The following is a 57275-nucleotide window of genomic DNA, read 5'->3' on the forward strand; positions in this document are numbered from 1 at the left end:
CTGCAAGCCAAGGTCTGCCCCACAGCGAGGAGGGCGGCGTCCCCCGGCCCACAGCGCGCAGCAATGCGAGAGCGGAGGGAAGGCGCGCAGCACCTCGGGGGCGTGCTTCATATCAAGCGCCCACGCTGTGCCGCAGCGCATCGGCAGAGTGTGTGAAGTAACGTGTGGCCAGCACATCCGACAGGCCCAGCACCCCCTGCACGCAGCGGCCCAGGTACTGCTCCAGGGCTGCATACCGGCCCTCGGTATCCTGCGCGCACAGGGCCACCAGAGACAGCTCGCCCGCTTCTGGAATCCCCCGGCCCGCCGACTCGCCCGGTGTGCCTGCCGCAACCTCGATTTTGGCAATGCGCCCGCGCAGCGTTTGCGCGACCCAGGCCAGGGATCGGGGGTTGTCCCGGTCGATCACCAGCAGGTCCAGCAGTGCAGGCATGTCACGCCGCTGCTGGTACTGCGCGTGAAACGTGATGGTGCTGTCGAACAGCGCAAGCATGGCCTCGAAACCACTTTCGTCGAACACTGCTTCGGTCTGGAGACCACTTTCCAGCGCGGCGGCCAGAAAACCCAGCCGCTCCAGGTGTCGGCCGATGGACAGTAACCGCCAGCCGTCGTCGCGGGTCATGCGGTCGGTCTGCTGGCCCGTCATGGCGGCGGTGCGGCCGCTCAGGGTCTCGAGCTGGCGCAACGCGTCCAGCGGCGAAAAGTCGCCGTCCTCCGCGTCGGCGGGGCGTTGGGCAAAAAACTCGGCGTCGGCACGCACGATCAGGTTCCAGTGCTCCTGCGAAAGCCGGTCGCGCACGGCAGAGGCAGCGCCCACAATACCGCGCAGGTTGTAGCCCACGCTGGTGATCTGTGCGGCATTGGTCAGCCCGGCAATGAGCGAGCGCTCGAACACGCGCCGCGCCTGCGTGGCCGGTGGTACAGAGGGCAGCACCAGCCCCTGGCTCACGGCCATGGCGTTCAGCCACGCCAGCAGCGGCTGAGACGACTGGTCCTCGCCGTTCAGGCACTGCAGTGTTGTGCGTGCCAGGCGGGTGACGTTCTCGGTGCGCTCGGTGTAGCGGCCCAGCCAGAAGAGGTTTTCGGCCGCACGGCTGGTCACCTGGCGGCTGCGGTGCACCACGGCAGGGGCGCTCTGGTTGTGGGCCAACAGCGTGGTGGTGTCCACCGGGCCATCGGTCAATACCCAAACATCGGCACTGCTGCCGCCGCGCTGCATGGACGTGATCTCGCTGTCACCGGCGGCAATGCGCGCCAGCCCGCCGGGCAACACCTGCCAGGAGCCTGGGCCGTCGGATACGGCAAACACCCGCAGCATTACCGAGCGGGGGGCGATGCGGCTGTCCTGCTGATGCCCTGGCGGGCCTTCTTGCCAGGTGGGCATCTGCGACAGGGGAAGGTGGGCCTGCACCGTGTATTCGTCCCCCTGGCCTTGAATGCGCTGGGACCATTGCGCCAGGTCTTGCGTCGACAACGCCCTGCCAAGCACCGGCACCCGCTGCCCTATGGGCCAGGTGGGCCGGATCACGCTGTGCGCCAGTTGTGGCAGCACTGCCTGCATGGCCGTGCGTTCGCCGCACCACCAGGTGGGCAGGGAGGGCAGTGCCAGCTCTTCCCCCAGCAGGTGGCGCGACAGCGCAGGCATGAAGCCTTGCAGTGCCGACGACTCCAGAAACGCCGAACCGGGCGCATTGGCCACCAGCACGTTGCCTGCACGAATGGCCTGCAGCAGGCCGGGCACGCCCAGGCGTGAGTCGCTGCGCAGCTCCAATGGGTCCAGAAACTCGTCGTCCAGGCGCTTCAAGATGCCGTGCACCGGTTGCAGGCCGTGCAGCGTCTTGAGGTACAGGTGCGCATCGCGCACCGTGAGGTCGCTGCCCTCTACCAGCGTGAGGCCGAGGTAGCGGGCCAGGTATGCGTGCTCGAAATAGGTTTCGTTGTACGGGCCGGGCGTGAGCAGCACGATGCGCGCATCCGGCCCCACTGGGCTCATCTTCCGCAGCCCGTCAAGCAGGGCGCGGTAGGTGGCGGCCAGACGCTGCACATGCATCTGGCGGAACGCCTCGGGGAACAGGCGCGAGATGAGCAGCCGGTTCTCCAGCAGGTAGCCCAGGCCTGACGGCGCCTGGGTGCGCTGGGTGACCACCCACCAGTCCCCCTGTGCGTCGCGCGCCATGTCAAATGCCGCAATGTGCAAGTGGGTGCCACCGACGGGTTGGACCCCGTGCATGGCGCGCAGATAGCCGGGGTGACCCTGCACCAGCGCGCTGGGCAGCAGCCCACGCCGCAGCAGCTCTTGCGGGCCATATACGTCGGCCATCACACGGTCGAGCAGGCGCGCGCGCTGCTGCACTCCCCGTTCGATGTGGGCCCAGTCGCCCTGCGAGAGGATGAGCGGGAACAGATCGACCGACCAGGGCCGCTGCGGGCCGTCGGCATCGGCATACACGTTGTAGGTGACACCGTTGTCGCGCACCTGCCGTTGCAGGCTTTGCATGCGCCGGTCCAGGTCCTGAAAGCCCTCGGGCCCCATTTGATCGAAAAAATCGGCCCAAGCGCTTGTTAGATCTGCGCTATCAGCTATCGAAATAGGAGTTTTTTCGTTGTGCGCAAGGCCGTCGGAAGGGGCGCAGCGTGTGGCCGCACTGGCGCCACGCAGCTCGTCAAAGTGCCCGGACGCAGCGGCGGGTGCCAGCGCGGCCGCCAGCTGGGCCGCGCTTTCGGAGAGATCTGTGGGCAAAAGGCTGTCTTTGGGGTTGGTCACTGGGCTGGATTTTCGGGCATTTGGTCTGCGGGCCTCTGCGGGTTACCCACACCCTTCCAAACCGGCACGGCCCAGGCCACTGTCGCGGTCCCCCACAGAGGGAAGGCGCGCAGCGACTCGGGGGCATCTCTAGCGCCGCATCTTGCGCCGCAAATCCAGCGTGAACGGAAACTCGCGGCTGCCCGGCAGCTCGATGGTGGCCGGGGGCACCGCCAGCCTGCCCGGCGTGTGCCCCATGCGGGAAAAGCGCGTCAAGCGGCGGCTTTCAGCCTCATAGGCATTGACCGGGAAGGTGTCGTAGCTGAGCCCGCCCGGGTGCGCCACGTGGTACTGGCACCCACCTACGGAGCGGTTCATCCAGGTGTCGACAATGTCGAACGTGAGTGGCGCATGGGCGCCAATGGTTGGGTGCAGGGCCGAGGGCGGGTTCCAGGCCTTGTAGCGCACACCGGCCACAAACTCGCCGGTGGTGCCGGTGGTCTGCAGTGGCAGCGGCTGGCCGTTGACGGTGACCACATGGCGGCTCTCGTTGAGGCCAGTCACGCGCACCTCGATGCGTTCAAGCGACGAATCCACATAGCGCACAGTGCCGCCCGCAGAGCCCTCTTCGCCCATCACATGCCAGGGCTCCAGCGCGGTGCGCAGTGTCAGCTCCACCCCCATCGATTGCACCGTGCCGACCATGGGAAAGCGGAACTCGAACTGCGGTGCAAACCATGCGGGGTCGAAGGCATAGCCCGCTTCGACCATGTCCTCCACCACGTCGTGCATATCCTGCTGGATGAAGGTGGGCAACATCCAGCGGTCGTGCAGCTCCGTGCCCCAGCGGGCGGCGGGGGCTCGGTAGGGCGTCTTCCAGAAGCGCGCAATGAGGGCGCGCAGCAGCAGCTGCTGCACCACGCTCATGTGGGCGTGGGGCGGCATCTCGAACGCACGCAGCTCCAGCAGGCCCAGGCGGCCAGTGCTGCTGTCGGGCGAATACATCTTGTCGATGGAAAACTCGCTGCGGTGCGTGTTGCCCGTCACGTCCACCAGGATGTTGCGCAGCGTGCGGTCTACCACCCAGGGTGGCATGTCCTGGCCGTAGGTGGCACGGTTGGTTTCGATCTCGCGCAGCGCGATTTCCAACTCATACAACTGGTCATTGCGTGCCTCGTCCACGCGGGGGGACTGGCTCGTGGGGCCGATGAACAGGCCGCTGAACAAATAGCTCAGGCTCGGGTGGTTATGCCAGTACAGCAGCAGGCTGGCCAGCAGTTCGGGGCGGCGCAGGAACGGCGAGTCGGCGGGCGTGGCACCACCCATCACAAAGTGGTTGCCGCCCCCGGTGCCGGTGTGGCGGCCATCGGTCATGAACTTTTCGGCCGACAGGCGCGTCTCCCACGCGGCCTGGTACAGGAACTCGGTGTGCTGCACCAGCTCCTTCCAGTGGCTGGCGGGGTGGATGTTCACCTCGATCACGCCGGGGTCGGGCGTGACCGCCAGAACCTTCAGGCGCGCGTCGCGTGGCGGCGGGTAGCCTTCCAGCACGATCTTCAGGCCCAGCTCTTCGGCCGTGTTTTCCACGGCGGCCAGCAGGTCCAGATAGTCGTCCAGGCGCGCCAGGGGCGGCATGAAGACATACAAAACGCCGTACTTTTCGCCCACCTTCTCGGCCTTGGGGCCACTGGCGCGGCGCGGGTCGCGTACCTCCACACACATGGCGGTGCGCGACAGACCCGCGGCCGATTGGAACTTGCCCGGGGGCTCCACTCCGGCGTGGGGGTCAGGCTGGCCGGTCTGGCGTGCGTTGTCGCCGCCTGCGGTGCCCTGCTGCGCCACACGGCGCGCCTCGCCAGGCGAGGTGGCGCCCGCCAGGTAGGGCAGATCGCGGTCACCCACCACGGCACCCGGCGCCGTGGCATACCGTGCGCGCAGTGTGCTGGCTGCGCTCAGCGGGCCTTGGGGGGCTGTCGGGTCGAGTGGTATCAGGTGATCAGTGTCGGCGGCGTTCACCCAGGGCAGGGCGTCGAGCGGCAGGCGGTAGCCCATGGGCGAGTCGCCCGGGATGAGAAACATGCGCTCATCGCGAAAGTACCAGGGGCTGGTGCTCCATGGGCTGCCCTTCAGCGTGCCTGCACCCTCCGGGTCGCCCGCTTGCAGCGGCAGCACATAGCCCACCACGCTGTCGAGCTTTTGCTCGAACACGCGGCGCAGGCGGCTGCGCTCCAGCTCGTCGTCCAGGCGCGCGTCAAACGGGTCCACGTTGACTGGCAGCCGCCGCTCGCGCCACAGGTAGTAGAAAGTGTCCTCATAGCCGGGCAGCACGAAGCGGTCGGTAATGCCCAGTTTGCGGGTGAGGTGGTGCACAAAACGCCGAGCGTCTTCGCTGGTGTAGTGCGAGGGGTTGCGTTCGTCGGCAAACAGGGCAGGGTTGCGCCACGCTGGTTGGCCATCGGCCCGCCAGCAGATCGACAGGGCCCAGCGTGGCAACTGCTCGCCGGGATACCACTTGCCCTGGCCAAAGTGCAGAAAACCGCCCTGGCCATATTCAGCGCGCAGCTTGTGCACCAGCTCGGTGGCAAAGCCGCGTTTGGTGGGGCCCAGGGCATCGGTGTTCCACTCGGCCGCGTCGCGGTCGCCCACGGCCACAAAGGTGGGCTCGCCGCCCATGGTCAGGCGCACATCGCCTGCCACCAGGTCGGCATCGACCTTCTCGCCCAGTGCCAGCACGGCCTGCCATTGGTCGGCGGTGTAGGGCTTGGTCACGCGGGGTGATTCGAAGATGCGCGTGACGCGCATTTCGTGGCTGAACTCCACCTCGGCTTCGTCCACGCCGCCCTCAATGGGCGCGGCACCCGAGGGCTGGGGTGTGCAGGCCAGCGGGATATGCCCCTCGCCCGCCATCAGGCCGCTGGTGGCGTCCAGGCCAATCCAGCCCGCGCCGGGCAAATACACCTCGCACCAGGCGTGCAGATCGGTGAAGTCCACGTCGGTGCCGCTGGGACCGTCGAGCGCCTTCACGTCGGGCGTGAGCTGGATCAGATAGCCCGACACAAACCGTGCGGCCAGACCCAGGTGGCGCAGCAGTTGTACCAGCAGCCAGCCCGAGTCGCGGCACGAGCCGCTGGCCTTTTCCAAGGTTTCTTCGGGCCCTTGCACGCCCGGCTCCATGCGGATGAGGTAGCGGATGTCCTGCGCCACCTGCTGGTTGAGCTTGACGAGAAAATCAATCGTGCGCTGCGGGCTGCGGTCGACCTTGTCGAGGTAGGCCTGGACCAGCGGGGTGACCGGATCGGCGATCAGGTACGGTGCCAACTCTTGCTGGACCTCTGCGCTGTAGTTGAACGGGACCTCTTCAGCGTCCGGTTCCAGAAAAAAGTCGAACGGGTTGTACACCGCCATCTCGACCACCAGGTCCACCGTGATCTTGAAGCTGCGCGTCTTCTCGGGGAACACCAGCCGCGCCTGGTAGTTGGCAAACGGGTCTTGTTGCCAGTTGACGAAGTGCTGCGCAGGCTCGACCTTGAGCGAGTACGAAATGACGTTGCTGCGGCAATGGGGTGCGGGACGCAAGCGAACGGTTTGAGGCCCCAGGCCAACCAGCCGGTCGTATTGATAATGCGTGACGTGGTGGAGGGCGGCGTGGATGGGCATATGCAGGCCATGCTAGCAAGTCCCGAGCCATCGTGGTGAACAATCCCCGTGCCGGTGCCTTGCGTTCACGGCCTGTTCACAATCAGAGGTGTGTGTCTTTCTGGTTCGCTTCGAGTGAGACACCGAAAACACCACCGTCTGCGCCCATTCCTTCATAGCACCAACTTGGTGATTCACCCTGCCGACCTGCCATGTCCCAGCCCCCCAACTTGTGCTTTTGCCCGGCCTGGCGGCCGATGAACGTATGTGGCGCGGTGTTTTGCCCCACATGCCCGAGGCCCTGCGCCCGGTGGTGGCCACGGCCCACCAGGACGTCACGCTGCACACCATCGAGGATTTCGCCGCCCGCTTGCTGGCCCAGCACGCGGGGCCGCTGTTGCTGGCCGGTGCCTCCATGGGCGGGATGATTGCGATGGAGGCGGCACGCCAGGCGCCCGAGCGCGTTGCGGGGTTGGCCTTGCTGGGCACCACGGCCCGGCCTGAAACGCCGGACATGCGCGCGCTGCGCGAGGCTGCCATCGAACTCTTTGAACAAGGTCGCCTGCGCGAAGTGATCGAGCCCAACGTGGCGCTGGCTTTTCACCCGGACAACGCCACGCGGCCTGGGCTGGTACAGGTCTATCTGGACTTTGTACTGGATGCGGGCGCTGCGCACCTGGTGCGCCAGAACCGCGCCGTCATTCATCGCCCCGATGCGCGCCAGCACCTGCCCGGCGTGACCTGTCCGGTGCTGGTGGTGTGCGGCCAGGCCGACCAGCTCACGCCGCCCGAATGTTCAGCCGAGATCGCGGCGCTGGTCCCCCATGCCGACCACACCCTGCTGGCCGGCAGTGGCCACATGCTGACCCTGGAGCAGCCCGAGGCGGTCAACCACCTGCTGGTGCAGTGGCTGGCCCGCGGCGGATGGATTTGAACCGGGTTTTGAGTGTTTTTGGCTGCTAGCGCTTATTCTGTAAGCGCTAGTAGCTATGAAATTGGTAGTGAGTCAGAATTCGAGGTTGTCGATCAACCGCGTGGCCCCCAGCCGCGCGGCGCCCAGAACCACCAGCGTGCCCTCGGCATCCTCGGCGGTGGCCGGGAGCAAGTCCGCGCGGCGGCGCACGGTGAGGTAGTCGGGCAACCAGCCCCGGGCGCGCAGGGCATCGAGGGCCTGCGGCTCCAGGCCAGTGCGGCTGTCGGGCGGGGTCAGCAGCCACTGCTGTGCCAGCTGCTTCAAGGCCTGCGACAGGGCCACGGCCTCTTGCCGTTCTGCGGGGCCCAGATAGCCATTGCGCGAACTCAGTGCCAGGCCATCGGCTGCGCGGCAGGTCTCGCCCGCCACCACCTCAACAGGCAGCGCAAACTGCTGCACCATGTGGCGGATCACCATGAGCTGCTGGTAGTCCTTCTTGCCAAACACGGCGGTGCCGCCTGACTGCCCCAGCACACAGGCAAAGAGCTTCATCACCACGGTGCTCACGCCCACAAAGAAGCCGGGTCTGAAATGGCCTTCGAGCATGTCGGCGAGCTGCGGGTCGGGGTGCACCTTGAAGGTCTGGGGCTGCGGGTACAGATCGGCCTCGCGCGGTGCAAACAACACATCGCAGCCCGCCGCCTTCAGTTGCGCGCAGTCGGCCTCCCAGGTGCGCGGGTAGCTGTCAAAGTCCTCATGGGGCAAAAACTGCAGGCGGTTCACAAAAATGCTGGCCACCGTCACATCGCCCAAAGGCTTGGCCTGGCGCACCAGGGCGATGTGCCCGTCGTGCAGGTTGCCCATGGTGGGCACAAAGGCGGGGCGGCGGTAGGGGGCGAGGGCCTGGCGCAGGTCGGCGATGGAGTGGGCGATCAGCATGGGTGTGGGGAAGGGTCGGAGAGAAATTCTTGGGGGGCTCACCAGGCGTGCTGGGTGTTGTCGGGAAACCGCCCTTGCTTCACGGCCTGTACATAGGCCTCCATGGCGCCGCGCACGTTGCCTGCGTCTGCCATGAAGTTGTGCACGAACTTCGGCATCTTTCCCAGGTTCATGCCCAGCATGTCGTGCAACACCAGCACCTGGCCAGCGGTGCCGTTGCCCGCGCCGATACCGATGGTGTGGCAGTGCAGCAGCTCGGCCGTGAGGTCGGCGGCCAGCGCTGCGGGCACCATCTCCAGCACCAGCATCGCGGCACCGGCGTCCTGCAGCTCGTGCGCTTCCCTGCGCAGCGTGCGGGCGGCGTCGTCAGTCTTGCCCTGTACGCGGTAGCCGCCCAAAGCGTGCACGGTCTGTGGCGTCAGGCCCAGGTGGGCGCACACGGGCACGCCGCGCTGCACCAAAAACTCCACCGTGGGTGCCGTCCAGTCGCCGCCTTCGAGCTTGACCATGTGGGCGCCCGCCTGCATCAGCGTGCAGGCGCTGCGCAGGGCCTGTTCGCGGCTTTCCGCGTAGGTGCCGTAGGGAAGGTCGGCCACCAGCCAGGCCGTGCCCTGCACGCGGTGCAGGCCCCGCGCCACGCTGGCTGTGTGGTAGGCCATGGTGTCCAGCGTCACGCCCACCGTGCTGGGCAGGCCCTGGCACACCATGCCCAGCGAATCGCCCACCAGAATGCATTCCACCCCCGCCGCATCGGCCACGGCGGCAAAGGTGGCGTCGTAGGCGGTGAGCATGGTGATCTTCTCGCCCGCCGTGCGCATCTGCGCCAGGCGCGGCAGGCTCACGGGGCGGCGCTGGGGCAGGGGCGATGCGGGCGGCAGCGTGCCATAGGGCGTGGCGTTGGCTGTGCTGGTGGCGGTCATCGGGCGTCCATGGGCAAAAAATTGCCGCGAGTCTATGCGACCAATACTGGGTGTACTTATTGGTTGCCAGCCCGGTGAAATGTGGCCTGCGCTGGCACAGTGGCCTTTGCGTTCCCGGTATGCTCGCGGCCCATGACAGCAGCGTTACACCCCGCGAACAACACTATGAGCGACAACGATGTGAAGGCCCTGGCCCAGGCCGACGTGGCCCGGGCCCTGGCCGAAGATGTCGGCAGCGGCGACCTCACGGCCGGCCTGATCGACCCCACCCGCCGCGCCCGTGCGCGCATCCTGGCGCGCGAGTCGGCCGTGATCTGTGGCGCCCCCTGGGCCGAAGCCGCGCTGCGCGCACTCGACCCCACGGTGCAGATCACCTGGCAGGTAGCCGAGGGCCAGCGCTGCGCCCCCGACCAGGTGGTGCTGGAGCTGGAGGGCAATGCCCGCGCGCTGCTCAGCGCCGAGCGCACGGCGCTCAACTTCCTGCAACTGCTGTCGGCTGTGGCTACCAAGACCCGCATCTATGTGGATGTGGTGGCGGGCACCCGCGCCCACATCGTGGACACGCGCAAGACCCTCCCGGGCCTGCGCCTGGCGCAAAAGTACGCCGTGCGCGTGGGCGGTGGCACCAACCACCGCATTGGCCTGCACGACGCTGTGCTGATCAAGGAGAACCACATTGCTGCAGCCGGTGGCGTGACAGCGGTGCTGCGCGCTGCCGAGAAGGTGGCTTCGCAGGCAAAGTTCATCGAAATCGAAGTGGAAACGCTGGAGCAACTGGCCGAGGCGCTGGATGCGGGCGCCAAGATGGTGCTGCTGGACAACATGCCCCTGCCCACACTGCGCGAAGCCGTGCGCATCAACGCGGGCCGGGCGATTCTGGAAATCTCGGGTGGCGTCATGCTCGAAGGCCTGCGCGAACTGGCCGAAACCGGCGTGGACCGCATCTCCATCGGCACGCTGACCAAGGACGTCAAAGCCACGGATTTCTCCATGCGCCTGCAGGAACTGTCATGACCACCACCGCCGTGCTGAACCGCATCGACGTCGAATACGAGCAGCCGCTGGAAGCCCAGGAGGGCTCGGTCTGCGCCACCAAACACGCCTGGGCCCGCGTGCCGCCCGAGCCTTCGCAGGCCGAGCGCGCAGCGCTCAAGGACAAGATCCTCCGCCTGCTGAAAGAAAAGAATGCGGTGATGGTGTCGCACTACTACGTGCACCCGGACCTGCAGGACCTGGCCGAGGAAACCGGCGGCATCGTCAGCGACTCGCTGGAGATGGCCCGTTTTGGCCGCGACCATGCGGCGCAGACGCTGGTGGTGAGCGGCGTGCGCTTCATGGGCGAGACGGCCAAAATTTTGAGCCCGGAAAAGACCGTGCTCATGCCCGACCTCGATGCCACCTGCTCGCTGGACCTCGGGTGCCCCATCGGCGAATTCAGCGCGTTTTGCGACCAGCATCCGGACCGCACCGTGGTGGTGTACGCCAACACCAGCGCGGCCGTGAAGGCGCGGGCCGATTGGTTGGTCACGTCGAGCTGCGCGCTCGACATCGTGAGCGCCCTGAAGGCTGCCGGCCAGAAGATCCTGTGGGCGCCCGACCGCCACCTGGGCGCCTACATCCAGCGCGAGACGGGCGCCGACATGGTGTTCTGGAACGGTGCCTGCATCGTGCACGACGAGTTCAAGGCCGTCGAGCTGGAGCTGCTCAAGAAAGACCACCCCGGCGCCAAGGTGCTGGTGCACCCCGAAAGCCCCGCCGACGTGGTGGCCCTGGCCGATGCCGTGGGCTCCACCAGCGCCATCCTGAAGGCCGCGCGCGAGATGGACGCTACCGAGTTCATCGTGGCGACCGACAACGGCATGATGCACAAGCTGCGCACGCTCAACCCGGGCAAGACCTTTTATGAGGCGCCCACCGCAGGCAACAGCGCCACCTGCAAGAGCTGCGCGCACTGCCCCTGGATGGCGATGAACGGCCTGGCCGACGTGGCGCGGGTGCTGGAAACCAGTGCCAACGCGATCCATGTGGACCCGGCGCTCATCCCGCGTGCGCGCCAGCCGATTGATCGCATGCTGGCGTTCACGGCGGCGCTCAGGAATGGTCAATCTACGGGCGCCCTGGTGCCGCACCTGGGCGCCGCCTGAGTGGGTGGAATACCCTGATTTGCTCATATTTTTATAGCTTATGGCGCATGATTCCATTGCGCTACCGCCTGTTTTGACGCTCAATTGCCACATTGACTTCACCCAGCCGTTGGAAGCAGGCGCTGCGCGTTTGCGCCACCGTTTCGAGGCACCCCGCGAGGTGCTGGCGGCCCATGCACTGCACGAGGTGCGCGGCGTGCTCGACGCCGTGTTTGCCGCCGCCCAGCAGGGCCGCTGGTGTGTGGGATGTGTGCGCTACGAGGCCGCAGCCGCCTTCGACACAGCGCTGTTGACCCATGCGGCCGATGGCCCGCTGGCGTGGTTTGCGGTGTACGACGCGCCGTTGCCTTGGCCCGAAGGGTTGGATGGCGGGGCAGGCGAGCCCCCCGCGCAGGTGGTGTGGACCGCCAGCCCGGACCGCGCCACGTTCGATGCCGCGCTGGCGCAGATCCAGCAGGCGATTGCGGCGGGCGAGCTGTACCAGGTCAACCACACCGCACCGATCCACGGCACGCTGCAGGGATCGGCGCAGGCCCTGTTTGCCGCGTTGTTGCGTGCTCAACCGGGTGGCTATGCGGCGCACATCGACACGGGAGGAGACCAGGTGCTGTCGGTGTCGCCCGAGCTGTTTTTCGACTGGAAGGACGCGCCCGAGGGCGGCGAGATGTTGACCCGGCCCATGAAAGGCACGGCCCCGCGCGGCGCGACGCCAGAGCAAGACGCGGCCCACGCCGCGCACCTGCGCACGGCGCCCAAGGAGCGTGCCGAGAACGTGATGATCGTGGACCTGCTGCGCAACGATGTGTCGCGCATCGCGCTGCCCCACAGCGTGCGTGTGCCCGTGCTGTTTGCCACGCAGGCCCTGCCCACGGTGTGGCAGATGACCTCGGACGTGACCGCGCGCACGCGGCCCGGCACCACGCTGACCGATGTGTTTGCGGCGCTGTTCCCCTGCGGCTCGGTCACAGGGGCACCCAAGGTGCGTGCCATGCAGATGATCCACGCGCTGGAGGGCGCTCCGCGCGGCGTGTATTGCGGCGCCGTGGGCGTGGTGCGCCCAGCGGGCCTGCCCGATGCGCAGGGCCAGCATGCGGTGGCAGCGACCTTCAACGTGCCCATCCGCACCGTGGTGCTGCGCCCTGAAGGCGACACCGTCCGTGCCACCTGCGGCATTGGCAGCGGCATCACGTCGGGCGCGCTGGCCGATGCCGAATGGAGCGAGTGGCAGCACAAGCGCGCGTTTGTCGAGCGCGCCAGCCAGCCGTTTGACCTGCTGGAAACCCTGGCGCTGGAGGCGGGCACCTTTCGGCATTTGCCTGACCATTTGGCGCGCCTGCAAGCGGCCGCCATGCACTTTGGTGTGCCCTGGGATGAAGCGCTCGTGATGCAATGCCTGCAGGCGCTGGCGGCAGACCGTGCCGCCGGGGCCTGGCGGGTGCGCCTGTTGCTGGGGGCCCATGGCACCCCCCGTGCCGAGGCCTTTGCCCTGTCGCCCACGCAGGAGCCTGTGCGCCTGCAACTGGCCCCATGCGCCTTTGCGGCGGCCCACAGCGAGTTTGTGCGCTACAAGACCACGCGCCGCGCGCACTATGCGGCGTTTGCCCCCACCACGCCCGGCGTGTTCGACACGGTACTGTGGAACGAGGCGGGCGAGATCACCGAAGGCACCTTTGGCAACATCGCCGCGCTCATCGACGGGCGGTGGGTGACACCACCCCTGTCCTGCGGCTTGCTGCCCGGCGTGGGCCGCGCCGTGGCGCTGCGCGAGGGGCGTATGGTGGAGTCCGTGCTGCATGTGGCCGATGTGCCCCGTGTGCAGGGCTGGGCCTTTGTCAACAGCCTGCGCGGCTGGCTGGCGGCCACGCTGGACGCCTGATCGCGCACCAGCACCCGGCCTCTGGTGCGTGGGGCTGGAGGCGGGTTCAGCGCCGTTTCAAAGCCGCTCTTTGGCGTAAGAGCCCCGGTCCATGTCCACGATCTCCACACTCAGTTGCACCATCACGCCTTGGGGCTTGGGCGTACGTTCGCGCAGCACGGCGGCGATGCAGTCGGACAGCTCCTTCTTGGCCTCAGGTGTGCGGCCTGACAGCAGGCGCAGCTGGGCGTGCACGAAGGCGCGGTTGGCCGGCGCAATGCCGATCTCGAAGCTGTCGGCCACGATGAAGCGCGTCTTCAGGTCCGCCTCGTCCTGCACCTGGGGGTGGGCGCACAGGGTGGCGTTCAGGGCCGTCAGCGTTTCGGCCTCGGGGTAGTGGGGCAGGTTGGCTGAATATTCGATGGTCAGGTGGGGCATGGAATCGTCTCGCTGAAAGAGAGGGGGAGGGCCTGTGTTGGCAGGTGGCCTGAGCGGTGCATGGTACTGCGGCTTACCCACGGCGCTGCCAGCGCATGCAGCGCGTCCAGCAGCTGCGCCACATCATCGGTGGTGTGCGCCGCCGATAGCGCAATGCGCAGCCGCGCCGTGCCAGCGGGCACGGTGGGCGGGCGGATGGCGGGCACCCACAGGCCACGAGCGCGCAAGCCGTCCATCAGTTCCAGCGCGGCTTCGTTGCTGCCAATCACCAGTGCCTGCACCGGGGTGTGCGATGGCAGCAGGTGCCAGCCCAGATCCTCGGGCAGGTTGGCCAGCCCGGTACGCAGCTGGCTGATGAGGGCTGCGAGGTGCGCTCGCCGGTCATCGGCGGCCGCCATGAGCTGCAGGCTGCGCCGCAGCGCGCTGGCCAGCAGCGGCGGGGCGGCGGTGGCAAAGATGTAGGTGCGCGTTTTTTGCAGCAGCCATTCGATGAGGGCTGCATCACCCGCCACAAAGGCGCCCGCCACGCCCGCCGCCTTGCCCAGCGTGGCCATGTACAGCACACGGCGTGATGCTGCGGCGCCGGTCAGGCCCGCGTGCGCCAGGCTGCCACGCCCTTGGGGCCCGAGCACGCCAAAACCGTGGGCGTCGTCCAGCAGCAGCAAGGCGTCATAGCGCTCGCACAGCGCCAGCAGGGCAGGGATGTCGATGAGGTCGCCGTCCATGCTGAAGACCGCGTCGCTGATGACCAGCTTTCGCCGCGAAGGGCTGGCAGCCAGAGCGGCCTCCAGCGCGGCCAGGTCGGCGTGGGGGTAGCGGTGGATGGTGGCACGCGACAGGCGCGCACCATCGATCAGGCAGGCGTGGTTGAGCGCATCCGAGAAGATCGCATCGCCGTCGCCCACCAGCGCAGGGACGATGCCGGTGTTGGTGGCGTACCCCGCGTAGAAGTACAGCGCGCGGGGCAGCTGCACGTAGGCGGCCAACTCTTGCTCCAGCGCATCATTGGCGGCGCTGTGGCCGCTGACCAGGGGCGACCCGCCCGAGCCGACGCCATAGGTGTAGGTGGCCTCGCGGGCGGCCTCGGCCAGCGCGGGGTGGCTGGCCAAGCCCAGGTAGTCGTTGCTGCAGAACGCGAGCATGGGCTGGCCGTCCACCAGCAGGCGTGCACCGCTGGCGGGTTGCACCACGCGGCGGCGGCGCAGCAGGTGGGCGCGGTCAAGGTCGGCCAGGCGGGCGGGGATCTCGTCCAGCCACGATGCCTGCGGTGCCGCAGAGCCGGTCATTGCCACGCCTTGGGCAGGTCAAACACCAGGCTGCCGGGCTCGGGCAGCTCTTGGTAGGGCACCTCTGCCAGCAGCGGCGCGCCCAGCCGTGCGCGCAGGTAGGCGATGTTGTCGTCCACCGCATCCATGTCGGGGTCCACGCGGTTGGCCACCCACCCGGCCAGCGTGAGGCCCAGCGCGCGGATGGCTTCGGCGGTCAGCAGCGCGTGGTTGAGGCAGCCCAGCCGCAGCCCCACCACCAGCACCACGGGCAGGGCCAGCGCCATTGCCAGGTCGGCACCGGTCTGGGTATCGGTCAGCGGCACCAGAAAACCGCCCGCGCCTTCCACCACCACGGCGTCTGCTTGCGCCGCCAGCGCCTGGTAGCTGCGCACGATGGCCGCGATATCAATCTGCACACCCGCCCTTGCGGCCGCGATGTGGGGCGACAGGGGGTCCAGCAGCAACACGGGGTTGTCGAGTTCGGGCGCCACCGCCAGGGTAGAGGCCAAGCGCAGTGCAATCGCGTCTTCGCTCGCCCAGTCGTCGCCCCAGGGCACCACACCCGCTGCCACAGGCTTCATGCCCACGACGCGGGGGTGGTGGGCAGACAGCGCGTGCAGCAGGCCGGCAGACACCAGCGTCTTGCCGACACCGGTGTCGGTGCCGGTCACAAAAATTCCAATCATCCGTGTGTTTCCTCTTGCAGGGTGGCGTTCAGCGCATCGAGCGCGCCGCTTGCCAGGCACAAAACGGCGTCGTCATCCAGCACGTAGGGTGGCATGGCGTACAGCGTGTGGCCGATGGGCCGCAGCACCAGCCCACGCGCCATGGCGTGCTGGTGGTAGCGGCGTGAGAAGTCGGGCAGGGGGGTGTCCACATCCCAGGCCCAGACCATGCCCAGGCGGCGCGCATGGCGCACTCGTGGGTGGTGGGTGATGGGCGCACAGGCGGCGTCGATGCGTTGGGCCAGCGTGGTGTTGGCTTTCAGCGCGTCGAGCTGCTCAAACAGCTCCAGTGTGGCGAGGGCCGCGCGGCAGGCCAGTGGGTTGCCGGTGTACGAATGCGAATGCAGAAAGCCCCGCGCCACGTCGTCGTCGTAGAAAGCGGCGTACACCGCGTCCGTGGTCAGCACGGCCGACAGCGGCAGCGTTCCGCCCGTGAGGCCCTTGGACAGGCAGATGAAGTCCGGCCGAATGCCCGCCTGCGCGTGCGCGAACATCGTGCCGGTGCGGCCAAAGCCCACGGCGATTTCATCGACCACCAGGTGAACCTCGTAGCGGTTGCACAGCGCGCGCGCCAGGCGCAGGTACTCAGGGTCATGCATGGCCATGCCGGCGGCACATTGCACCAGGGGCTCGACGATGAGTGCAGCCGTGGTGGCGTGGTGTTCTTCCAGCCAGACTTCCAGCGCGGCAGCGGCGCGCCGGGCCACATCCTCAGCGGTCTCGCCCGGCGCGGCTCCCCGTGCATCGGGGCTGGGCACGGTATCGGCCAAGCGCACCAGCGGCGCATAGGCTTCGCGGAAGATGGCGATGTCGGTCACGGCCAGCGCGCCCACGGTTTCACCGTGGTAGCCACCGGCCAGGCCCACGAAGCGGCTCTTGCCCGGGCGGCCGGTGTTGCGCCAGTAGTGCGCGCTCATCTTCAGCGCGATCTCGGTGGCGGCCGCGCCGTCGCTTCCGTAGAACGCGTGCCCGAGGCCGGTGAGCGCGGCAAGGCGTTCCGACAGTTCCACCACCGGTGCATGCGTGAACCCTGCCAGCATCACATGGTCCAGCCGCGCCAGTTGGTCGGTGAGGGCGGCCTGGATGTGTGGGTGGCTGTGGCCGAACAGGTTGACCCACCAGGAGCTGATGGCGTCGAGGTAGCGCTTGCCGTCGGTGTCGTACAGCCAGGGGCCCTGGGCGCGGGCAATGGCCACGGGGGGCTGGGCCTCGTGGCGCTTCATCTGCGTGCACGGGTGCCAGACGCTGGCGAGGCTGCGGGCCACGAGCCCGTCGTGCGTGGGCTGCATCTTCAGACCGCCTGGGTGGGCACGGCGTGGCGCAGTTCGGTCTGGCGGTTGCGTTCGTCCACGAAGACCAGCTGGGGTTGGTGCGTGGGCACCTGGTCCTCATGCACTTGGGCGAAGGCCGCCATGATGATGAGGTCGCCTGCCGAGGCGCGCCGTGCGGCCGAGCCGTTCACCGAGACCATGCCGCTGCCGCGCTGGCCCTTGATGGCGTAGGTAATGAAGCGCTCGCCGTTGTTGATGTTCCAGAGGTGGATCTGCTCGTTCTCGGCGATGTTGGCGGCGTCCAGCAGGTCTTCGTCGATGGCGCATGAGCCTTCGTAGTGCAACTCGCACTGGGTCACGGCCACGCGGTGGATCTTGGATTTGAGCAGGGTGCGGAACATCGGGCTTCCTTGGGTGAAGTCTGTGAACTTTGGGGGTGGCCTGCCGTTGGCAGGGCCATGGCCGGTCAGGGCTGTGGGAAGTCCAGCACGCAGCTGTCGCCCAGCGCCTCGCGCCACACGCGCACGCGGCTCACGCTGGCGCGCAGGTCGGCGGGCAATGCCTGCGCGATGAACACGCACAGGTTCTCCAGCGTGGGCGTGCCCAGGCCGGGCACGTCGTCCAGCATGTGGTGGTCCAGCTGCTCGCGCACCACTTCGAGGCCCCGGCGCAGCAGGCCCAGGTCCAGCACCATGCCGGTGGCCGGGTCGCGCGCGCCGCTCACAAACACTTCGGCGTGGTAGGTGTGGCCATGCACACGGCGGCTGCCTTCGGCCTCGATTTCGCGTCGCAGGGTGTGGGCGGCGTCGAAAAAGAACCGCTGGGAGATGGTGAACAACATAGAACTACCGGAGAAAGTGGAATCACCGAATGCCGGTGAGCTTGTGGGTCTGCAGGCTCAATCGCCAGGCGGGATGGGCCAGGCAGGCGTCAATGCAGGTGGCGGTGTTCTTGCGCTGCAGCAGGCCATCCATGGGCTGCAGAAAGCGGTGGGCAAATTGCGTATCTTGCTCCAGCGCCTGCAGGTCAAAGCCGGGCTGGGGCCAGACCAGTTTCAGCTCCTGTCCGCTGCGCTGCACCCAGGGGGCTCCCGCCTTGGGGCTGATGCACAGCCAGTCGATGCCTTCGGGGGCCGCAATGGTGCCGTTGCTTTCGACGGCGATGCGGAATTGTTGTGCGTGCAGCGCGTCGATGAGGTCTGCATCCACTTGCAGCAACGGCTCACCGCCGGTCAGCACCACCAGCCGATGGCCCGCGCCCGCAGGCCATTGGGCGGCGATCAGCTCCGCCAGTGCGGTAGCCGTCTCGAACTTCCCGCCCAGCGTGCCGTCCGTGCCCACAAAGTCGGTGTCGCAAAACTGGCAGATGGCCTGGGCGCGGTCTTGCTCGCGGCCCGTCCAGAGGTTGCAGCCTGCAAAGCGGCAGAACACGGCGGGCGTGCCCGCCTGGCCGCCTTCGCCTTGCAGGGTGTAGAAGATTTCTTTGACGCTGTAGGTCATCGGGGCACCGGGGGGACTAAGAGGGTGGGGGCGGCGGGCGCCGCCATGTCGGGATAGTCGCGGCTGAAGTGCAGGCCCCGGCTTTCGCGGCGCAGTTGAGCGCTTTTCACAATCAGGTCGGCCACCTGCACCAGGTTGCGCAGCTCCAGCAGGTCGCGCGTGACGTGGAAGTGAGCGTAGAACTCCTGAATCTCGCCCTGCAGCAAGGCAATGCGGTGGGCGGCGCGCTCCAGGCGCTTGTTGGTGCGCACGATGCCCACGTAGTCCCACATGAAGCGGCGCAGCTCGTCCCAGTTGTGGGAGATGACGACGGACTCGTCAGCGTCGGTCACGCGGCTGTCGTCCCAGGCGGGCACGGTGGGCAGTTCCGTGGTCGGGGCCGCTGCAATGGCCTGCGCGGCGGCGCGGGCAAACACCATGCATTCGAGCAGCGAGTTGCTGGCCAGCCGGTTGGCGCCGTGCAGGCCCGTGCAGGCCACTTCGCCCACGGCATACAGCCCGGGCAGGTCAGTGCGGCCTGCCAGGTCGGTCAGTACCCCGCCGCAGGTGAAGTGGGCGGTGGGCACCACGGGGATGGGCTCTTGGGTGATGTCGATGCCCAGCGCTGCGCAGTGCGCCAGGATGTTGGGGAAGTGTTCTTGCAAAAACGCGGGGCTCTGGTGCGATATGTCCAGGTGCACGCAATCGAGCCCATGCTTTTTCATCTCGAAGTCGATGGCGCGGGCCACCACGTCGCGCGGGGCCAGTTCGGCACGCGGGTCGTGGTCGAGCATGAAGCGCGTGCCGCCTGCCGAAGGCGGCAGCAGCAGCTTGCCGCCTTCGCCGCGCACGGCTTCGCTGATGAGGAAGGATTTTTCGTGCGGGTGGTACAGGCCCGTGGGGTGGAACTGGATGAACTCCATATTGGCCACACGGCAGCCCGCACGCCAGGCGGCGGCAATGCCGTCGCCCGTGGCGGTGTCGGGGTTGGTGGTGTACAGGTACACCTTGCCCGCGCCGCCCGTGGCCAGGATGGTTTGTGGCGCGCGGAAGGTGACGACTGCATCGGTGTCGCTGTCCAGCGCGTACAGACCCAGGCACCGATTGCCAGGCAAGCCCAGCTTGCGCGTGGTGATCAGGTCCACCAGCGTGTGCTGCTCAAACAGCGTGATGCCGGGTGTGCTTCGCACCACGTCGATCAGCGTGCGCTGCACGGCCGCGCCGGTGGCGTCGGTCACGTGTGCAATGCGGCGCGCGCTGTGGCCGCCTTCGCGCGTGAGGTGCAGCTGGTCGCCTTCGAGCGTGAAGGGCACGCCCAGCTGGCGCAGCCACGCGATGGATGCCGGGGCGTTTTCCACCACAAACCGCGTGGTGGCCAGGTCGCACAAGCCTGCGCCTGCCACCAGCGTGTCTTCGATGTGCGCGGCAAAGCTGTCGTCGTCGGCCAGCACGGCGGCAATGCCGCCCTGGGCCCAGCCGCTCGATCCATCTTGCAGAGCGCGCTTGGTGATGACGGCCACGCGGTGCGTGGGCGCCAGGTGCAGCGCCGCCGAGAGGCCGGCGAGGCCGCTGCCTACGATGAGAACGTCAAAGTCGTGGGATGCCATAAGGGGTCCGTAATTGCCGTTGGAACCGGCGCTGCTTCAGGCCAGTGCCACCGGGGAGCGGGCCTTGCCATGCCACCGGTGGCGTCCCCCTCCCGCGCAGCGAGAGACAGGGAAGCGGCGCAGCCGCTCAGGGGGTGTCATGCCGGTACATAGGCCAGGCGCACGTAAATGGGCGCGAAGGCTTCGGCCTGCGTGATCTCGATCAGCGTCTCTTTGGCCAGTTCCAGCAGCGCAATGAAGGTGACCACCAGCACGGTGCTGCCCTTTTCGGGCTCGAAGAGTTCTTCAAACTCCACAAAGCGGCGGCCTTGCAGCGTTTTGAGCACCATGCTCATGTACTCGCGCACACTCAGTTCTTCGCGGGTGATGCGGTGGTGCTGCACCAGTTTTGCGCGCTTCAGGATGTCGCGCCAGGCGTCCTGCAGCTCCACCACATGCACATCCGGAAAGCGCGGCTGAAGGCTTTGCTCGATGTAGACCTGCGCCTTCAAAAAATCGCGCCCGTACTGCGGCACCTGCGACAACCGCATGGCCGCCATCTTCATCTGCTCGTATTCGAGCAGGCGGCGCACCAGTGCGGCGCGCGGGTCTTCGGGCTCTTCGCCCTCGGCCTGCTTCTTGGGGGGCAGCAGCATGCGCGACTTGATCTCGATCAGCATGGCGGCCATCAACAAATACTCGGCCGCCAGCTCCAGGTTGCGGCTGCGGATCTCGTCCACATACGCCAGGTACTGCTTGGTCACCCCCACCATGGGGATGTCGAGGATGTTGAAGTTCTGCTTGCGGATCAGGTACAGCAGCAAATCGAGCGGGCCTTCAAAGGCTTCGAGGAAGACTTCGAGTGCATCCGGCGGGATGTACAGGTCGGTCGGCATGGCGAACAGCGGTTCGCCATACAGCCGGGCCAGCGCCACCTGGTCGACCACCACGGGCATGCCACCCGCGTCCTGCGCGCGCGCGCCTGGCGTGTCGGCGGCCTGGGCTGGGCTCGCGGTGGTCATGAATTGCTATGCTAAATATAGCTGCTAGTGCTTATTGAATAAGCACTAGAGGCCAATTTGATGCTTATTCTGCGTTCGTCTGGTAGACGTAGGGCTTTTGCTCGACCTGGCCTTCGCGGTACTCGCCCCAGACCTTGCGGTCCACGTTCTTGTCCCAGAGCAAAGCCCGGCCTGCGAGCTGCTCGGCTTCCAGCCCGGGCTTGCTGGCCTTGAGCTGGTTGATGAACTGGGTGGTGTCGGATTGGTAATCGGGGCGGCGGAAAATGGACATGGACTGTTAACCTCTTTGGCTTGGATTTTACCGGGACGATCCCATGCTCTTGATATATCGCGCGGCTGTCATCGCAACCACCGTCTTTTCGCTGCTGGCGCTCACCGCCTGCGACCCCCAGCGCATCAGCGAACTCAAAGAAGGCGTTTCGACCGAAGCCGATGTGCGTGACCGTTTTGGCGCCCCCGAAAACGTGTGGGACGAGCCCGGCGGCGCCCGCACCTTGGAATACAACCGACAGCCCGCAGGCCAGGTCAACTACATGATCACCATTGGCGCCGATGGCCACATGACCGCGTTGCGCCAGGTGCTGACACCCGACACCTTTGCGCGCGTTGTGCCCGGCATGCGCATGGACGAAGTACGCCGCATGTTGGGCAAGCCCGCCAAAGTCACCCCCTACGAGCTGAAAAAAGAAACCTGGGCCGATTGGCGTTTTCTGGCATCGCCCAACCAGGCCCAGGTGTTCACCGTGATCTATGGCCCCGATCAGTTTGTACTGCGCACCCAGACAGGGGCCGACATGGACGCCCCGGAGTTCAAGGGTGGCAAGTAGGCTGTTGATGCGCCCGGCCGTGGGGCCACGGCCCGCAGTCGCACAGCGCAGGGGCTGTGGGGCTGTGGCCTGGCGCAATGCTTGCTTTCCCTTGATCGCCTTCCCGGCTGGTGGTGTCTGCCGCAGGCCTTGATGGAGGCACCGACGGCGCTCCCCCTGACGTCAGCACTGAACAATGCACCGAAAGACCCATGCCTGATACCCCTCCCTCTGTGGCCGACGCCGCTGCCCCAGCGTCTGCCCTGCGCCATGGTGCGTTTGAAGACGCCCAGGCGCTGTTCGCTGGCACCCTGTTCGTCGCCATGGCGCTCATGCTGTTCAACCAGGCGGGGCTGTTGGTGGGTGGCACGGCGGGGGCGGCGTTTTTGCTGCATTACGTCACCGGCATCTCTTTCGGCAAGCTCTTCTTTGCGGTGAATCTGCCGTTTTACTGGTTCGCCTGGACGCGCATGGGCCGTGAATTCACCATCAAGACCTTTGTCTGCGTGGCCCTGCTGTCGCTGCTGACCGAGTTGTTCCCGCATGTGATGCATGTGGACTATTTGAACCCGCTGTTTGCGTCGTTGCTGGGCGGGCTGCTGCTGGGCACGGGCTGCCTGTTCCTGGCGCGCCACCGCTCCAGCCTGGGCGGGGCCACCGTGGTGTCGCTGTACCTGCAAAGCCGCTATGGCATGCGTGCGGGCAAGGTGCAAATGATGATTGACGGCACCGTGGTGCTGCTGGCCTTGGTCATCGTGCCCGTGGACCGGGTGGCGTATTCGGTGCTGGCAGTGCTGGTGATGAGCGGATTTTTGTGGATCAGCCACCGGCCCGGGCGCTACACCGGCGAGTGACCCCGAGGGCCGGCGCTGCGGGTTTCAAGGCCTGCGCTCAGGGCGCGGGCCGGATGGATTCACGGATCTGAATGCCGCTGTGGTCTGGGGGCGGACTGCCGGACACCGCGTCTGCCGCCATGCCCACGCCTTTGCCAACCACCTTGGCCGCGCCAATGGCAGCATCTGCCGCCAGGCCCACGGCCGATGCCGTGACGCTCACCGTCGTGGCCGCTACCGACACCACCGTGCAGCCCGACAGCACAGGCCCCACCGCACCTGCCAGCATTGCCAAGGTGGCTACCGCGCCGCGCATCTTGGGGCGCATGTGACTGCCGCCGCGCTCAGCGCACCCGCATGCCAGGCGTGGCGCCGGGCCAGGGGTTGAGTACATAGATGCCGGGGTTGGCTTTCTCGTCACCATGGCTGGCAGCCAGCACCATGCCTTCAGAGACGCCAAACTTCATCTTGCGCGGCGCCAGGTTGGCCACCATCACGGTGTGCTTGCCCACCAGGTCTTCGGGCTTGTAGGCGCTGGCAATGCCGCTGAACACGTTCCGTGTGCGGCCTTCGCCCACGTCCAGCGTCAGGCGCAGCAGCTTGGTCGATCCCTCCACCGCCTCGCAGTTCACGATCAGCGCAATGCGCAGGTCGATCTTGGTGAAGTCGTCGATGGTGATGGTGGGGGCGAGTTCTTCGCCACCGGGGTGGCCGGATGCTACGGTTTCCGTAGCTGCTGGCGCTTGTTCTGCCTGCGCTGGAGCCTCAAACAATGCTTCAAGCTGTTCAGGGGTCACACGTTGCATCAGGTGCTGGTAGGGGGCGATGGCTTGCACATCGCCCGCCACGTTCCACTGCTGCATGTCCACGCCCACAAAGCCTTGCACGGCCTGGGCCAGGCCCGGCAGCACGGGCGACAGGTAGCGTGTGAGCGCCGCAAAGGTGTTGATCAGCACCGAGCACACCTGGTGCAGGGCTTGGTTGTTGTCCGGGTTCTTGGCCAGGTCCCAGGGCTTGTTCTGGTCCACGTAAGCGTTGACCTTGTCGGCCAGCAACATGATCTCGCGGGTGGCTTTGCTGTACTCGCGGGTGTCGTACATCTGGGCAATGGTGCCGCTGGCGCCCCGCACCTCTGCCAGCAGGGCTGCGCCCGTGGTGCCGAAGTCGCTGGTCAGTTGGCCGTCAAACCGCTTGGTCAAGAACCCCGCTGCACGGCTGGCAATGTTCACGTACTTGCCAATCAGATCGCTGTTCACCCGCAGCATGAAGTCTTCGGCATTGAAGTCGATGTCTTCGTTGCGCGCCGACAGCTTGGCGGCCAGGTAGTAGCGCAGCCATTCGGCGTTCATGTTGAGGCTCAGGTACTTGAGCGGGTCCAGGCCGGTGCCCCGGCTCTTGCTCATCTTCTCGCCGTTGTTCACCGTGAGGAACCCGTGCACGAACACGTTGTTGGGCGTTTTGCGGCCGCTGAAGTGCAGCATGGCGGGCCAGAACAGCGTGTGGAAGGTGACGATGTCCTTGCCGATGAAGTGGTACTGCTCCATGGCCGGGTCGGCCATGTAGGCGTCGTAGCTTTCGCCGCGCTTTTCGAGCAGGTTCTTCAGCGAGGCCAGGTAGCCCACGGGGGCGTCGAGCCACACATAGAAGTATTTGCCCGGCGCGTCAGGGATCTCAATGCCGAAGTAGGGCGCGTCGCGGCTGATGTCCCAGTCGCCCAGGCCTTCACTCTGCGTGCCATCGGGGTTGGTGCGGACGCTGAACCATTCCTTGATCTTGTTGGCCACTTCGGGCTGCAGTTTGCCGTCTTGCGTCCAGTTCTCTAGAAACTCCACGCAGCGTGGGTCTGAGAGCTTGAAGAAGAAGTGCTCCGAGTGCTTCAACTCGGGCTTGGCGCCTGACAGGGCCGAGAACGGGTTGATCAGGTCAGTGGGCGCATACACCGCGCCACACACCTCGCAGTTGTCGCCGTACTGGTCCTTGGAATGGCACTTGGGGCATTCGCCCTTGATGTAGCGGTCTGGCAGGAACATGTTCTTTTCGGGGTCGAAGAACTGTTCGATGGTGCGCACTTCGATCAGCGATCCATCGGCGCGGTCGCGCAGGTCGCGGTAGATCTGGCGGGCCAGGTCGTGGTTTTCGGGCGCGTCGGTGCTGTGCCAGTTGTCAAAGCTGATGTGAAAGCCGTCCAGGTACTGCTTGCGGCCTGCAGCGATGTCGGCCACGAACTGCTGGGGCGTCTTGCCCGCCTTTTCGGCCGCAATCATGATGGGCGCGCCGTGTGTGTCGTCGGCCCCCACAAAATTCACGGCGTTGCCCTGCATCCTTTGGAACCGCACCCAGATGTCGGCCTGGATGTATTCCATGATGTGGCCGATGTGGAAGTTGCCGTTGGCGTACGGCAGGGCGGTAGTGACAAAGAGTTTGCGGGCGGATGACGTCATGAAAGCGGCTTTCTCAGGCGGAACCCGCGATTTTAGGCGGTTGGGGCCCTGTGTTTTGCGGCGTTGTGCCTTGACGGGGCGGGTCGGGGTGGGCGTGGCCCTTGGTAATGGGCCGTAAAAAGACGCTAGCACGCGTCTTGCTTCGGTCTCGTCTTCACGCTCAGTTCAAGGAAACCCATGGCATCCATCAATTTCATCGGCGGCGAAAAAGGCGGGGTCGGCAAATCCGTCGTGGCACGTTTGCTGGCGCAGTATTTCATCGACCAGGGGCGTGCCTTTACCGGTTTTGACACCGACCGCTCACACACCTCCTTCACCCGGTTTTATGCCGATTACGCCGCGCCGGTGGTGGTGGACACCTACGAAGGGCTGGATTCGATTGCCGGCGTCTACGAAACACCCCCCTTGGTGGGCCCCCTGCCGGATGTGATCGTCGATCTGGCCGCGCAGACCGCTACCCCTCTGGCGCTCTGGGTTCACGACTCCGACCTGGTGCCGCTGATGGCCAGTCTGGGCGTGTCAGTGAATTTCTGGCACGTGGCCGATGCGGGCAAGGACTCGGTGGATCTGCTGGACCGCCTGGTGGCTACCTATGGCGTTGGCCCCAACTACATCGTGGTGAAGAACAAGGGCCGTGGCAGTGATTTCTCGCAACTGGAGGCTTCGGGTGCACTCAAGAAGGCGAAGGCGCTGGGTGGCCATGTGATCGACCTCGCGCAGTTGCACGAGGCGAGCATGCGCAAGATCGATCGGCAAAACGCCAGCTTCTGGGCAGCTGCCCACGCCACCACGGGGGTGGATGCCTTGGGGATGCTGGAGCGCCAACGTGTCAAAACCTGGCTGAAGCGCGCTTACGCCGACCTCGACACCCTGCCGCTGGGCTCATAACACGTCCCGCGTCGGTCTGGGCCTCGTGGTCTGTTCGGCCCCGAGGGGCGCTGAGTTACCCCTGCGCGGGGTCATGGAGCTTTCTGGGGTAGTGTGCCCCTAGGCCTTGCAGCGCCGCATTGTCAACTGTGGTGCCGCATCTCCAGTTCGGCGCCGGTGTCCGTCCACCCAAAAAATCGGCACACGTCGGCCCGCATGGCCAGCGTGTCCGCCCGGCCCAGGGCCATCAGCTCCTGCGTGTAGCCCGCCTCGAACAGCAGGTAGCTGGCCAGCGCTGCGCCGCGCACGTCGGCCATGTTGGAGGTCACACCCAGGGCACCCAGCATGGTGCGCACGGGGGTGGGCAGGTCGCCCACATGGCGCGCAGCCACGGCATCGAGCCGCTGCGAGGGGGCGATGACCAGTAGCTCGATCGGGCGCAGCGCGCTGTGCAGGCGCTTTTCTTCAGGGATGAGCGACAAGGTCTGGTTGATGCGCTGCACGCGCTCCACATCCACGGCCAATGCATCCAGAAAAATGTTCGACAGCGCGTGCCCCGCGATTTGCGCCAGCGTGGGGTAGGTGGCCGTGGGGTTGGCGGCAGCATCGCCCTTGGGCTCGTGCATACGGCCCGCTCCGATCACCAGAATGCGCTCAGCCCCCAGGTGGATGGCGGGGGCAATGGGCGCCGATTGGCGCATGGAGCCGTCACCAAAGTATTCGACATGGTCGTCCACCTCGATGCCTTTGGCCGGAAAGATGAAAGGAATGGCCGACGACGCGAGCAAATGCTCATGTGTGATGCGGTCGCTGGCCGCCTTGCGTTGTGAGCGCACCCAGGGTTTGACGGGCGTGGCGGCTTCAAAGAAAGTGACATGTTCGCCCGAGCTGTAGCTCGATGCCGTCACCGCCAACGCCGTGAGGTGGCCCTTGCGGATGAGCCGGGGCAGGCGCACCAGCGGCACCATCTTGACCAGCAATTTTTCCAGTGGCGAGTTGTCGAGCAGCGAACGCGGGCGCATGCGCCGCCATCGGGCCAGGGCCCAGCCCATCGACACCAGCGTGAGCCAGCGCGCGCCGCTGCGCATCACCGAGAGCGAGTCGGCGCCATAGACCTGGTGGGCATGGAACTGGCGCCACACCCGGGCAATGCGGCGCACGGCGCGGTCGAAGTTGTCGGCCCCGCAGGCCAGCGCGGCCGCGTTGATGGCACCGGCGGAGGTGCCGGTGATGATGGGAAACGGGTTGGGCCCACCGCTTTCTCCACAGGCGTGGCGGATGTCCGCAATGGCCTCCAGCACGCCCACCTGGTAGGCGGCTCGGGCGCCGCCGCCGGTCAGCAGCAGGCCAGTGGCGGGTGTGGTGGAGGCTGTGCCGGGGTGGTCTGGTGAGTCAATGGACGGCATGGCGGGCGGTGCAGGGCGATACACAGAGTGTGGAGTGCTCCCCCGCCTGCTCCATGTGGGGAAACCCGCATGGAGCAGCGCTTTTGGGGAGGTACTGCCCGGCTTTGTCAGCGTTGGGCCAGCAATAGCTGTGCTACAGCGTCGCCCTGCAACACCACAATGCCATGTTCACGGGCAAACACCTGTGCGTTGTCGCTGACCTGCCCGAAGGCCGCCATGTAGACGCCCGCCGGGGCATCGCTGACCACCATGGCGGCGTGCAGTTCGCGCAATGGCTCCACGCCGTGGGTGGCGGCTTTCCAGCGTTTGGCGCTGACCAGGGTGGTTTTTCCGCCCTGGGTCAGTCGCATGTCGGCACCGGCGGCCTGGTTGCCGCCCAGGCGTTCTACCGTGTAGCCCGCGCGCTCCCAGGCGGTTGCCAGGGTGTCGGCGAAGCTGCGCCAGGGCATGCTGCCCACGGCCTCCAGCATCTCGACCACCTTGGCGGGGTTGGGGGCGCGCAGTTGTTTCCAGGCCGCCATGCAGCCCACCACAAAGATGGGGAAACCCGCCAATGCACCCACCACAAAGTATTCCTTGGGCAAAAACGCCCCGGCCGCCAACGTGATGACGCCCACCACCGCAAAGCTGATCCACCACGGCGAGCGCAGCAGCACGGCAAACAGGGAGTTTTCGGACATCTTGAATTTCACGGGAGGCCTTTGGTGGAGAGTGCGACGATGCAATGCGGTGCGCATTGTCCTTCAGTGGCAGGGGGCGGGAGCTTGGGAATAGACTACCGGCCCCACAGGAGTTATTTGAATGTCAGTCACCGAACAGGGCCTTTTGGCCGCACTTTCCAGCGTGCTGGACCCCCATACGGGCAAGGATTTCGTCAGCAGCCGCGCCTTGCGCAACCTGCAGATCACCGGTGGCGATGTGGCTTTTGACGTCGAACTGGGCTACCCCGCCAAAAGCCTGGTGCCCGAATTGCGCCGCAGCCTGGTAGCTGCTGCCAAGGGCGTGGCCGGGGTTGACAATGTGTCGGTCAACATCACCACCAAGGTCATGGCCCATGCGGTGCAGCGCGGCGTGCAGCTGCTGCCACAGGTCAAGAACATCATTGCTGTGGCCTCGGGCAAGGGCGGTGTGGGCAAGAGCACCACGGCCGCCAACCTGGCCCTGGCCCTGGCTGCCGAAGGCGCCAGCGTGGGCGTGCTGGACGCCGACATCTACGGCCCCAGCCAGCCCATGATGCTGGGCATCAACCGCCGCCCCGAGAGCGATGACGGCAAGACCATGGAGCCGCTGGAGAACTACGGCGTGCAAGTCATGTCCATCGGGTTCTTGGTGGACCAAGACGAAGCCATGATCTGGCGCGGCCCCATGGCCACCCAGGCGCTGGAGCAGCTCTTGCGCCAGACCAACTGGAAAGACCTCGATTACCTCATCATCGACATGCCGCCCGGCACCGGTGACATCCAGCTCACCCTGAGCCAGCGGGTGCCCATGACCGGCGCCGTCATCGTGACCACGCCGCAGGACATTGCCCTGCTGGATGCCAAGAAGGGCATCAAGATGTTTGAAAAGGTGGGCGTGCCCATCCTGGGCATCGTCGAGAACATGGCGGTGCATGTGTGCAGCAACTGCGGACAGGTGGAGCATATTTTTGGCGCCGATGGCGGCAAAAAAATGGCGGCCGAATACCACATGGACTACCTGGGTGCGCTGCCGCTGGACATGAGCATTCGCCTGCAGGCCGACAGCGGCAAGCCCACCGTGGTGGCCGACCCGGACGGCGACGTGGCCAAGATCTACAAGAAGGTGGCGCGCGATGTGGCGGTGAAGATTGCGCAACAGGCGAAGGACTTCTCCAGCAAATTTCCCACCATCTCGATCAGCAAGAACACCTGATCCTCCCGAGCCGCCGCACCGCGCCATGAATCTGCTCGCGTCCCTGCGCTACCTCGTGGCGCTGCACGAGCACCGCCACTTTGGCCGGGCGGCGCAGGCCTGCCATATCACGCAGCCTGCGCTGTCCAACGCCTTGCGTGCGCTGGAAAAAGAGTTTGGCGTGGTCGTGGTGCGCCGGGGCCGCAGTTTTGAGGGTTTCACGCCCGAGGGCGAGCGGGTGCTGGCCTCGGCCCAGCGCATGCTGCATGAGCACCAGGTGCTGCAGCAGGACCTCAGTAGCGACTCCGCCCACCCGCGCGGTACGCTGCGCCTGGGCGCCGTGCCCACGGCCATGCCCATCCTGGCGCGGTTTGCGGCGCAGTTGCAGGCGCGGCACCCGGGCATCGTGCCGGTGGCGCTGTCGATGAGTTCGCAGGCGCTGGAGGCCGGGCTGGAGTCCATTGCGCTCGACCTGGCGCTGGGCTACACCGAGCGCATGCCGGTGCGCGGCGGGCAGCTCAAGGCTTGGCCGCAGTATGTGGAGCATTACTTTTTATTGCGCAGGGCGCCGCGCCAGCTGCAAGGTCAGTTACGCGGTTTACAGATAGGACCGCCCATGGCGTGGGCCGATGCGGCGGCCTTGCCGTTGTGCCTGCTGACCCCCGAGATGCACAACCGCAGCCTGGTCGACAGCGCGTTTCGCAGCGCAGGCGCCACAGTGCTGCCCGCCATGGAAACCGACTCGGTGCTCACCCTGGCGCTGAGTGTGGTGGCGGGCGAGTTGTGCAGCGTCTTGCCGGGTGCCCTGGTCGATGCCGTGCGGGGCCACGACGGGCTGGAGGCCTTGCCCCTCGTTGGCCCGGTGTTGACCACACCCATCGGTTTCATGTCGCACCGCCAGGTGCAGCCCACCCGCGCGCTGGATGCGGCGCTGGCCCTGGCGCAGGACGTGGATTGGTTGCGGCACGCCACGGCGCACAGTGGGTTGTTGGCCGACGGCTGACACCGAAAGATGGTGGCGCAGTGCGCTGCCGCTGATTTGCGATGCGCTGATTTTCCCGTCGGTTCATTTGTTTTTGTGATCGCCCCATGTGCATCAGCAATTTGACGCACGCGGCAGGGGTGGCTGACACTGCGCCGGTGCGCCGGGCCCATGCAGGCGCCTTCCTATCAAAAAACACCCCATGCACCTTGCCCCTGAAGCCCCGACCGTGGCCGCTGTGTCCGTTGATGACATGCGCGAGCGCATTCGCCGCAAAAGCCGCTTGAAGGGCCGCCAGCCCGAAGATGCCGCGATGGCCGAGGTGGCGCAGCTGCTGGGCCCGCGCCCTTCCACGGGTTTTCGGCGAGACCTGCTCATCGAGTACCTGCACCGCCTGAACGATCACTTCGGTGTGCTGCACGACCGGCATCTGGTGGCGCTGGCCAAGCAGATGAACCTGCCCATGGCCGAGGTGTACGAGGTGGCCAGCTTTTATCATCACTTCGAGATCGTGCGCGGCGACGACGCTGTGGCCCCGCGCCTGGTGCTGCGGGTGTGCGACAGCCTCAGCTGCAGCCTGGCAGGCGCGCATGAACTGCTGGCCGCACTGCCCGAGCGCCTGCGTGCTGCAGGTCAGGGCGACGTGCAGGTACAAGCTGTGCCGTGCGTGGGCCGATGCGAGCAAGCACCTGTGGCCGTGGTGCACCAGTGCCCGGTGCCCCAGGCCACGGTGGACACGGTGCTGGAAACAGTGAGTTTGAAGCCAAATCGGGCTCTGGCGCTTCATCCACAAGCGCCAGAAGCTATCAATTTTGATATTGCCGCGCTGGCGGAGCAAAGCGTGCCCGCGCAGCCGGATGGAATCAGCCCCGCCCACACCGACCTGGCCACGTACCGCGCGCACGGCGGCTATCAGACCGCTGCTGCATTGGTCAACGGCGAAATGGACGCCGAGGCCGTGCTTGCGGCCATGGAAAACTCGGGCCTGCGTGGCCTGGGGGGCGCGGGATTTCCGGCGGGACGCAAGTGGCGCATTGTTCGGGACCAGCCCGCGCCGCGCCTGATGGCCGTCAACATTGATGAAGGCGAGCCCGGCACCTTCAAGGACCGCACCTACCTCGAACGCGACCCGCACCGTTTTCTCGAAGGCGTGCTCATCGCCGCCCAGGTGGTGGGCACCGAGTCCATCTACGTTTACCTGCGCGACGAATACCACGGCTGCCGCGCGCTGCTGCAGGCGGCGCTCGATGACCTGCGCGCCGAGCCGCCATGCCCGCTGCCCCACATCGAGCTGCGCCGGGGCGCAGGCGCCTACATCTGCGGCGAAGAGTCGGCCATGATCGAGAGCATTGAAGGCAAACGCGGCGAGCCGCGCATGCGCCCGCCCTACATCGCGCAGGTGGGCCTGTTTGGCAGGCCCACGCTGGAGCACAACTTCGAGACCCTGTACTGGGTGCGCGACATCGTCGAGCGCGGCCCGCAGTGGTTTGCCAGCTTTGGCCGCAACGGCCGCAAGGGGCTGCGCAGTTTCAGCGTGAGCGGGCGGGTGAAGCACCCCGGCGTCAAGCTGGCTCCCGCGGGCATCACGGTGCAGGAACTCATCGACGAATACTGCGGCGGCATGCTGGCCGGCCATGAGCTGTACGCCTACCTGCCCGGTGGCGCCTCGGGCGGCATCTTGCCCGCCAGCCTCAACCACATCCCGCTCGATTTCGACACGCTGCAACCCTACGGCTGCTTCATCGGTTCGGCCGCCGTCATCGTGCTCAGCCAGCACGACCGGGCGCGCGATGCGGCGCTGAACGTGATGCGGTTTTTTGAACACGAAAGCTGCGGCCAGTGCACGCCCTGCCGTGTGGGCACGGCCAAAGCTGCGACGCTGATGGAGGCGCCGCAGTGGGACGAAGAACTGCTCGATGACCTGGCGCAGGTGATGGCCGATGCGTCCATCTGCGGCCTGGGCCAGGCGGCGCCCAACCCGATCCGCTGCATCCATAAGTACTTTGCGCACGAGGTGGGGGAGGGCCCCTGGCCGGGCGACCTGCCCAAGCCGCGCAACAGCCCCCTGACCGAGCAGTTGCCTGGAGGGCTGAAGCCATGAGCGCCGTTTTGATGCCTGCCGCAATGCAGCCCAGTGTGGCCTTTGAGCTGGACGGCCAGCCCGTCACCGCCCACCCCGGCGAAACCATTTTGAAAGCCGCGCAGCGCCACGGGGTAGATATCCCGCACCTCTGCTACACCGACGGTCTGCGCCCCGACGGCAACTGCCGCGCCTGCGTGGTCGAGATCGCGGGCGAGCGCACGCTGGCCCCCAGTTGCTGCCGCGCACCCACCGAAGGCATGAAGGTGTCGGCGGCCAGCCCGCGCGCCCGCAAAAGCCAACAGATGGTGGTGGAGATGCTGCTGTCGGACATGCCCGATGTGGGTTACCGCTGGAACGATGAAAAGAAGAATACTCCTGAATTGATAGCTGTTAGCGCTTATATATCAAGCGCTAGATACCAATTTGACTCAGAAAATCAAGAAACGATAGGCCAACACGGCGAGTTGAGCGAATGGGCAGACCGCCTGGGCGTCTCGGTGCGCCCGGCCCTCAAAGCCTTGCGCCGCGAGCAACCCGCGCCGGACTTGAGCCACCCCGCCATGGCCGTCAACCTCGACGCCTGCATCCAGTGCAACCGCTGCGTGCGCGCCTGCCGCGAAGAACAGGTCAACGACGTCATCGGCTACGCGCTGCGCGGCTCGCACAGCAAGATCGTGTTCGACCTGGACGACCCCATGGCGACAAGCACCTGCGTGGCCTGCGGCGAATGTGTGCAGGCCTGCCCCACGGGCGCGCTCAGCCCCAAGACGCACATCGGCTCGCAGGCGGTGGACCGCAAGGTCGATTCGGTCTGCCCGTTCTGCGGGGTGGGCTGCCTCATCACCTACAACGTGCGCGATGAAAAAATCATCAGCGTCGAAGGCCGAGACGGCCCCGCCAACCATGGCCGCCTGTGTGTGAAGGGGCGCTTTGGTTTTGACTACGCCCACCACCCCGACCGCCTCACCGTGCCGCTGATCCGCAAGAGCGGCGTGCCCAAGGAGGTGCGCCCTTACGGCGCCGACTGGCATGACACCTTCCGCGAAGCGACCTGGGACGAAGCACTCGATCTTGCGGCGGGAACGCTCAAAAACCTGCGCGACACACACGGCCCGAAGGCGCTGGCGGGCTTTGGCTCGGCCAAGGGCAGCAACGAAGAGGCCTACTTGTTTCAGAAGCTGGTGCGCACCGGCTTTGGCAGCAACAACGTGGACCACTGCACGCGTTTATGCCATGCGTCCAGCGTGGCCGCGTTGCTTGAAGGCGTGGGCTCCGGCGCGGTGAGCAACCCGGTGAACGACGTGGAGCATGCCGGGCTGATCTTGGTGATCGGCTCCAACCCCACGGCCAACCACCCCGTGGCCGCCACGTGGATGAAAAACGCTGCACAGCGCGGCGCGAAGATCGTGCTGGCCGACCCGCGCATCACGGACATCGGTCGCCACGCCTGGCGCACGCTGCAGTTCAAGGCCGACACCGACGTGGCCATGCTCAACGCGCTGATCCACACGGTGATTGACGAAGGCCTGGTGGACGAAGCCTTTGTTCGCGACCGCGCCAACAACTTCGAGGCGCTCAAGGCCAATGTGATGGGCTGCAGCCCCGAGGCCATGGCGCCGGTGTGCGGCATCCCGGCCGAGACGCTGCGCGAGGTGGCACGGGCGTTTGCCACATCGAAGGCATCGATGATCCTCTGGGGCATGGGCATCAGCCAGCATGTGCACGGCACCGACAACGCGCGCTGCCTGATCGCGCTGTGCGCCATCACCGGGCAGATCGGCAAGCCGGGCTCCGGCCTGCACCCGCTGCGTGGCCAGAACAACGTGCAGGGCGCCAGCGACGCGGGCCTGATCCCCATGATGTTCCCCAACTACCAGCGCGTGGACAACGCCGGGGCGCATGCCTGGTTCGAGAGCTTCTGGGGCATGCCCCTGGACGAAACGCCGGGCTACACGGTCGTCGAAATCATGCACAAGGCCTTGGCGCCGGACAGCGACCCGCACAAGGTGCGCGGCATGTACATCATGGGCGAAAACCCCGCCATGAGCGACCCCGACCTGAACCATGCGCGCCATGCGCTGGCCAGCCTGTCGCACCTGGTGGTGCAGGATATCTTTTTGACCGAAACCGCCTGGCTGGCCGACGTGGTGCTGCCCGCCAGCGCCTGGCCCGAAAAGACCGGCACTGCAAGCAACACCGACCGCATGGTGCAGATGGGCCGCCGCGCCTTGAACCCGCCGGGCGATGCGCAGCCGGACCTGTGGATCATTCAGCAGCTGGCCGTGCGCATGGGCTTGCCCTGGAATTACGAGGGCGAAGGATCTGGCGTGGCCGCTGTGTATGACGAGATGCGCCAGGCCATGCACGCCAGCATCGAGGGCATTACCTGGGACCGGCTGGAACGCCACTCCAGCGTGACCTACCCCTGCCTCACGGCCGACGACCCGGGCCAGCCCATCGTCTTCACCGAGAAATTCCCCACGCCCACGGGGCGCCTGCAACTGGTGCCCGCCAGTGTGATCCCCGCGGCCGAAAAGCCCGATGCCGACTACCCGCTGGTGCTCATCACCGGCCGCCAGCTGGAGCATTGGCACACCGGCAGCATGACGCGGCGCAGCACGGTGCTGGATGCCATCGAGCCCATGGCCACCGCGTCGCTGCATGGCGACGAACTGGCGCGGTTGGGCGTGGCGCCTGGCGAACTGGTCGGCATCCGCTCGCGGCGGGGCATGCTGCAGGTGCGCGTTCGGCGTGACGATGGCACGCCGCATGGCACGGTGTTCATGCCCTTTGCGTATGTGGAGGCGGCGGCCAATCTGCTGACCAACGCGGCGCTGGACCCGTTTGGAAAGATCCCCGAGTTCAAGTACTGCGCGGTGGCCATTCAGGTGTTGCAAGCCACTGGCAGCGAAGTCGCCTGACGCCGCGCGAACCGCACCCCGGCGGCGGGGCTTTGCGGGCGTTGCGGCCCGCACTCGCTGCCACCGGGTAAAGTCTGCGCCCATGACTGAGCGCCCCTACACCGACGTTGCCGTGATCATGCGGTGCGAGCACATCGACAACCGCTGGCAACCCTGGCGCTGGTCGCTGGCCGAGGTGGTGATCAACGAGCCCGCTTTTGGCACCGAGCCCCGGCAGATCATCCAGGACGAGCGCGAGCAGCGCTGGCTGTTTCCCGGGTTCCGGGTCGAGCTTTTTCGGGATGATGCGGAGGGGTATCACCTCAACCTGACCTCGCCCGCCCCCTGCTGGTTTGTGATGTGGCGCCGCGACGATGACACCGGCACGGGCGAGATTCCGCTCGCTCGCCCGGTGGCGGTGAGCCTGAGCTACCACGACGCCGGCCGCTGGCTGGACGCGCAGGAATCCGTGGAGCAGGTGCCTGCTCCGCCCGAGGTGGTAGAGACACTGAACGCCTTTGTGGCGGAGCATTACCAGCCCGAGCCCAAGCGCCGCAAGCGGCCGGACAGCTTCCGGCCGTTGCAGGACCGGTTTGGCAACCCCGCATCCATTTCCACCGAAAAGCAGCGTGGAGGTGGGGGCGGCGGTAGCGGTGGCGGCGGCAACGCAGGAGGTGGCCGTGGCTGACGGATTTCTGGGCCGCTGGTCGCGCCGCAAGCAGGAGGTGCGTGAGGGCAAGCCAGTGGAAGAACCGCCAGCGCCGACTTTGTCACCACCCGCTTCGGTGTTGTCACCGGCTGCAGCATCCGCAGGGGCCACCGGCACGCCCCAGCCTGTGGTCGAGGGCACAGCACCCGTTGCCGAGGCGCCGCCGCCAACCTTGGCCGACGCCCAGGCGCTCACCCCCGCCTCTGACTTCAAGGCCTTTGTGGCCCGCGATGTGGCGCCCGAAGTGCGCAACCTGGCCATGAAGAAACTTTTTGCCGATCCACACTTCAACGTGATGGACGGCCTGGACATCTACATCGGCGACTACACCCAGCCCGACCCCCTGCCCGAAGGCATGTTGCGCAAAATGACCAGCGCCCATGCGCTGGGTTTTTTCGACCATGAAAAAGACGCCGAGGCCGATGCATCGCCCGGTGCGCTGGTTGAAGGCGTCGCCACGGACGCCGGGGCGCAGGCCGATTCAATAGCCCCTGCCGTTGCTCAGCCTCGGGATGATGCGGAGGAGGAAACACCTCCAGTCGTGGCACAGTCCGAGGTATGCAACGCTATTCCTAGCGCCCCCAACAGCGAGCTTGAGATGGCCCCCCGCTCCGACCCGAACGCGGTGGCCCTGCCAGCCAGCCACACAGAACATGACCACGACGCTCATCTGCGACTGCAACCAGACGATGCCCCTCAACGCCAAGGCGTTGGGCGCGGCACTGCATGAAGACCTGACCCTCCACTCCACCCTGTGTCGGCGCGATGCGGGGGCCTATCAAAAAGCCATCCGGTCGGGCGATCAGGTGGTGGTGGCCTGCACACAAGAGCAACGCCTGTTTGCCGACCTGGGCCAGCAGACCGAAGGTGCGGTGTCCCCCATCCGGTTTGTGAACATCCGCGAAACCGGGGGGTGGAGCCGCGACGCTGACAAGGCCAGCCCCAAGATCGCCGCACTGCTGGCGGCTGCACATTTGCCTGAGCCGCAACCCGTGCCCACGGTCACCTACAAAAGCACGGGTCGCTTGCTCATCATCGGGCCGCTGGACCAGGCCGAGCAGGCGGCAGCCCTGGTCTCCGATGTGCTCGATGTGACGCTGTTTACGCAGGGCCCCGGCAATGCGGGTGGCGCGCAGGCGCGGCGTTTTCCGGTGCTGGGCGGGCGCATCACGGGCCTCACAGGATGGCTGGGTGCGTTTGAGTTGCAGTGGGCAGCCGACAATCCCATCGACCTCGATCTGTGCACGCGCTGCAATGCCTGTGTGGCCGCCTGCCCCGAGAACGCCATTGGCCTCGACTACCAGATCAACATGGCGGCCTGCAGTTCGCACCGTGACTGCGTGAAGGTGTGCCAGGTGGCGGGCGCCATCGATTTCACCCGCGATGCCGCTGCCGCGCAGACCGAGCGTTTTGACCTGGTGCTGGACCTGCGCGCGGCCACCGCCACACCCACCTTCTTGCAGCATGCGGTGCCCCAGGGGTATTTCTGCTGGGATGGGCGTGACATGGCCACGCTGCTCAAGCTGCGCGAGCTGGTGGGTGAATTTGAAAAGCCCAAGTTTTTTGTCTACAAGCAAAAACTCTGCGCCCACAGCCGCAACGAAACCGTGGGCTGCAATGCCTGTGTGGACATCTGCTCTGCCGAGGCCATTGCCAGCGACAAGAGCCGCCAGCAAATCAAGGTGAACCCCAACCTGTGTGTGGGCTGCGGCGCCTGCACCACCGTGTGCCCCACGGGCGCGCTGACCTATGCCTACCCCAGCGCGACGGAGCAGGGTGCCAAGCTCAAAACCCTGTTGTCGACCTACACCGCCGCGGGCGGCAAAGACGCCGTGCTGTTGTTGCACAGCCAGGAGCGTGGTCAGGCGCTGGTGGAGGAACTGGGCCGTGCTGCCCAGCTGAAGCTGGCGCAGGGCGTGCCCGCCCACGTCATCCCGGTGGCGTTGTGGCACACGGCCAGCACCGGGGTGGATCTGTGGCTCAGCGCCGTGGCCTATGGCGCCTCTCAAATCGTGGTGCTGGCAACCCATGAAGAGGCGCCGCAGTACCTGGATGGCCTGCAGGCGCAGATGGATGTAGCGCAGAGTCTGTTGCGCGGCTTGGGCTACACCGGCACGCATGTGCAGCTGCTGCGCGCCACGCACCCCACCGAGCTGGATGCCGCATTGCAGGCCTTGGGCCAGACGCGCCAGAAGACACCGGCCGTGGCCGCGCGTTTTGCGGTGGCGCAGGAAAAACGCAGCACGCTGGAGATGGCTCTGGACCACCTCATCGAGCAGGCCCCAACGCCGATGGCCGAGCGGCCAGAGGCGATTGCCTTGCCGGTTGCCGGATCGCCACTGGGCACCATCGAGGTCAACAAAGACCGCTGCACCCTGTGCCTGAGCTGCGTGAGCGCCTGCCCGGCCAGTGCGCTGCAGGACAACCCGCAGCTGCCGCAACTGCGCTTCATAGAGAAGAATTGTGTCCAGTGTGGCCTGTGTGCCACCACCTGCCCCGAAGACGCCATCACGCTGCAGCCCCGCCTGCTGCTGACGCCAGAGCGAGCGCAGTTGCGCGTGCTCAATGAGGCCAAGCCTTGGGCCTGTGTGCGTTGCAGCAAACCTTTTGGCACGGTCAAAGCCATTGAGGCCATGCTGGGCAAGCTGTCGGGCCATCCCATGTTTCAGGGTGAGGCGCTGGAGCGCCTGAAGATGTGCAGCGACTGCCGCGTGATTGACCTGTATTCCTCCCAAAGCGAAACGAAAGTGACCGACCTGTGAGCGCCCAACCTGCTTCTTTGACATCTCCCGGTGGCAGCTCGGCGCTGGACGAGGAAACCGCACGTGCCGAACTCTATGGCCTGCTCTCGCAGCTGTATTACGCCGCACCGGGTGCTGAGCTGCTGTCCGCGTTGCGCGTGGCGGTGACCGAGGCGCCCGCCGACGGTGGCTTTCTGCAAGAGCCCTGGCAACAGTTGGTGGGCGCCGCCCGTGAACTGAGCGACGGCGCGATTGCGCAAGAGTTCGACCGCCTCTTTGGTGGTGTGGGCAAACCCGAGGTTTTTTTGTACGGTTCGCACTACCTGAGCGGGTTTCTCAACGAGAAGCCGCTGGCCCGCCTGCGCACCGATCTGGACCGGCTGGGACTGGCACGCGACGAGTCCATGTCAGAAACCGAGGACCACATCGCCTACTTGTGCGAAGTGATGCGCTACCTGATCGCTGGGGACGATGTGGCTGTCTGCAACCTGACGGCGCAGCGCGATTTTTTTGCAACACATCTGCAGCCCTGGGTGCTGTTGCTATGTGATGCCCTGGCGGCCCAACCGCAGGCACGTTTTTATGCTGCTGTGGCCCTGTTCACGCGGGCTTTTGTGTCAGTAGAAACCCAGGGCTTCGACATGATGGAGTAGTCCTTGGAGTCCGCAGAAACCCTGATGCGGGCGCTATAAAAGATGAGTGCATTAGTGGGAGGTGTAAAGCTCGATTGCAGGGTTTTACACACTGACATAGACTCGTATGAATTCCGTTTCATAGCTGCCAGCCATTCTGGAGACAAGCATGCAGAACCGCCAGCCCAATTCCTCACGCCGGAGCTTCTTCTCCGGCGCTGCCACTGTAGGGGCTGCAGCCGCAGCCGTTGTGGCACTCCCCCAGGTTGTTCCCTCCGATGCCACGGTGTCCGAGCCTGCTCGCGTGGTGCCTGAAAAGGGTGGTGGTTACCACCTGTCTGCCCACGTCAAGCAGTACTACAAAACCACCCAACTCTGACAGCGGGGCGCACCATGTTGCTTACCAAGAAGTCTTCCCAGGCTGTGCAGGCGTCGTCGTCTGCCTCGCCTTTTGTTCATAGCCTGCGCCGTGGCCTGTCACAAGCCCTGCCCACGATGGACCGGCGCTCCTTTCTGCGCCGCTCCGGCCTGGGTGTGGGAGTGGGCATTGCTGCGTCGCAGCTCGCGCTGGTCAAAAAATCCAACGCTGCCGAAGGTGCCAAGGTCGGCCTCGGCGACAGCAAGATCGAAGTGCGCCGCACCGTGTGCACCCACTGCTCGGTGGGCTGTGCAGTGGATGCTGTGGTTGAGAACGGTGTGTGGGTGCGCCAGGAGGCGGTGTTTGACTCGCCCATCAACCTGGGCGCCCACTGCGCCAAGGGTGCGGCTCTGCGCGAGCACGGCCATGGCGAGTACCGACTGCGCTACCCCATGAAGCTCGTCAACGGCAAGTACGAGCGCATCAGCTGGGACACGGCCCTGAACGAGATCACGGCCAAGATGCAGGAGCTGCGCAAGGCCAGCGGCCCTGACAGCGTGTATTTTGTGGGCTCGTCCAAACACAACAACGAGCAGGCTTACCTGCTGCGCAAGTTCGTGAGCTTCTGGGGTACCAACAACTGTGACCACCAGGCACGCATCTGCCACTCGACCACTGTGGCGGGCGTGGCCAACACATGGGGCTACGGCGCCATGACCAATTCGTACAACGACATGCAAAACAGCAAGGTCGCTTTGTACATCGGCTCCAACGCGGCAGAGGCCCACCCGGTGAGCATGCTGCACATGCTGCACGCCAAGGAAACCGGCTGCAAGATGATTGTGGTGGACCCGCGCTTCACCCGCACGGCCGCCAAGGCCGATGAATATGTGCGCATTCGTTCGGGCACGGACATCCCCTTCCTGTTTGGCCTGCTGTACCACATCTTCAAGAACGGCTGGGAGGACAAGAAGTACATCAACGACCGTGTCTATGGCATGGACAAGGTCCGCGATGACGTGCTGGCCAAGTGGTCGCCCGACAAGGTGGAAGAGGCCTGCGGCGTCAAGGAAGACCAGATGTACAAGGTCGCCAAGATGCTGCACGACAACAACCCCGGCACCATCGTGTGGTGCATGGGGCAGACGCAACACACCATTGGCAACGCCATGGTGCGCGCCTCGTGCATCTTGCAGCTCGCGCTGGGCAATGTGGGCAAGAGTGGTGGTGGCACCAACATCTTCCGCGGCCACGACAACGTGCAGGGTGCGACCGACGTGGGGCCAAATCCTGACTCGCTGCCTGGCTACTATGGACTGGCCGAAGGCTCGTGGAAGCACTTCGCGGCGGTGTGGGGTGTGGACTTCGAGTGGATCAAAAAGCAGTACGCCACCCCCGCGATGATGTCCAAGAACGGCATCACCGTGTCGCGCTGGATCGACGGCGTGCTGGAGAACAATGAACTCATCGACCAGGACTCCAACCTGCGCGGCGTGTTCTTCTGGGGCCATGCACCCAACTCGCAGACGCGCGGCCTCGAAATGAAGCGGGCCATGGACAAGCTCGATCTGCTGGTGGTGGTGGATCCATACCCATCGGCCACCGCCGCCATGGCCGCCATGCCTGGCAAGGCCGAAGACCTGAACCCCAACCGCGCGGTGTATCTGCTGCCAGCGGCTACGCAGTTTGAGACCAGTGGTTCGTGCACGGCCTCGAACCGTTCACTGCAGTGGCGCGAGAAAGTGATCGAGCCGCTGTGGGAGAGCCGCTCCGATCACATGATCATGCACCAGTTCGCCGAGAAGCTAGGCTTTGCTGCTGAGCTGTCCAAGAACTACAAGATGCAGAAGGTCAAGGGCATGGACGAGCCCATGGTCGAGGACATCTTGCGTGAAATCAACAAGTCGGTCTGGACCATTGGCTACACCGGCCAGAGCCCTGAGCGCCTGAAGGCCCACATGAAGAACATGCACCTGTTCGATGTGAAGACCCTCAAGGCCAAGGGCGGCAAGGACAAGGACACCGGCTACGATTTCACCGGTGACTACTTTGGTCTGCCCTGGCCCTGTTTCGGCACACCAGAACTCAAGCACCCCGGTTCACCCAACTTGTACGACACCTCCAAGCATGTGATGGAGGGTGGCGGCAACTTCCGGGCCAACTTTGGGGTGGAGAAGGACGGCGTTAATTTGCTGGCCGAGGATGGATCGCACTCAGTGGGCAGCGAGATCACGACGGGCTACCCCGAGTTCGACCATGTGCTGCTCAAGAAGCTGGGCTGGTGGGACGATCTCAGCGATGCCGAGAAGGCCAAGGCCGAAGGCAAGAACTGGAAAACCGACCCCACGGGCGCGATCATCCGCGTGGCCATGAAACATGGCTGCCACCCGTTTGGCAACGCCAAGGCACGCGCCGTGGTCTGGAACTTCCCCGATGCCATTCCGCAGCACCGCGAACCGATCTACGGCACCAGGCCAGAGTTGGTGGCCAAGTACCCCACCCACGATGACAAGAAGGCTTTCTGGCGCTTGCCCACGCTCTACAAGAGCATTCAAGACAAGAACGTGGCCGACAAGGTGGCCGAGAAGTTTCCGCTCATCCTCAGCTCGGGTCGCCTGGTCGAGTACGAGGGGGGTGGTGAGGAGACCCGTTCCAACCCCTGGCTGGCCGAATTGCAGCAGGAGTCGTTCGTCGAGATCAACCCCAAGACGGCGGCCGATCGCGGCATCCGCAATGGTGAACGCGTGTGGCTGAGTTCGCCCACAGGCGCGCGCCTGAATGTGCAGGCACTCGTCACAGAGCGCGTGGCGCCCGACACAGTGTGGATGCCCTTCCACTTCTCGGGCCGCTGGCAGGGCGCGGACATGCTGGCGTATTACCCCAAGGGTGCGGCGCCCGTGGTGCGCGGTGAGGCCGTGAACACGGCCACCACCTATGGCTACGACAGCGTGACCATGATGCAAGAAACCAAGACCACGATCTGCAACGTGGAACGTGCGTGAGCGCGCGGCACTGACCAGGAGACAGAACAATGGCACGAATGAAATTCATCTGCGATGCAGAGCGCTGTATCGAATGCAACGGCTGCGTCACCGCCTGCAAGAACGAGCATGAGGTGCCGTGGGGCGTGAACCGCCGCCGCGTGGTCACCCTCAACGACGGTGTTCCTGGCGAAAAGTCCATCTCGGTGGCGTGCATGCATTGCAGCGATGCGCCCTGTATGGCCGTCTGCCCCGTCAACTGCTTTTATCGCACCGAAGAGGGTGTGGTACTGCATGACAAGGATGTGTGCATTGGTTGTGGCTACTGCAGCTATGCCTGCCCCTTTGGCGCACCGCAATTCCCATCGTCGGGCACCTTTGGCGTGCGCGGCAAGATGGACAAATGCACGTTCTGCGCCGGTGGTCCTGAGGCCCACGGCAGCCAGGCCGAGTTTGACAAATACGGCCGCAACCGCCTGGCTGAGGGCAAGTTGCCCGCCTGTGCCGAAATGTGCTCCACCAAGGCCCTGCTGGCTGGCGATGGCGATGTGGTGGCGGATATCTTCCGCAACCGCGTAGTGCAGCGTGGCAAGGGTGCCGAAGTGTGGGGTTGGGGCACGGCCTATGGTTCGCAACAGGCAGGCCAGCCTGCAGGAGGCAAGTCATGATGCAGCGCCTTGTTCCCGCAACCCTTGTCGCCGCTGCGGCCCTGATGGTTTTGACCGCCTGTGGCGAAAAGCCCCAGACCGGTACCGGCATTCGCAGCGATGCCCCTGCCTATGCCGGCACGGGCAGCAACTTCATGCAGCCCGGCTGGAAGGCCGGAGACAAAGCCGCTTGGGATGCCCAGTTGAAGGCGCGCCAGCAGTACGGCCAGAACGAATACACCCGCACACCGGCGAAGTGAGGTCCACCATGAAACACATCATGTGGTCCCTGGCGTTTGTGGCTGGCTTGGCCTGGGGGCCTGCGGGTGCCCAGGCCCCTGCAGCGCCCGACGCCGCAGCGCCTGCGGCAACCGCCGCCACTGTTACCACTGGCGGTATCCAGAGCCAGAACATCTTTCAGGTCAAGCCCGATGCAAGCTCTGACCCGAAGTATGCCGAGCAGACCAACGGCGAGCGCATGAAGGTGCAGCCCGGCAACAACGCGCCCATGTGGCGCCAGGTGGGGCAGGGCGTGACAGGCTACAGCAGCCTGCCCACAACCCAGGCTCCCGAAGCAGGCAACCTGATCCAGCCGTTTGTGACGTACCCCGGCTCGCGTTTCACCAACGCGGGCGAGGCCTGGCGCCAGGTGCGCAACCAGTGGATCATTCCCTACGGCGCGGCGCTGTTTGCTATCGTGCTGTTGGCGTTGGGCATCTTCTATTTCGTCAAGGGCCCCCTGGGGCACGAACACGCTGAAGGTGCGAACGCCCGCCGCATCGAACGCTTTACGCCGTTCGAGCGTGCAGCGCACTGGGCCAACGCCTTTGCGTTCATCGCGCTGGCTCTTTCGGGCATCGTCATGGCGTTCGGCAAGTTCTTTCTCTTGCCTGTGCTCGGCAGCACCTTGTTTGGCTGGCTGACCTACGCGCTCAAGAACGTGCACAACTTCATGGGACCGCTGTTTGCCGTGTCGCTGCTGGTGATCGTCCTCACCTTCATCAAGGACAACATCGCCAACCGTGCCGACTTCGTGTGGCTTTCCAAGGGCGGTGGCATGTTGGGCGGCGACCATCAAGTGCCGTCGCACCGCTTCAATGCGGGCGAGAAGGGCTTGTTCTGGTGGGGCATCACCATCCCTGGCATTTTTGTGGTGGCCACGGGCCTGGTGCTCGACAAGCTCATTCCTGGCTTTGGCGATGTGCGTGGCGACATGCAGATCGCCCACATGATCCATGCCACCCTGGCCATCTGGATGATGGCGCTGATCTGCGGCCATATCTACATGGGCACCGTGGGCATGCGCGGCGCCTACAAGGCCATGCGCACGGGCTATGTGAGCGAGGCATGGGCCAAGGAGCACCACGAACTCTGGCACGACGATGTGCAGGCCGGCAAGATCCCCCGACAGCGCAGCGCCAGCCCAACGGCGGTCGATGCTGCTGCTACACCATCAGCGGGCCAGCCCGCGCAGGTATGAGGTTTCGCACCATGACGCAAATTTTCCGTTCTTCTTTGTTGGCGCTGTGCGCTGTCAGTGTGTGTACGTTGGCCTCGGCCAAACTGCCAGCCCCCTCGCCCGAGGCGGCCGCCAAGGCTGCGGAAGCCGGTGCCAAGACCGCTTGGGCGGGCAAGGTGGACAACTACAAGCTCTGCCTGTCGCAAGACAAGGTGGCGGCGCATTACCGCAAGACCACTCCATCGGCGAAACCTGCCACAGCAGGGGGGGCCGCTTGTGCAGACCCCGGTCCCTTCGCCTACACGCCACCCGCAGCCAAACCTGCTGAGGCCGCAGGCGCCCATTCGCCACCGGGCACGGCCAGCAGCCCACCCAGCACCCAGGTACCCGCAGCAGTGGCCATCCCCGCGTCCAAGTCCTGACCGGCGGCGGTACGGTCTGCGCGCCGGGCTGCAAGCCGCGTCCACCTCGGGGTGGCGCGGCTTTTGTTTTTTGGGTGGCTTGCTGCGCCTGCTGGCCTGTGCATGATGCCCTCCGCAGCGCCTCTTGCGTTTCGCGTCCATCCGTACCTTGGTAGCCATTGCCACCCCCACCGCTGCCCCCTTCACAGCGCGGTAGTGCGTATATTCACCCCCATGACCAGCCCCCTGCCGTCTTCAAGTTCAACCGCTGCGCCCGCTGTACCCGCGCTGCCGCGCCTCACGCAGGCCCATGCACCCCTCACCCACCATGTGGAGGTGGTGAACGAACTGGGTGAAAGCGAGCAGGTACAGATCCCTGCCGAGCGCCCCCTCACCATCTATGTGGACAACCGCGAGTTGGTCACCCTCATGACGCTGGGCGCGCAGCCCGAGTTGCTGGTGCTGGGCTACCTGCGCAACCAGCGCTTGGTCGAATCGGTGTTCGACATCGAATCCATCACTGTGGACTGGGAGGTCCACGCCGCCGCCGTGCGCACGCGCCACGGGATTGCACGCATCGAAGAGCGCACCGCCAGCAAGGTGGTCACTACGGGCTGCGGCCAGGGCAGCGTGTTCGGGGGCCTCATGGACGAGGTGGACCGCATTGCGCTGCCTGAAGCGCAGCTCACGCAGGGCCAGCTTTACGGCATCGTCAACGCCATTCGCCTCAAGGAGAGCACCTACAAATCTGCCGGCTCGGTACACGGCTGCGCGTTGTTCCAGGGCGAGGAGTTGCTGACTTTTGTGGAGGACGTGGGCCGCCACAACGCCATCGACACCATCGCAGGGTGGATGTGGATGAACCCCGAAGCCACAGCATCCGACGGCAGTGCCGCCAACGCCCAGGTCGCGATGTCAGGCGCTGACAAAGTGTTCTACACCACGGGCCGCCTGACCAGCGAGATGGTCATCAAGTCCGCCCAGATGGGCGTGCCCATCGTGGTCTCGCGCAGCGGCATGACACAGATGGGGCACGCCGTGGCGCAGCAACTGGGCCTGTGCGCCATAGGGCGGGCGACCAATCGCAGGTTTGTCTGCTACAGCGGCACGCACCGGTTGGTGCTTCAGCCGGAGTTGGCGCAGCCGGTGGTGGTGGCTGGGGCGAGGGGTGGTGTCGGGGTTTGAGACGCTGGAGGGCGGGTGACTGTGCCTGACCCGTTGCTGTGCTTCGGCGCGCCAAGGTGGGCGCTGACTCTGTAGCGTTTATCGGCCTTGGCGATTGAGCCATCAACACACGACCTCGACCACATCGCCGTCATACGCGCCCTAAAACTCCCGAGCCTGGCGCCATGCGTCATGCAGTGCATCTGCAGCAGGCTGAGCAATATTCCCGTCCGTTGATTTTGAAGCAAACCAGACCATCAAGGGTTGGTGGGGTGCGTCAGACCTGTTTCAGCGGTGCCCTAAGTGGCCGTGCATACGCGGCCTTTGCCAGCCGCCTTGGCTCTGTACATCGCATGGTCGGCCTTGTGCAGCAGCGTATCCACATCCGTTGCCGTGCTTGGAAAGTGAGATACGCCAATGCTGGCGGACACCTCGGCCTGATTCCCGCCAATAAGGTAGGGTTGCGAGACCCGTTCCACCAATTGATTCGCGAACATGCGTGAGTGTTCCAAGTCTGAATGGATCAAGGCCACAGCAAACTCGTCACCGCCAAGCCGCGCACAAATGTCCGATGCCCTGCACGCCTTGGCGATGCGCTGCGACACCTCGCGCAACAGTTGATCTCCGGCAGCATGTCCCAGCGCGTCGTTCACTGCCTTGAAGCCGTCCAGATCGATGAAAAGAATGCAAAGCTCTTGGCGGTTGCGGTCGCAGAGGGCCAGATTTTGGACAATGGAATGATGAAAGAGTGTTCGATTGGGCAGCCCTGTCAGACTGTCGTGATGGGCGTTGTACTGGGACTTTCGAAGCGTGACCGATGCCTGAAGCAGCGCCTGGCGCATTGCGTTGGCTTCTTTGAAGTGCAAGGGGGGATATCCAACTCGGCACCGGACACGAGTTCCATGGCGGGCTGCGCCAGGGCCGTGATGGATTTCGCCACCCGCCCTCCAACGAACCAGGCCAGCCACAAGCCCAAGCCAAGTGCGCCAGCGGTAGCAAGGATCAGTCGCGTCAACGTATGGCGCAGCCCGGCGGTCAGTTCAGTCTTGGGAATGCCCAAGGCGACACCCCATTGGGAAACAGGCGATTTGCTGTAGGCCGTCAATACCGGTATGCCGTCCAATGTGATCGAATCCACGCTGCCTTCGTTGGACGTCTGCATGCGTGCCAGCAGGCTGGGTGACACGGGCTTTCCAAGAAATTTTTCGACCTCGTGTGAGCGCGCCACGACTCTGTGGGTGCTGTCCGTGATGACAACCCGCCAAGTCTCGGGAAATGCGTGGGCTTGCAGCAATGCCATGAACTGCTGGTAGGTGAAGATGGCATTGAGAGAATAGGCGATTGAACCATCGATCCTTACCGGAACACCGACGGTGAAGATTGGCTGGTTGGTGATTGGTCCCAGGAACAGATCGGAAACGCCCGGCTCTCCTGTTTCCAGAATCCGCTCCAGGAGCTTGGGGTCCGCAACCTTGGGAAGCGAATCACCATACGGGCGGCGCGTCGAAAGAAGAATCTGGCCAGATCTGTCGAGGACCAGAATGCTGTCTGCCCGCACGTTTGCCAGTGCCTCAAGTGCGCGGCGGTGAAAACCCTCCATGTCACCCGTTGCCAGGCGGTGTGAGGTGCTCAGTGCGAAGAGCGCTGATTGGGTTGCGGCAAACTCCCGATCCACCGCGAGGACAAAGCCTTGTGCGCGGTTGATGGCATTTTTGGAAAGTTGGCTCTGCTCGCGCTCGTAGTAGCTGACGAACAAAAAAGCCGCCACCAAGGAGATCGGAAGGACACACACGACAACAAGGAGGGCCAGCGTGGCCCGAATGCTGGGGGCCGCATTCCACTGAATGCCCCAAAATCTCCAGGGCCACGGTGTCGAGCGCTGAGTCTGAGGTGAGGATTCCATGTCGATTTTTGCGTTGTAGTGCGCGAATGGGCGATTTGAATCGAATGCCTGGATTGAGCTGCTGGGATTGGGCACCCAGCGTACCCCATGGTAGAGCCAAGGTGGGCAGGGTGCGGAACACTCACCGCGTTGGGGCTCCATTTGTGCATGCGAGGATGACACAACCCCAAGCGAGTGTTTGGCGTTCAGACAACGCGCGCAGTTGCGCGGTGGCTCAGATTCGTGGGGGTCCTCGACCATCGGCCAGGTGATCGAGTGATCGAGTGACGCAAGGGCATCTGCGACGTGTGGCAGTTATGGGCGCCAGGGGCCCCCACCAAAAGGGCGTCCGCCATGCAACCCATCCCGACCGCGGCCATCCATCGCCCGTCATTCCCCAATGGCATGATGCGCGCATGAAAGACCTGAACGCCAGCAGCAGCACTTGGGCCGACACTTTGCCCAGCCAATGGGGCCCTGAACTGGCCCAGGCCGAGATGGAGGTTCCGTTGAGTCGGTCATCGCAAGACCCGCCACTGCAGCACTCGGCCCGGCCCATTGCCACCTCGGAACGCCTCTCGATGCTGGGCTGGATGCGCGAGGGTCTGCGTGCTGCGCTGTTCCTGCCGCCCCGCACGGCGGCGGCCACACCAACGCCCTGGCAGCTGCTGGTGCTGTCACTGGTGGGCGGCGCCCTGCTGGTGGCGGGTGCGCGACTGCAGGTGGAGGGGGCGGCGCAGTTCAATCTGCGTGGGTGGCTCACGCCGATGTGGAGCAGCCTGGTGTTGCTGTGGTTGGCCTGGTGGGCCATGGCGCCTGCCCAGCGTGCGGGTACTGACCCGGCGGCGGCGTTTTTGCCGCCGGCCGCGGGTGTGCCTGCACCCACGGGCGGACTGGCCGCGTGGTATGTGTTGACGGCCTGGGCCCCGCTGGCGCCCATGTTGGTGCTGTATGCCCTCATGGCCACGGCCGTACACCGGCCCGGCCTGTGGGATGGCTCGGTGGCGGCCGTTGTTTTCTGGGTGGCTTATGGCGTGCTTACGGTATGGGTGCTGGCTGCTTTGCTGGTGGTGAGTGCACGCTTTATCCGGTCCGGGGTGCGCACCGCAGTGTTTGCCGTGGCCATGGTGGCGGTGATCGGGGTCGGCATGTGGCAGTTCCAGGACCAGCCCTGGGAGCCGAGTGCCCAGGCCGTCGCCGATGCGTCCGCGCAGTCTGCTGACGGGGAGGCACAGACCCCGGAGCCCGAGCCGCTGGCGTTGACACAAGCGGTGTTTGAAGACCAGCAAGCGCTGTGGCAGCAGCAGTTGGATGCCTTGGCGCCGGAGCGCCCTGGGGTGGTGGATGTCTATGGGCTGGTGTTTGCCCCATATGCCGACGAGAACGTGTTCCGCCGCGAGAGCACCATGGTCAGCGCCCTGCTTCAGGAGCGTTTTGATGCGCAGGGCCGGGTGCTGCACCTTCTCAACCATGCCGACACCGCTGAGACCCATGCCTGGGCCACGCCCGAGAACCTGCAGCGGGCGATTGCCGCGCTGGCGGCGCGCATGGACCGTGGGCACGATGTACTGGTGGTGTACCTGACTTCGCACGGCGCACGCGACCACGCGCTGGCGGCCTCGCACTGGCCACTGCAGGTGGCGCCCGCAACCCCTGAGATGCTGCGCGCGGCGCTGGACGCAGCGGGCATCCGCAATCGGGTGATTGCAGTGTCGGCCTGCTTCTCGGGCGGATGGATCGAACCCCTGGCCACTGACAGCACCCTCATCATGACGGCGGCCGATGCCACGCACACCTCATATGGTTGCGGCAGGTTGTCGGAGCTGACCTTCTTCGGCCGCGCCGTGTTCAACGAACAACTGCGGCAGACCCATTCGTTCACCGAAGCGTTTGCCAAGGCCGTGCCGCTGATCCAGCAGCGCGAGGTAGAGGCCGGCAAGGCCGATGGATTCTCCAACCCACAGATCCGCGTGGGCAAGCAGATCACCCCGGTGCTGCAGGCACTGGCGCAGCGCCTGGATGCCGCGGAGGTGGGTGCGGCAACCACCACGGCCAGCGCAAAACCCTGATCCAAACACCCCCACGGGGTGCGAACCCGTTCGCTTTGCGCTAAGGTCCAAGCCATGAATCTGTCTTTTCTGCGCCTTGGCTGGCGCACTCTGGCCCGGGACCTGCGTGCGGGCGAGTTGCGTCTGCTCATCGTGGCGGTCACGTTGGCGGTGGCCGCGCTCACGTCCGTGGGGTTTTTTGCCGACCGCCTGCAAGGCGGACTCCAGCGCGACGCGTTGCAACTGCTGGGTGGCGATGCCGTGGTGGCCAGTGACAACCCCACGCCCGCCAGTTTCATCGAGCGTGCCAAGGCCCAGGGGCTGCAATCGGTGACCACGCTCGGTTTCCCGACCATGGGCCGCGCCAGCGATGCGCAGGGCGGTGCCAGCAAGCTGGTGGCCCTCAAGAGCGTGCCGCCCGGATACCCTCTGCGCGGCAGCCTCACGGTGGCCGATGCCCCCGGCGCGCTGGAGCAGCCCACGCGTGACATCCCGGCGCCGGGGGACGTGTGGGTGGACGCCCCGCTGCTCGAATCGCTCAACCTCGCCATGGGCGACAAGCTGCTGCTGGGCGATGCCCAACTGCGCATAGCGCGCATCATCGTCATCGAACCCGACCGGGGTGCGGGTTTCATGAGTTTTGCACCGCGTGTGATGGTCAACGAACGTGATCTGCCCGCCACAGGCCTGGTGCAGCCCGCCAGCCGCCTGACCTACCGCTTTGCCGTGGTGGGCCCGGCGCCTGCCGTGAAGGCGTTCAACGAATGGGCGGTGGCCGAGGCCAAGAAGCCCGAGGTGCATGGCGTGCGTGTCGAATCGCTCGAAAGCGGCCGTCCCGAGATGCGCCAGACGCTGGACCGCGCGCAGAAGTTCTTGAGCCTAGTGGCCCTGCTGGCGGCCCTGTTGTCCGCGGTGGCCGTGGCGCTGGCTGCGCGCGGCTTTGCGGCCGAGCACCTGGACGCATCGGCCATGCTGCGGGTGCTGGGCCAAAGCCAGCGCACCATCGCCGGCGCCTACACCACGGAATTCGCGCTCATTGGCCTGTTTGCCAGCGCGCTGGGCGTGGCGTTGGGCTACGTGGTGCATTACGCCTTTGTGCTGATGCTGGCAGGTTTGGTCGAATCGGCCCTGCCGCCGCCCAGCCTGTGGCCGGTGGCCTTTGGGCTGGGCATGGGGCTGACCTTGCTGTTCGCCTTCGGCCTGCCACCAGTGCTGCAACTGGCCCAGGTGCCACCCCTGCGCGTGATCCGGCGCGATGTGGGGGGCTCAAGCCCGCCTCGCTGGCGGTGCTGGGTATTGGCATTGCGGGCTTCGCTGCGCTGTTGCTGACGGTGAGCAGCGACATCCAGCTGGGCCTGATTGCCGTGGGCGGTTTTGCGGGGGCTGTGGCCCTGTTTGCGGGATTGTCGTGGGTGGCGGTGAAGCTGCTGCGGCGCAGCGTGAATGAGACCACCGCGCCGCGCTGGCTGGTGCTGGCCACGCGGCAGATCTCGGCGCGCCCGGCCTATGCTGTGGTGCAGGTCAGCAGCCTGGCCGTGGGTCTGCTGGCCTTGGTGTTGCTGGTGTTGTTGCGCACCGACCTGATCAGCAGCTGGCGCAAGGCCACCCCGCCCGACGCCCCGAACCGTTTTGTCATCAACGTGATGCCCGACCAGTCAGCGGCTTTTCAACAGGCGCTCAAGGACAGCGGCGTGGCCCGCTACGACTGGTACCCCATGATCCGGGGCCGCCTGGTGGCCGTGAATGGCAAACCCGTGAGCCCCGACAACTACACCGATGACCGCGCCAAGCGCCTGGTGGACCGTGAGTTCAACCTGTCCAATGCGGTCGAAGCACCGCCCCACAACCAGATCGTGGCGGGCCAGTGGAAGCCTGGCGAAGAGGGCGCCATCAGTGTCGAGGAAGGCATTGCCCAAACCCTGGGCCTGCAGATGGGCGACCGCCTGCAGTTCGATATGGGAGGCGTGCAAGAGGAGGCGCGCATCACCAGTCTGCGCAAGGTGGACTGGGGGTCCATGCGCGCCAACTTCTTCGTGATGTACCCCGTGGCGGAGGTCAAGGACGTGCCGGTCACCTACCTGGCCGCGTACAAGGCCCCTGAAACCCATGGTTTCGACAATGCGCTGGTGCGCCAATTCCCCAACATCACCAACGTGGACATGGGCGCCACCATTGCCCAGGTGCAACGCGTGCTGGAGCAGGTGATCCGCGCGGTGGAGTTCCTGTTCGCCTTCACGCTGGCTGCTGGCCTGGTGGTGCTGTTTGCTGCCGTCACGGCCACACGCGAAGAGCGTGCGCGGGAGTACGCCATCATGCGTGCCGTGGGTGCGCGCGCCAGCCTGCTGCGCCAGGTGCAGCGCGCCGAGCTGGTGGGTGTGGGCCTGCTGGCAGGCTTTTTGGCCAGCGCTGTGGCGGTGGGCGTGGGCTGGGCGCTGGCGCGCTTCGTGTTTGACTTCACCTGGACGGCAGCCCCCTGGGTGCCGCTGGCCGGCGCACTGGCCGGTGCGGTGTTGGCACTGGCGGCCGGCTGGTGGGGTCTGCGTGAGGTGCTGTTGCGGCCGGTGGTAGAAACGCTGCGCCGCTCTGCGGAGTAGGCGTTTTCCTTGTTTTGATATGAATTTGATAGCTGTAGGCGCTTTTTGAATAAGCGCTACAGCCCGTTTTGACATGAATTCTGACGCTGACATGAGAACCGGTGCGGGCGAGCCGGCAATCGCCGCCGCCACCCCCTTTGACTGGATGGGTGGCGAGGAGCGGGTGCATGCCCTCACCGAGCGCTTTTACGACCTCATGGACCTGGAGGCAGGCTATGCCGAATTGCGTGCTGCCCACGGCGACGACCTGGCCAGTGCGCGGCAGAAGCTGTTCTGGTTTCTTTGTGGCTGGCTGGGTGGGCCTGACCACTACCAGAGCCGCTTCGGCCACCCGCGCCTGCGCGCCCGCCACATGCCGTTTTCCATCGGTATCAAGGAGCGGGACCAGTGGGTGGCTTGCATGGACCAGGCCATGGGCGAGACGGGGGTGCCCGAAGCCCTGCGCACGCGCCTGAAAGAGAGCTTTATGGGCACGGCAGACTGGATGCGCAACCGGGGGGTATAGGTTGTGCGGTGAGCCTGTTGCGGGGCGGTTGCGGTTGCCATGGCCGTCGCGCGCTGACCCTGCGGATTCCCCCTTCGCTTTACCGGTATCGAAGACGGTTGGCGGCCCCGCTAAGATTTGTGCAGTCAAAACACAAAGGAGGTGGGATATGTCGGCAACTGTTTGGATCGTTCTGGGCCTGGTCGCTGCGCTGGTGGTGTGGGCGGTGACCGTCTACAACCGGCTGGTACAGCTGCGCAACCGCATCGCCAACGCCTTCGGGCAGATTGATGTACAGCTCAAGCGCCGGTATGACCTGATCCCCAATCTGGTGGAAGTGGCACGCGGATACCTCGCGCACGAAGCCGCCACGCTCGAAGCCGTCATCAAGGCCCGGGGCCAGGCCCTGGGGGCCGCTGCTGCCGTGCGGGCCACTCCACAAAGCGCCGATGCCATGGGGGCTCTGGCAGCGGCGGAAGGTGTGCTGGGTGGCAGCTTGGGGCGCCTGATGGTGGTGGCCGAGGCCTACCCCGACCTGAAGGCCGATGCCACCATGCAGTCGCTCTCCGAAGAGCTGACCAGCACCGAAAACCGCCTGGGTTTTGCGCGCCAGGCCTACAACGACCAATCGCTGGAATTCAACGACGCGGCCACCCAGTTCCCTGACCTCATCGTGGCGCGCCTGCTGGGGTTTGTGCCCGCCCCCATGCTGGCGTCCACGCAGACGGACGCAGAGCGGGTGGCGCCCTCGGTGAAGTTCTGACCTTTTCTTCCGTGCCCGTATGAAGTTCTGGGACCATCAGCTCAACGCACGCAGCGAAACCCGCCGCCTTTTGCTGGGCTTTGCGGTCGCGGTCGTGGTTTTGGTGGTGGCAGTGCATGCCGCGCTGGCGCTGGCCTGGCTGCTGATGACGGCGGTGCTGCCGGTCAGGCTGCCTTTTCCGCAGGGTTTTCTGGCGGCCAATGTGGGGGTGTCGCTGCTGCTGGTGCTCGGCGGCTGGTGGGTGGAGACATCCAATCTGCGCGCAGGCGGCGTCAGGCTGGCCCAGCGCGTAGGCGCGCGCGAGCTGCGGCCCACGCTGTCGCACGCCGAGCAGCGGCTGTCCAACGTGGTCGATGAGCTGTGTATTGCCGCCCACATGTCCCGCCCGCAGATCATGGTGATGCCACGCACCGATGCCATCAATGCGTTCGCAGCAGGGTGGGATGAGAGCGACGCCGTGGTGGCCGTGACGCAGGGTGCGCTCGACTACCTCACGCGCGATGAGATGCAAGGCATGGTGGCCCATGAGCTGAGCCATCTGCATGAGGGCGACACGCGCCTGAAGATGCGCTTGGCGGGCATGGTGTTCGGGCTGGAGCTGGTCTACCACTTTGGCGACACGATGCGTGAGCGGCGCGGCCTGGCGTGGTGGTTCGGTTCGGCCATCATGGTGGCGGGTTTTGCGGGGTGGCTCACCGGCCGCATGCTGAAAGCTGCCGTGTCGCGCCAGCGCGAGTACCTGGCCGACGCGCGCGCCGTGCAATGGACACGCAGCCGCGACGGCCTGGGCGGTGTGCTGCGCAAGGTCATGGCCCAGCGCCGGGACACCCCGGTCGGGTATGCCGAGAACCCCGCCCACACTGGCCTGGCCCATCCGGCCGTGCAGCACATGCTGCTGGTGGATGTGGACGGTGGCAGCCGCATGGAGCGCTGGCTGGACACCCACCCCACGCTCGACGACCGCGTGCAGCGCGTGTATGGCCGCCGCATGCAGCCCTTGCCCGCAGTGCCGGTGACGGCAGGGCCCGAGTCTGCGCGGCGTGATACGGGCGTGGCGCCTGGCGCGGTGTCGATCGCCTCGCTGGTGGACCCGTTTGCGCGCTTCATGTAAGCCACAGAGCAGACCGCAGGTTTTTTTGCAGGAGACTCATTTCAATGTCACGCGACGCACGATTCCAGGAACAAGCCCAGGCCCTGGGCTACCGCTTTGATGGTGAGATCAAGATCGGCGGCAACTATGCACCGCTGGTGCGCGATGGCCACCACATCTACCTGAGTGGTCAGATCCCCCGCGTGGGCGACACCGTGGTGGTGACAGGTGCGGCAGGGTCGGGCGCCACGCTGGCCGATGCGCAAAAGGCTGCCAAGGTGTGTGCCCTGCGCGCGCTGGCCTTGCTGCAGCGCACGCTGGGCTCGCTCGACGCCGTGCAGTCCATTTTGCGCATCACCGTGTACGTGCAGTCGGCGCCCACCTTCACCCAGCAAAGCGAGGTGGCCGATGGGGCTTCTGACCTGCTGTTTGCCGTGCTCGGCCCCGCAGGGGCCCACACCCGCACCTCGGTGGGTGTGCTGCAGCTGCCCAAGAACGCCACGGTCGAGGTGGACCTGATCGCGTCGGTGGTGCCATGACGGCACCCGCTGCGGTGCACCAAGGCAGCTGCCTGTGTGGCGGCGTGCGTTACGAGACCACGGCGCCGTTGCAGGGCGCATCGCACTGCCACTGCTCGATGTGCCGCAAGGCGCATGGCGCGGCGTTTGGCAGCTACGGCAGCGTGTTGCGCGAGCACCATCGCTTCGTGTCGGGCCAAGGGCTGGTGCGCACTTACCGGTCTTCACCCCAGGTCACGCGCACGTTCTGCTCGGTGTGTGGCTCGCCGCTGCTGTGGCACAGCGAAGGTGCCCACGCCGACTGGGTGGCCGTGCCGCTGGGCACCCTGGACACCGCCTATGACGCCCCGCCCCAAAAGCACATCCACGTGGCCTCCAAAGCCGCGTGGGTGGTGATTTGCGATGGCTTTCGGCAAGAGTCCGAAGGATAGATCGGTACCCCGTGCAAGCACCGCCGAAGCCCCACCCCCGCTTCCATGTTTTTGGCCGCATCGTCGAGGTTCGGCGCGAAGGCGCGCTGTGGCAGGCCTATCGTGTCGGCGCCGATGGCAAACGCACGCCTTCGGCCTTTGTGATCCCCGACTTTGTCGAAGAGCATGAGCTGGCGCAGTTTCTCGAAGACCTGTTCCACGAAAGCGCCTCGCCGCACAACGGCGACGTGCACCGCGTCGCTTGAGTCGCCGCATGGCGCGCGGGCCACAGCGCGCGGCACGCGGTACGGGTGTTGCGGCCACGCTGCCCAGCTGCCACGTCACACCGTTGTCAAACCCGGCCCAGACACTCAGGCCCTTGTTTCAATTCGGGACTGTTCATGTCTGACCGCACTCTGGGCTTTCTGATTTCTCCCTCGCGCGTTTCGCGCCGAGTGGCCACGCTGGGCATGGTGGCACTGGCTGCCTCGCTGGCCGCCTGTGGCGGCGGTAGCGACAATGCCAGCACCAATGCAGGTGCCACGGCCACGCTGGCCGTGCTGGAGACCACCGACCTGCACTTCAACGTGCGCAGCTACGACTATTTCAAGCTGGCCGAGGACAAAAGTTACGGCTTTGAGCGCACCGCCACGCTGGTGCGCGCTGCGCGCAAAGAGTTTGCCAACACCTTGCTGGTGGACAACGGCGACACCATCCAGGGCACGGCGCTCGCCGACTACGAGGCCACCGTCAGCCCCATCCCGTGCACACAGCAGCTGTCGATGTACAAGGCCATGGGCGCGCTCGGCTTTGATGCGGGCACGCTGGGCAACCACGAGTTCAACTACGGCCTGCCCTTCCTGAACCAGGTACTGGGCGGCGGGCTGGAGGTGGACGGCGTGGAGGCGGGCAAGAAGTGCGCGGGCGCTGGCTTTCCGATGGTGCTGGCCAACGTGGTCAGCAACAAGACCCAAAAGCCGCTGGTGCAGCCCTACACGCTGCTGGAGCGCACGCTGGTGGCCAAGGGCGCGGACGGCAAGGAAGTGAAGCTACCCATCAAGATCGGCGTGATCGGCTTCACCACGCCCGGCATCATGAACTGGGACAAGCGTTACCTGGAAGGCAAGGTGACCACCCAAGGCGCGGTCGAATCGGCCAACAAGTACGTGCCCGAGCTGCGTGCCAAGGGTGCCGACATCGTGGTGGCGTTGCTGCACGGCGGGCTCGACAGTGCCGCCTACTCGGCCACCATGGAGAACCCGGGCC

50 protein-coding genes and 2 pseudogenes (2 of these 52 only partly in view) are annotated in these 57275 nt (G+C 65.6%); 31 read left to right on the forward strand and 21 right to left on the reverse strand.

The features are described from left to right. The 3 genes and pseudogenes from CLU85_RS05565 to CLU85_RS05580 all read right to left on the reverse strand — a co-directional run. Positions 1-52: pseudogene (locus tag CLU85_RS05565) on the reverse strand (transglutaminase N-terminal domain-containing protein) (it extends 997 nt beyond the left edge of the window). A gap of 60 nt (positions 53-112) precedes the next feature. Beyond that, positions 113-2764, reverse strand: coding sequence for a circularly permuted type 2 ATP-grasp protein (locus tag CLU85_RS05575; protein ID WP_100409420.1), 2652 nt, complete (start codon positions 2762-2764; stop codon positions 113-115). Positions 2765-2893: 129 nt separating this feature from the next. After that, entirely contained in the window at positions 2894-6400 is a 3507-nt protein-coding gene (locus CLU85_RS05580) for a DUF2126 domain-containing protein (RefSeq protein WP_100409421.1), read from the reverse strand. Between the two features lie 211 nt (positions 6401-6611). Here CLU85_RS05580 and CLU85_RS05585 point away from each other — a divergent pair, with 211 nt between their 5' ends. After that, positions 6612-7313, forward strand: coding sequence for an alpha/beta fold hydrolase (locus CLU85_RS05585; protein WP_255409635.1), 702 nt, complete (start codon positions 6612-6614; stop codon positions 7311-7313). 72 nt (positions 7314-7385) lie between these two features. Here CLU85_RS05585 and panC read toward each other — a convergent pair whose 3' ends face one another. Together panC and panB are read right to left on the reverse strand one after the other, a co-directional pair. After that, on the reverse strand, positions 7386-8231 hold the full coding sequence (gene panC / locus CLU85_RS05590; protein ID WP_100409423.1) for a pantoate--beta-alanine ligase: 846 nt from the start codon (positions 8229-8231) through the stop codon (positions 7386-7388). Between the two features lie 38 nt (positions 8232-8269). Further along, positions 8270-9151 carry a 3-methyl-2-oxobutanoate hydroxymethyltransferase gene (gene panB, locus CLU85_RS05595; protein ID WP_100409424.1) on the reverse strand — a complete coding sequence of 294 codons (882 nt, stop codon included), beginning with the start codon at positions 9149-9151 and terminating at the stop codon, positions 8270-8272. A gap of 165 nt (positions 9152-9316) precedes the next feature. On the opposite strand from panB, the gene nadC reads away from it, so the two are divergent. Genes nadC through CLU85_RS05610 form a run of 3 tightly spaced genes read left to right on the forward strand, consistent with a single transcriptional unit; the run spans position 9317 to position 13171 of the window. Continuing rightward, positions 9317-10165 carry a carboxylating nicotinate-nucleotide diphosphorylase gene (gene nadC, locus CLU85_RS05600; protein WP_198509140.1) on the forward strand — a complete coding sequence of 283 codons (849 nt, stop codon included), beginning with the start codon at positions 9317-9319 and terminating at the stop codon, positions 10163-10165. Further along, entirely contained in the window at positions 10162-11295 is a 1134-nt protein-coding gene (gene nadA / locus CLU85_RS05605; protein ID WP_100409426.1) for a quinolinate synthase NadA, read from the forward strand. The genes nadC and nadA overlap by 4 nt, the downstream gene beginning before the upstream one ends. 40 nt (positions 11296-11335) lie before the next feature. Next, on the forward strand, positions 11336-13171 hold the full coding sequence (locus tag CLU85_RS05610) for a chorismate-binding protein (RefSeq protein WP_232727738.1): 1836 nt from the start codon (positions 11336-11338) through the stop codon (positions 13169-13171). Positions 13172-13228: 57 nt separating this feature from the next. Here CLU85_RS05610 and CLU85_RS05615 read toward each other — a convergent pair whose 3' ends face one another. The 10 genes from CLU85_RS05615 to CLU85_RS05660 form a co-directional block, all read right to left on the reverse strand. Then, complete coding sequence (locus CLU85_RS05615; protein ID WP_100409427.1) at positions 13229-13588, reverse strand: 5-carboxymethyl-2-hydroxymuconate Delta-isomerase; 360 nt, start codon at positions 13586-13588, stop codon at positions 13229-13231. Next, complete coding sequence (gene bioF, locus CLU85_RS05620) at positions 13576-14874, reverse strand: 8-amino-7-oxononanoate synthase (RefSeq protein ID WP_100409428.1); 1299 nt, start codon at positions 14872-14874, stop codon at positions 13576-13578. The genes CLU85_RS05615 and bioF overlap by 13 nt, the downstream gene beginning before the upstream one ends. Continuing rightward, positions 14871-15542: a dethiobiotin synthase gene (gene bioD / locus CLU85_RS05625; RefSeq protein WP_100409429.1), complete on the reverse strand. Its 672-nt coding sequence runs from the start codon at positions 15540-15542 to the stop codon at positions 14871-14873. The genes bioF and bioD overlap by 4 nt, the downstream gene beginning before the upstream one ends. Beyond that, positions 15539-16870 (reverse strand): adenosylmethionine--8-amino-7-oxononanoate transaminase, encoded by a 1332-nt coding sequence (gene bioA / locus CLU85_RS05630; RefSeq protein ID WP_100409430.1) that lies wholly within the window; start codon positions 16868-16870, stop codon positions 15539-15541. The genes bioD and bioA overlap by 4 nt, the downstream gene beginning before the upstream one ends. Before the next feature lie 2 nt (positions 16871-16872). Beyond that, on the reverse strand, positions 16873-17253 hold the full coding sequence (gene panD / locus CLU85_RS05635; RefSeq protein WP_100409431.1) for an aspartate 1-decarboxylase: 381 nt from the start codon (positions 17251-17253) through the stop codon (positions 16873-16875). Positions 17254-17318: 65 nt separating this feature from the next. After that, complete coding sequence (locus tag CLU85_RS05640; protein ID WP_100409432.1) at positions 17319-17693, reverse strand: 6-carboxytetrahydropterin synthase; 375 nt, start codon at positions 17691-17693, stop codon at positions 17319-17321. A gap of 22 nt (positions 17694-17715) precedes the next feature. Continuing rightward, on the reverse strand, positions 17716-18351 hold the full coding sequence (gene queE, locus CLU85_RS05645; protein WP_100409433.1) for a 7-carboxy-7-deazaguanine synthase: 636 nt from the start codon (positions 18349-18351) through the stop codon (positions 17716-17718). Further along, the gene (gene nadB, locus CLU85_RS05650; RefSeq protein ID WP_100409434.1) at positions 18348-19937 is read right to left on the reverse strand and encodes an L-aspartate oxidase; all 1590 of its coding nucleotides are present in this window, start codon (positions 19935-19937) and stop codon (positions 18348-18350) included. Before nadB ends, queE begins: the two co-directional genes overlap by 4 nt. A 137-nt stretch (positions 19938-20074) precedes the next feature. Next, positions 20075-20938 carry a ScpA family protein gene (locus CLU85_RS05655; RefSeq protein ID WP_100409435.1) on the reverse strand — a complete coding sequence of 288 codons (864 nt, stop codon included), beginning with the start codon at positions 20936-20938 and terminating at the stop codon, positions 20075-20077. A gap of 64 nt (positions 20939-21002) precedes the next feature. Continuing rightward, a complete protein-coding gene (locus CLU85_RS05660) occupies positions 21003-21209 on the reverse strand; it encodes a DUF3460 family protein (RefSeq protein WP_100409436.1) in 207 nt (68 codons plus the stop codon). A gap of 43 nt (positions 21210-21252) precedes the next feature. Between CLU85_RS05660 and CLU85_RS05665 the strand changes: the two genes are divergently transcribed. Both CLU85_RS05665 and CLU85_RS05670 read left to right on the forward strand, forming a co-directional pair. Next, entirely contained in the window at positions 21253-21765 is a 513-nt protein-coding gene (locus tag CLU85_RS05665; protein WP_100409437.1) for an outer membrane protein assembly factor BamE, read from the forward strand. A gap of 191 nt (positions 21766-21956) precedes the next feature. Further along, positions 21957-22598 (forward strand): YitT family protein, encoded by a 642-nt coding sequence (locus CLU85_RS05670; protein ID WP_100409438.1) that lies wholly within the window; start codon positions 21957-21959, stop codon positions 22596-22598. A gap of 37 nt (positions 22599-22635) precedes the next feature. Here CLU85_RS05670 and CLU85_RS05675 read toward each other — a convergent pair whose 3' ends face one another. Both CLU85_RS05675 and metG read right to left on the reverse strand, forming a co-directional pair. After that, positions 22636-22893: a hypothetical protein gene (locus CLU85_RS05675; protein WP_100412388.1), complete on the reverse strand. Its 258-nt coding sequence runs from the start codon at positions 22891-22893 to the stop codon at positions 22636-22638. Positions 22894-22921: 28 nt separating this feature from the next. Continuing rightward, positions 22922-25018, reverse strand: a complete 2097-nt coding sequence (gene metG / locus CLU85_RS05680) for a methionine--tRNA ligase (protein WP_100409439.1) — start codon at positions 25016-25018, stop codon at positions 22922-22924. Between the two features lie 177 nt (positions 25019-25195). On the opposite strand from metG, the gene CLU85_RS05685 reads away from it, so the two are divergent. Then, on the forward strand, positions 25196-25906 hold the full coding sequence (locus tag CLU85_RS05685) for a mobilization protein (RefSeq protein ID WP_100409440.1): 711 nt from the start codon (positions 25196-25198) through the stop codon (positions 25904-25906). A 122-nt stretch (positions 25907-26028) separates the two neighbouring features. On the opposite strand, the gene CLU85_RS05690 is transcribed toward CLU85_RS05685, so the two are convergent. Both CLU85_RS05690 and CLU85_RS05695 read right to left on the reverse strand, forming a co-directional pair. Continuing rightward, positions 26029-27291 carry a patatin-like phospholipase family protein gene (locus CLU85_RS05690; protein ID WP_100409441.1) on the reverse strand — a complete coding sequence of 421 codons (1263 nt, stop codon included), beginning with the start codon at positions 27289-27291 and terminating at the stop codon, positions 26029-26031. A 107-nt stretch (positions 27292-27398) separates the two neighbouring features. After that, positions 27399-27971, reverse strand: coding sequence for a restriction endonuclease (locus tag CLU85_RS05695; RefSeq protein ID WP_100412389.1), 573 nt, complete (start codon positions 27969-27971; stop codon positions 27399-27401). A 121-nt stretch (positions 27972-28092) separates the two neighbouring features. Here CLU85_RS05695 and apbC point away from each other — a divergent pair, with 121 nt between their 5' ends. The 15 genes from apbC (at position 28093) to CLU85_RS05770 (ending at position 46241) form a co-directional block, all read left to right on the forward strand. Beyond that, a complete protein-coding gene (gene apbC, locus CLU85_RS05700) occupies positions 28093-29184 on the forward strand; it encodes an iron-sulfur cluster carrier protein ApbC (protein ID WP_100409442.1) in 1092 nt (363 codons plus the stop codon). A 25-nt stretch (positions 29185-29209) separates the two neighbouring features. Continuing rightward, a complete protein-coding gene (locus CLU85_RS05705; protein ID WP_100409443.1) occupies positions 29210-30166 on the forward strand; it encodes a LysR substrate-binding domain-containing protein in 957 nt (318 codons plus the stop codon). Positions 30167-30347: 181 nt separating this feature from the next. Next, on the forward strand, positions 30348-32246 hold the full coding sequence (locus CLU85_RS05710) for an NAD(P)H-dependent oxidoreductase subunit E (RefSeq protein WP_100409444.1): 1899 nt from the start codon (positions 30348-30350) through the stop codon (positions 32244-32246). Next, a complete protein-coding gene (gene fdhF / locus CLU85_RS05715; protein WP_100409445.1) occupies positions 32243-35149 on the forward strand; it encodes a formate dehydrogenase subunit alpha in 2907 nt (968 codons plus the stop codon). The genes CLU85_RS05710 and fdhF overlap by 4 nt, the downstream gene beginning before the upstream one ends. 82 nt (positions 35150-35231) lie before the next feature. Next, positions 35232-35816 (forward strand): DUF3305 domain-containing protein, encoded by a 585-nt coding sequence (locus tag CLU85_RS05720; RefSeq protein WP_100409446.1) that lies wholly within the window; start codon positions 35232-35234, stop codon positions 35814-35816. Further along, a complete protein-coding gene (locus CLU85_RS05725) occupies positions 35809-36567 on the forward strand; it encodes a DUF3306 domain-containing protein (RefSeq protein ID WP_100412390.1) in 759 nt (252 codons plus the stop codon). The genes CLU85_RS05720 and CLU85_RS05725 overlap by 8 nt, the downstream gene beginning before the upstream one ends. After that, positions 36527-38599: a 4Fe-4S binding protein gene (locus tag CLU85_RS05730; RefSeq protein ID WP_100409447.1), complete on the forward strand. Its 2073-nt coding sequence runs from the start codon at positions 36527-36529 to the stop codon at positions 38597-38599. The genes CLU85_RS05725 and CLU85_RS05730 overlap by 41 nt, the downstream gene beginning before the upstream one ends. Beyond that, positions 38596-39231 (forward strand): molecular chaperone, encoded by a 636-nt coding sequence (locus tag CLU85_RS05735; RefSeq protein WP_100409448.1) that lies wholly within the window; start codon positions 38596-38598, stop codon positions 39229-39231. Before CLU85_RS05730 ends, CLU85_RS05735 begins: the two co-directional genes overlap by 4 nt. 148 nt (positions 39232-39379) lie before the next feature. Beyond that, on the forward strand, positions 39380-39589 hold the full coding sequence (locus tag CLU85_RS05740) for a formate dehydrogenase (protein ID WP_100409449.1): 210 nt from the start codon (positions 39380-39382) through the stop codon (positions 39587-39589). Positions 39590-39603: 14 nt separating this feature from the next. Beyond that, positions 39604-42570, forward strand: a complete 2967-nt coding sequence (locus CLU85_RS05745) for a formate dehydrogenase subunit alpha (protein WP_100409450.1) — start codon at positions 39604-39606, stop codon at positions 42568-42570. A 29-nt stretch (positions 42571-42599) separates the two neighbouring features. Then, positions 42600-43217: a formate dehydrogenase FDH3 subunit beta gene (gene fdh3B / locus CLU85_RS05750; protein ID WP_100409451.1), complete on the forward strand. Its 618-nt coding sequence runs from the start codon at positions 42600-42602 to the stop codon at positions 43215-43217. Further along, positions 43214-43456: a hypothetical protein gene (locus tag CLU85_RS05755; RefSeq protein WP_198509141.1), complete on the forward strand. Its 243-nt coding sequence runs from the start codon at positions 43214-43216 to the stop codon at positions 43454-43456. Before fdh3B ends, CLU85_RS05755 begins: the two co-directional genes overlap by 4 nt. Before the next feature lie 8 nt (positions 43457-43464). After that, a complete protein-coding gene (locus tag CLU85_RS05760; protein WP_100409453.1) occupies positions 43465-44676 on the forward strand; it encodes a formate dehydrogenase subunit gamma in 1212 nt (403 codons plus the stop codon). 11 nt (positions 44677-44687) lie between these two features. Beyond that, the gene (locus CLU85_RS05765) at positions 44688-45077 is read left to right on the forward strand and encodes a hypothetical protein (RefSeq protein ID WP_100409454.1); all 390 of its coding nucleotides are present in this window, start codon (positions 44688-44690) and stop codon (positions 45075-45077) included. Positions 45078-45290: 213 nt separating this feature from the next. Then, positions 45291-46241 carry a formate dehydrogenase accessory sulfurtransferase FdhD gene (locus tag CLU85_RS05770; protein WP_100409455.1) on the forward strand — a complete coding sequence of 317 codons (951 nt, stop codon included), beginning with the start codon at positions 45291-45293 and terminating at the stop codon, positions 46239-46241. 278 nt (positions 46242-46519) lie between these two features. Here the strand turns inward: CLU85_RS05770 and CLU85_RS05775 are convergent, their stop codons facing one another. Next, positions 46520-47086, reverse strand: a complete 567-nt coding sequence (locus CLU85_RS05775; protein ID WP_157803914.1) for a GGDEF domain-containing protein — start codon at positions 47084-47086, stop codon at positions 46520-46522. Next, a complete protein-coding gene (locus CLU85_RS05780; RefSeq protein ID WP_100409457.1) occupies positions 46990-48123 on the reverse strand; it encodes a cache domain-containing protein in 1134 nt (377 codons plus the stop codon). Before CLU85_RS05780 ends, CLU85_RS05775 begins: the two co-directional genes overlap by 97 nt. Positions 48124-48518: 395 nt before the next feature. On the opposite strand from CLU85_RS05780, the gene CLU85_RS05785 reads away from it, so the two are divergent. The 9 genes and pseudogenes from CLU85_RS05785 to CLU85_RS05825 form a co-directional block, all read left to right on the forward strand. Next, positions 48519-50171, forward strand: coding sequence for a C13 family peptidase (locus tag CLU85_RS05785; protein WP_100412391.1), 1653 nt, complete (start codon positions 48519-48521; stop codon positions 50169-50171). A 54-nt stretch (positions 50172-50225) separates the two neighbouring features. Continuing rightward, positions 50226-52744, forward strand: a pseudogene (locus tag CLU85_RS05790) (ABC transporter permease). Positions 52745-52817: 73 nt separating this feature from the next. Then, on the forward strand, positions 52818-53249 hold the full coding sequence (locus CLU85_RS05795) for a group II truncated hemoglobin (RefSeq protein WP_232727739.1): 432 nt from the start codon (positions 52818-52820) through the stop codon (positions 53247-53249). A 148-nt stretch (positions 53250-53397) separates the two neighbouring features. Then, complete coding sequence (locus tag CLU85_RS05800; protein WP_100409458.1) at positions 53398-53991, forward strand: LemA family protein; 594 nt, start codon at positions 53398-53400, stop codon at positions 53989-53991. A 19-nt stretch (positions 53992-54010) separates the two neighbouring features. Next, the gene (locus CLU85_RS05805) at positions 54011-55102 is read left to right on the forward strand and encodes a M48 family metalloprotease (RefSeq protein ID WP_100409459.1); all 1092 of its coding nucleotides are present in this window, start codon (positions 54011-54013) and stop codon (positions 55100-55102) included. A 44-nt stretch (positions 55103-55146) separates the two neighbouring features. Next, positions 55147-55620: a RidA family protein gene (locus CLU85_RS05810; RefSeq protein WP_100409460.1), complete on the forward strand. Its 474-nt coding sequence runs from the start codon at positions 55147-55149 to the stop codon at positions 55618-55620. Next, positions 55617-56030 (forward strand): GFA family protein, encoded by a 414-nt coding sequence (locus CLU85_RS05815; RefSeq protein ID WP_100409461.1) that lies wholly within the window; start codon positions 55617-55619, stop codon positions 56028-56030. The genes CLU85_RS05810 and CLU85_RS05815 overlap by 4 nt, the downstream gene beginning before the upstream one ends. Positions 56031-56041: 11 nt before the next feature. Continuing rightward, positions 56042-56275 (forward strand): hypothetical protein, encoded by a 234-nt coding sequence (locus CLU85_RS05820; protein WP_100409462.1) that lies wholly within the window; start codon positions 56042-56044, stop codon positions 56273-56275. Positions 56276-56479: 204 nt separating this feature from the next. Then, on the forward strand, positions 56480-57275 hold the start of the coding sequence (locus CLU85_RS05825; RefSeq protein WP_232727919.1) for a bifunctional 2',3'-cyclic-nucleotide 2'-phosphodiesterase/3'-nucleotidase. 1202 nt of this gene lie beyond the right edge of the window; only the first 796 of its 1998 coding nucleotides appear in the window; the start codon lies at positions 56480-56482; its stop codon lies off the right edge, out of view.

This window comes from Acidovorax sp. 69 (assembly GCF_002797445.1).
Lineage (GTDB): Bacteria > Pseudomonadota > Gammaproteobacteria > Burkholderiales > Burkholderiaceae_C > Acidovorax.

Bases quoted from the DNA above. Each gene is read 5' to 3' on its own strand.
- CLU85_RS05770 (WP_100409455.1), top strand. From the start codon at position 45,291: ATGACCAGCCCCCTGCCGTCTTCAAGTTCAACCGCTGCGCCCGCTGTA.
- CLU85_RS05660 (WP_100409436.1), bottom strand. From the start codon at position 21,209: ATGTCCATTTTCCGCCGCCCCGATTACCAATCCGACACCACCCAGTTC.
- CLU85_RS05730 (WP_100409447.1), top strand. From the start codon at position 36,527: ATGCCCCTCAACGCCAAGGCGTTGGGCGCGGCACTGCATGAAGACCTG.
- apbC (WP_100409442.1), top strand. From the start codon at position 28,093: ATGTCAGTCACCGAACAGGGCCTTTTGGCCGCACTTTCCAGCGTGCTG.
- CLU85_RS05690 (WP_100409441.1), bottom strand. From the start codon at position 27,291: ATGCCGTCCATTGACTCACCAGACCACCCCGGCACAGCCTCCACCACA.
- nadA (WP_100409426.1), top strand. From the start codon at position 10,162: ATGACCACCACCGCCGTGCTGAACCGCATCGACGTCGAATACGAGCAG.
- CLU85_RS05640 (WP_100409432.1), bottom strand. From the start codon at position 17,693: ATGTTGTTCACCATCTCCCAGCGGTTCTTTTTCGACGCCGCCCACACC.
- bioF (WP_100409428.1), bottom strand. From the start codon at position 14,874: ATGACCGGCTCTGCGGCACCGCAGGCATCGTGGCTGGACGAGATCCCC.
- CLU85_RS05685 (WP_100409440.1), top strand. From the start codon at position 25,196: ATGGCATCCATCAATTTCATCGGCGGCGAAAAAGGCGGGGTCGGCAAA.
- panB (WP_100409424.1), bottom strand. From the start codon at position 9,151: ATGACCGCCACCAGCACAGCCAACGCCACGCCCTATGGCACGCTGCCG.
- bioA (WP_100409430.1), bottom strand. From the start codon at position 16,870: ATGCAGCCCACGCACGACGGGCTCGTGGCCCGCAGCCTCGCCAGCGTC.
- CLU85_RS05805 (WP_100409459.1), top strand. From the start codon at position 54,011: ATGAAGTTCTGGGACCATCAGCTCAACGCACGCAGCGAAACCCGCCGC.
- CLU85_RS05765 (WP_100409454.1), top strand. From the start codon at position 44,688: ATGACGCAAATTTTCCGTTCTTCTTTGTTGGCGCTGTGCGCTGTCAGT.
- CLU85_RS05760 (WP_100409453.1), top strand. From the start codon at position 43,465: ATGAAACACATCATGTGGTCCCTGGCGTTTGTGGCTGGCTTGGCCTGG.
- CLU85_RS05755 (WP_198509141.1), top strand. From the start codon at position 43,214: ATGATGCAGCGCCTTGTTCCCGCAACCCTTGTCGCCGCTGCGGCCCTG.
- queE (WP_100409433.1), bottom strand. From the start codon at position 18,351: ATGACCTACAGCGTCAAAGAAATCTTCTACACCCTGCAAGGCGAAGGC.
- CLU85_RS05675 (WP_100412388.1), bottom strand. From the start codon at position 22,893: ATGCGCGGCGCGGTAGCCACCTTGGCAATGCTGGCAGGTGCGGTGGGG.
- metG (WP_100409439.1), bottom strand. From the start codon at position 25,018: ATGACGTCATCCGCCCGCAAACTCTTTGTCACTACCGCCCTGCCGTAC.
- CLU85_RS05710 (WP_100409444.1), top strand. From the start codon at position 30,348: ATGCACCTTGCCCCTGAAGCCCCGACCGTGGCCGCTGTGTCCGTTGAT.
- CLU85_RS05665 (WP_100409437.1), top strand. From the start codon at position 21,253: ATGCTCTTGATATATCGCGCGGCTGTCATCGCAACCACCGTCTTTTCG.
- fdhF (WP_100409445.1), top strand. From the start codon at position 32,243: ATGAGCGCCGTTTTGATGCCTGCCGCAATGCAGCCCAGTGTGGCCTTT.
- CLU85_RS05655 (WP_100409435.1), bottom strand. From the start codon at position 20,938: ATGACCACCGCGAGCCCAGCCCAGGCCGCCGACACGCCAGGCGCGCGC.
- CLU85_RS05780 (WP_100409457.1), bottom strand. From the start codon at position 48,123: ATGGAATCCTCACCTCAGACTCAGCGCTCGACACCGTGGCCCTGGAGA.
- CLU85_RS05800 (WP_100409458.1), top strand. From the start codon at position 53,398: ATGTCGGCAACTGTTTGGATCGTTCTGGGCCTGGTCGCTGCGCTGGTG.
- CLU85_RS05785 (WP_100412391.1), top strand. From the start codon at position 48,519: ATGAAAGACCTGAACGCCAGCAGCAGCACTTGGGCCGACACTTTGCCC.
- panD (WP_100409431.1), bottom strand. From the start codon at position 17,253: ATGTTCCGCACCCTGCTCAAATCCAAGATCCACCGCGTGGCCGTGACC.
- panC (WP_100409423.1), bottom strand. From the start codon at position 8,231: ATGCTGATCGCCCACTCCATCGCCGACCTGCGCCAGGCCCTCGCCCCC.
- CLU85_RS05810 (WP_100409460.1), top strand. From the start codon at position 55,147: ATGTCACGCGACGCACGATTCCAGGAACAAGCCCAGGCCCTGGGCTAC.
- CLU85_RS05795 (WP_232727739.1), top strand. From the start codon at position 52,818: ATGAATTCTGACGCTGACATGAGAACCGGTGCGGGCGAGCCGGCAATC.
- CLU85_RS05740 (WP_100409449.1), top strand. From the start codon at position 39,380: ATGCAGAACCGCCAGCCCAATTCCTCACGCCGGAGCTTCTTCTCCGGC.
- CLU85_RS05705 (WP_100409443.1), top strand. From the start codon at position 29,210: ATGAATCTGCTCGCGTCCCTGCGCTACCTCGTGGCGCTGCACGAGCAC.
- CLU85_RS05745 (WP_100409450.1), top strand. From the start codon at position 39,604: ATGTTGCTTACCAAGAAGTCTTCCCAGGCTGTGCAGGCGTCGTCGTCT.
- nadC (WP_198509140.1), top strand. From the start codon at position 9,317: ATGAGCGACAACGATGTGAAGGCCCTGGCCCAGGCCGACGTGGCCCGG.
- fdh3B (WP_100409451.1), top strand. From the start codon at position 42,600: ATGGCACGAATGAAATTCATCTGCGATGCAGAGCGCTGTATCGAATGC.
- CLU85_RS05695 (WP_100412389.1), bottom strand. From the start codon at position 27,971: ATGTCCGAAAACTCCCTGTTTGCCGTGCTGCTGCGCTCGCCGTGGTGG.
- bioD (WP_100409429.1), bottom strand. From the start codon at position 15,542: ATGATTGGAATTTTTGTGACCGGCACCGACACCGGTGTCGGCAAGACG.
- CLU85_RS05580 (WP_100409421.1), bottom strand. From the start codon at position 6,400: ATGCCCATCCACGCCGCCCTCCACCACGTCACGCATTATCAATACGAC.
- CLU85_RS05670 (WP_100409438.1), top strand. From the start codon at position 21,957: ATGCCTGATACCCCTCCCTCTGTGGCCGACGCCGCTGCCCCAGCGTCT.
- nadB (WP_100409434.1), bottom strand. From the start codon at position 19,937: ATGGCATCCCACGACTTTGACGTTCTCATCGTAGGCAGCGGCCTCGCC.
- CLU85_RS05610 (WP_232727738.1), top strand. From the start codon at position 11,336: ATGGCGCATGATTCCATTGCGCTACCGCCTGTTTTGACGCTCAATTGC.
- CLU85_RS05720 (WP_100409446.1), top strand. From the start codon at position 35,232: ATGACTGAGCGCCCCTACACCGACGTTGCCGTGATCATGCGGTGCGAG.
- CLU85_RS05615 (WP_100409427.1), bottom strand. From the start codon at position 13,588: ATGCCCCACCTGACCATCGAATATTCAGCCAACCTGCCCCACTACCCC.
- CLU85_RS05815 (WP_100409461.1), top strand. From the start codon at position 55,617: ATGACGGCACCCGCTGCGGTGCACCAAGGCAGCTGCCTGTGTGGCGGC.